General features: G+C 46.1%; 55 protein-coding genes (2 of these 55 cut by a window edge). 10 read left to right on the forward strand and 45 right to left on the reverse strand.

Going from position 1 to position 57,671, the window contains the following annotated elements; genetic code table 11:
• A protein-coding gene (locus J2Z66_RS17875) for a hypothetical protein (RefSeq protein ID WP_209972818.1) crosses the window boundary here: on the reverse strand, positions 1-29 show its 5' end (the start). The gene continues 274 nt to the left of window position 1, outside the view; the window shows 29 of its 303 coding nt (coding positions 1-29); it begins with the start codon at positions 27-29; its stop codon lies off the left edge, out of view.
• A gap of 414 nt (positions 30-443) precedes the next feature.
• Between J2Z66_RS17875 and J2Z66_RS17880 the strand changes: the two genes are divergently transcribed.
• Positions 444-545 carry a YjcZ family sporulation protein gene (locus J2Z66_RS17880; RefSeq protein WP_209972819.1) on the forward strand — a complete coding sequence of 34 codons (102 nt, stop codon included), beginning with the start codon at positions 444-446 and terminating at the stop codon, positions 543-545.
• Between the two features lie 68 nt (positions 546-613).
• Here J2Z66_RS17880 and J2Z66_RS17885 read toward each other — a convergent pair whose 3' ends face one another.
• The 15 genes from J2Z66_RS17885 to J2Z66_RS43450 all read right to left on the reverse strand — a co-directional run bounded on the left by J2Z66_RS17885 (position 614) and on the right by J2Z66_RS43450 (position 17,627).
• Positions 614-751 carry an N-acetylmuramoyl-L-alanine amidase gene (locus tag J2Z66_RS17885; protein WP_209973096.1) on the reverse strand — a complete coding sequence of 46 codons (138 nt, stop codon included), beginning with the start codon at positions 749-751 and terminating at the stop codon, positions 614-616.
• A gap of 156 nt (positions 752-907) precedes the next feature.
• A complete protein-coding gene (locus tag J2Z66_RS17890) occupies positions 908-1,207 on the reverse strand; it encodes a M23 family metallopeptidase (protein WP_245375641.1) in 300 nt (99 codons plus the stop codon).
• On the reverse strand, positions 1,194-1,484 hold the full coding sequence (locus tag J2Z66_RS17895; RefSeq protein ID WP_209972820.1) for a phage holin, LLH family: 291 nt from the start codon (positions 1,482-1,484) through the stop codon (positions 1,194-1,196). Before J2Z66_RS17895 ends, J2Z66_RS17890 begins: the two co-directional genes overlap by 14 nt.
• A 389-nt stretch (positions 1,485-1,873) precedes the next feature.
• Positions 1,874-2,740 (reverse strand): sugar phosphate isomerase/epimerase family protein, encoded by an 867-nt coding sequence (locus tag J2Z66_RS17900; RefSeq protein WP_209972821.1) that lies wholly within the window; start codon positions 2,738-2,740, stop codon positions 1,874-1,876.
• 86 nt (positions 2,741-2,826) lie between these two features.
• Entirely contained in the window at positions 2,827-3,711 is an 885-nt protein-coding gene (locus J2Z66_RS17905) for a carbohydrate ABC transporter permease (protein WP_209972822.1), read from the reverse strand.
• Between the two features lie 56 nt (positions 3,712-3,767).
• Entirely contained in the window at positions 3,768-4,640 is an 873-nt protein-coding gene (locus J2Z66_RS17910) for a carbohydrate ABC transporter permease (protein WP_209972823.1), read from the reverse strand.
• Positions 4,641-4,797: 157 nt separating this feature from the next.
• Positions 4,798-6,138, reverse strand: a complete 1,341-nt coding sequence (locus tag J2Z66_RS17915) for an extracellular solute-binding protein (protein WP_209972824.1) — start codon at positions 6,136-6,138, stop codon at positions 4,798-4,800.
• Positions 6,139-6,301: 163 nt separating this feature from the next.
• Complete coding sequence (locus tag J2Z66_RS17920; RefSeq protein ID WP_209972825.1) at positions 6,302-7,360, reverse strand: Gfo/Idh/MocA family protein; 1,059 nt, start codon at positions 7,358-7,360, stop codon at positions 6,302-6,304.
• Positions 7,361-7,483: 123 nt separating this feature from the next.
• Positions 7,484-9,052, reverse strand: coding sequence for a response regulator (locus J2Z66_RS17925; RefSeq protein WP_209972826.1), 1,569 nt, complete (start codon positions 9,050-9,052; stop codon positions 7,484-7,486).
• Positions 9,049-10,824, reverse strand: coding sequence for a cache domain-containing sensor histidine kinase (locus tag J2Z66_RS17930; RefSeq protein WP_209972827.1), 1,776 nt, complete (start codon positions 10,822-10,824; stop codon positions 9,049-9,051). The genes J2Z66_RS17925 and J2Z66_RS17930 overlap by 4 nt, the downstream gene beginning before the upstream one ends.
• A gap of 104 nt (positions 10,825-10,928) precedes the next feature.
• Positions 10,929-12,020, reverse strand: a complete 1,092-nt coding sequence (locus tag J2Z66_RS17935) for an alanine racemase (RefSeq protein WP_312894632.1) — start codon at positions 12,018-12,020, stop codon at positions 10,929-10,931.
• Between the two features lie 486 nt (positions 12,021-12,506).
• On the reverse strand, positions 12,507-12,890 hold the full coding sequence (locus tag J2Z66_RS17940; RefSeq protein WP_209972828.1) for a retropepsin-like aspartic protease: 384 nt from the start codon (positions 12,888-12,890) through the stop codon (positions 12,507-12,509).
• Entirely contained in the window at positions 12,887-13,144 is a 258-nt protein-coding gene (locus J2Z66_RS17945; protein WP_209972829.1) for a hypothetical protein, read from the reverse strand. The genes J2Z66_RS17940 and J2Z66_RS17945 overlap by 4 nt, the downstream gene beginning before the upstream one ends.
• Positions 13,145-13,579: 435 nt before the next feature.
• Positions 13,580-13,714, reverse strand: a complete 135-nt coding sequence (locus tag J2Z66_RS43445; RefSeq protein ID WP_281068854.1) for a hypothetical protein — start codon at positions 13,712-13,714, stop codon at positions 13,580-13,582.
• A gap of 217 nt (positions 13,715-13,931) precedes the next feature.
• A complete protein-coding gene (locus tag J2Z66_RS43450) occupies positions 13,932-17,627 on the reverse strand; it encodes an S-layer homology domain-containing protein (RefSeq protein WP_209972830.1) in 3,696 nt (1,231 codons plus the stop codon).
• A 282-nt stretch (positions 17,628-17,909) separates the two neighbouring features.
• Between J2Z66_RS43450 and J2Z66_RS17955 the strand changes: the two genes are divergently transcribed.
• Entirely contained in the window at positions 17,910-18,071 is a 162-nt protein-coding gene (locus tag J2Z66_RS17955; protein ID WP_209972831.1) for a hypothetical protein, read from the forward strand.
• Between the two features lie 82 nt (positions 18,072-18,153).
• Here the strand turns inward: J2Z66_RS17955 and J2Z66_RS17960 are convergent, their stop codons facing one another.
• The 10 genes from J2Z66_RS17960 to J2Z66_RS18005 form a co-directional block, all read right to left on the reverse strand.
• Positions 18,154-19,038 (reverse strand): ADP-ribosylglycohydrolase family protein, encoded by an 885-nt coding sequence (locus tag J2Z66_RS17960; RefSeq protein WP_209972832.1) that lies wholly within the window; start codon positions 19,036-19,038, stop codon positions 18,154-18,156.
• A 137-nt stretch (positions 19,039-19,175) separates the two neighbouring features.
• Positions 19,176-20,207, reverse strand: a complete 1,032-nt coding sequence (locus tag J2Z66_RS17965) for an AAA family ATPase (protein ID WP_209972833.1) — start codon at positions 20,205-20,207, stop codon at positions 19,176-19,178.
• 16 nt (positions 20,208-20,223) lie between these two features.
• Entirely contained in the window at positions 20,224-20,859 is a 636-nt protein-coding gene (gene pnuC, locus J2Z66_RS17970) for a nicotinamide riboside transporter PnuC (RefSeq protein WP_209972834.1), read from the reverse strand.
• A gap of 15 nt (positions 20,860-20,874) precedes the next feature.
• Positions 20,875-22,320: a nicotinate phosphoribosyltransferase gene (locus J2Z66_RS17975; RefSeq protein WP_209972835.1), complete on the reverse strand. Its 1,446-nt coding sequence runs from the start codon at positions 22,318-22,320 to the stop codon at positions 20,875-20,877.
• Between the two features lie 58 nt (positions 22,321-22,378).
• The gene (nadE, locus tag J2Z66_RS17980; RefSeq protein WP_376774434.1) at positions 22,379-23,239 is read right to left on the reverse strand and encodes an NAD(+) synthase; all 861 of its coding nucleotides are present in this window, start codon (positions 23,237-23,239) and stop codon (positions 22,379-22,381) included.
• Positions 23,240-23,284: 45 nt separating this feature from the next.
• The gene (locus J2Z66_RS17985) at positions 23,285-23,851 is read right to left on the reverse strand and encodes a cysteine hydrolase family protein (RefSeq protein WP_209972836.1); all 567 of its coding nucleotides are present in this window, start codon (positions 23,849-23,851) and stop codon (positions 23,285-23,287) included.
• 70 nt (positions 23,852-23,921) lie between these two features.
• The gene (locus tag J2Z66_RS17990; RefSeq protein WP_209972837.1) at positions 23,922-24,695 is read right to left on the reverse strand and encodes an NUDIX hydrolase; all 774 of its coding nucleotides are present in this window, start codon (positions 24,693-24,695) and stop codon (positions 23,922-23,924) included.
• An 862-nt stretch (positions 24,696-25,557) separates the two neighbouring features.
• Entirely contained in the window at positions 25,558-26,187 is a 630-nt protein-coding gene (locus tag J2Z66_RS17995) for a CatB-related O-acetyltransferase (RefSeq protein WP_209972838.1), read from the reverse strand.
• Between the two features lie 408 nt (positions 26,188-26,595).
• Entirely contained in the window at positions 26,596-28,020 is a 1,425-nt protein-coding gene (locus J2Z66_RS18000; RefSeq protein ID WP_209972839.1) for an aminotransferase class III-fold pyridoxal phosphate-dependent enzyme, read from the reverse strand.
• A 40-nt stretch (positions 28,021-28,060) separates the two neighbouring features.
• A complete protein-coding gene (locus J2Z66_RS18005) occupies positions 28,061-29,263 on the reverse strand; it encodes an NAD(P)/FAD-dependent oxidoreductase (protein WP_209972840.1) in 1,203 nt (400 codons plus the stop codon).
• 217 nt (positions 29,264-29,480) lie between these two features.
• Between J2Z66_RS18005 and J2Z66_RS18010 the strand changes: the two genes are divergently transcribed.
• Positions 29,481-30,428 (forward strand): AraC family transcriptional regulator, encoded by a 948-nt coding sequence (locus tag J2Z66_RS18010; protein WP_209972841.1) that lies wholly within the window; start codon positions 29,481-29,483, stop codon positions 30,426-30,428.
• A 189-nt stretch (positions 30,429-30,617) separates the two neighbouring features.
• Here the strand turns inward: J2Z66_RS18010 and rbsD are convergent, their stop codons facing one another.
• From rbsD to J2Z66_RS18045, 7 genes are read right to left on the reverse strand one after another with little or no spacing between them, the layout of a single operon-like run.
• Positions 30,618-31,073, reverse strand: coding sequence for a D-ribose pyranase (gene rbsD, locus J2Z66_RS18015; protein WP_209972842.1), 456 nt, complete (start codon positions 31,071-31,073; stop codon positions 30,618-30,620).
• A 25-nt stretch (positions 31,074-31,098) separates the two neighbouring features.
• The gene (locus J2Z66_RS18020) at positions 31,099-32,091 is read right to left on the reverse strand and encodes a substrate-binding domain-containing protein (protein WP_245375642.1); all 993 of its coding nucleotides are present in this window, start codon (positions 32,089-32,091) and stop codon (positions 31,099-31,101) included.
• Positions 32,092-32,144: 53 nt separating this feature from the next.
• Positions 32,145-33,107: an ABC transporter permease gene (locus J2Z66_RS18025; RefSeq protein ID WP_245375643.1), complete on the reverse strand. Its 963-nt coding sequence runs from the start codon at positions 33,105-33,107 to the stop codon at positions 32,145-32,147.
• Between the two features lie 13 nt (positions 33,108-33,120).
• Positions 33,121-34,644: a sugar ABC transporter ATP-binding protein gene (locus J2Z66_RS18030; protein ID WP_209972843.1), complete on the reverse strand. Its 1,524-nt coding sequence runs from the start codon at positions 34,642-34,644 to the stop codon at positions 33,121-33,123.
• The gene (gene rbsK, locus J2Z66_RS18035) at positions 34,641-35,603 is read right to left on the reverse strand and encodes a ribokinase (RefSeq protein ID WP_209972844.1); all 963 of its coding nucleotides are present in this window, start codon (positions 35,601-35,603) and stop codon (positions 34,641-34,643) included. The genes J2Z66_RS18030 and rbsK overlap by 4 nt, the downstream gene beginning before the upstream one ends.
• 34 nt (positions 35,604-35,637) lie before the next feature.
• Positions 35,638-36,327: a deoxyribose-phosphate aldolase gene (deoC, locus tag J2Z66_RS18040; RefSeq protein ID WP_209972845.1), complete on the reverse strand. Its 690-nt coding sequence runs from the start codon at positions 36,325-36,327 to the stop codon at positions 35,638-35,640.
• A gap of 37 nt (positions 36,328-36,364) precedes the next feature.
• On the reverse strand, positions 36,365-37,663 hold the full coding sequence (locus J2Z66_RS18045) for a DUF455 family protein (RefSeq protein WP_209972846.1): 1,299 nt from the start codon (positions 37,661-37,663) through the stop codon (positions 36,365-36,367).
• A 203-nt stretch (positions 37,664-37,866) separates the two neighbouring features.
• Between J2Z66_RS18045 and J2Z66_RS18050 the strand changes: the two genes are divergently transcribed.
• Positions 37,867-38,763, forward strand: a complete 897-nt coding sequence (locus J2Z66_RS18050) for a sugar phosphate isomerase/epimerase family protein (protein WP_209972847.1) — start codon at positions 37,867-37,869, stop codon at positions 38,761-38,763.
• A gap of 455 nt (positions 38,764-39,218) precedes the next feature.
• On the opposite strand, the gene J2Z66_RS43840 is transcribed toward J2Z66_RS18050, so the two are convergent.
• The 3 genes from J2Z66_RS43840 to J2Z66_RS18065 form a co-directional block, all read right to left on the reverse strand.
• Positions 39,219-39,959, reverse strand: a complete 741-nt coding sequence (locus J2Z66_RS43840) for a GntR family transcriptional regulator (protein ID WP_209972848.1) — start codon at positions 39,957-39,959, stop codon at positions 39,219-39,221.
• A 115-nt stretch (positions 39,960-40,074) separates the two neighbouring features.
• Positions 40,075-42,210 (reverse strand): class I SAM-dependent methyltransferase, encoded by a 2,136-nt coding sequence (locus tag J2Z66_RS18060; protein ID WP_209972849.1) that lies wholly within the window; start codon positions 42,208-42,210, stop codon positions 40,075-40,077.
• A gap of 20 nt (positions 42,211-42,230) precedes the next feature.
• Positions 42,231-42,962 carry a helix-turn-helix transcriptional regulator gene (locus tag J2Z66_RS18065; protein WP_209972850.1) on the reverse strand — a complete coding sequence of 244 codons (732 nt, stop codon included), beginning with the start codon at positions 42,960-42,962 and terminating at the stop codon, positions 42,231-42,233.
• A 184-nt stretch (positions 42,963-43,146) separates the two neighbouring features.
• Between J2Z66_RS18065 and J2Z66_RS18070 the strand changes: the two genes are divergently transcribed.
• The gene (locus tag J2Z66_RS18070) at positions 43,147-44,553 is read left to right on the forward strand and encodes an MFS transporter (RefSeq protein WP_245375644.1); all 1,407 of its coding nucleotides are present in this window, start codon (positions 43,147-43,149) and stop codon (positions 44,551-44,553) included.
• 106 nt (positions 44,554-44,659) lie between these two features.
• Positions 44,660-45,208: a GNAT family N-acetyltransferase gene (locus tag J2Z66_RS18075; protein ID WP_209972851.1), complete on the forward strand. Its 549-nt coding sequence runs from the start codon at positions 44,660-44,662 to the stop codon at positions 45,206-45,208.
• Positions 45,209-45,488: 280 nt separating this feature from the next.
• Here J2Z66_RS18075 and J2Z66_RS18080 read toward each other — a convergent pair whose 3' ends face one another.
• Together J2Z66_RS18080 and J2Z66_RS42750 are read right to left on the reverse strand one after the other, a co-directional pair.
• Positions 45,489-45,869, reverse strand: a complete 381-nt coding sequence (locus tag J2Z66_RS18080) for a cbb3-type cytochrome c oxidase subunit I (RefSeq protein ID WP_209972852.1) — start codon at positions 45,867-45,869, stop codon at positions 45,489-45,491.
• 159 nt (positions 45,870-46,028) lie between these two features.
• Positions 46,029-47,171 (reverse strand): TlpA disulfide reductase family protein, encoded by a 1,143-nt coding sequence (locus J2Z66_RS42750; protein WP_245375645.1) that lies wholly within the window; start codon positions 47,169-47,171, stop codon positions 46,029-46,031.
• A 31-nt stretch (positions 47,172-47,202) separates the two neighbouring features.
• On the opposite strand from J2Z66_RS42750, the gene J2Z66_RS18090 reads away from it, so the two are divergent.
• Positions 47,203-47,598, forward strand: coding sequence for a transposase (locus J2Z66_RS18090; RefSeq protein WP_209972853.1), 396 nt, complete (start codon positions 47,203-47,205; stop codon positions 47,596-47,598).
• A gap of 536 nt (positions 47,599-48,134) precedes the next feature.
• Here the strand turns inward: J2Z66_RS18090 and J2Z66_RS18095 are convergent.
• Positions 48,135-48,335, reverse strand: coding sequence for a DUF6199 family natural product biosynthesis protein (locus tag J2Z66_RS18095; RefSeq protein WP_209972854.1), 201 nt, complete (start codon positions 48,333-48,335; stop codon positions 48,135-48,137).
• 387 nt (positions 48,336-48,722) lie between these two features.
• On the opposite strand from J2Z66_RS18095, the gene J2Z66_RS18100 reads away from it, so the two are divergent.
• The 3 genes from J2Z66_RS18100 to J2Z66_RS18110 all read left to right on the forward strand — a co-directional run bounded on the left by J2Z66_RS18100 (position 48,723) and on the right by J2Z66_RS18110 (position 52,646).
• Positions 48,723-49,601: a hypothetical protein gene (locus J2Z66_RS18100; protein ID WP_209972855.1), complete on the forward strand. Its 879-nt coding sequence runs from the start codon at positions 48,723-48,725 to the stop codon at positions 49,599-49,601.
• A 375-nt stretch (positions 49,602-49,976) separates the two neighbouring features.
• Positions 49,977-50,387: a DUF4179 domain-containing protein gene (locus tag J2Z66_RS18105; RefSeq protein WP_209972856.1), complete on the forward strand. Its 411-nt coding sequence runs from the start codon at positions 49,977-49,979 to the stop codon at positions 50,385-50,387.
• 621 nt (positions 50,388-51,008) lie between these two features.
• A complete protein-coding gene (locus tag J2Z66_RS18110) occupies positions 51,009-52,646 on the forward strand; it encodes a family 10 glycosylhydrolase (protein WP_209972857.1) in 1,638 nt (545 codons plus the stop codon).
• A gap of 670 nt (positions 52,647-53,316) precedes the next feature.
• Here the strand turns inward: J2Z66_RS18110 and J2Z66_RS18115 are convergent.
• The 6 genes in view from J2Z66_RS18115 to J2Z66_RS18140 are tightly spaced (at most 44 nt apart) and all read right to left on the reverse strand, a layout consistent with a single transcriptional unit that may run on beyond the window.
• A complete protein-coding gene (locus J2Z66_RS18115) occupies positions 53,317-54,165 on the reverse strand; it encodes a PhnE/PtxC family ABC transporter permease (RefSeq protein WP_209973119.1) in 849 nt (282 codons plus the stop codon).
• Between the two features lie 5 nt (positions 54,166-54,170).
• Positions 54,171-54,956: a PhnE/PtxC family ABC transporter permease gene (locus J2Z66_RS18120; RefSeq protein ID WP_209972858.1), complete on the reverse strand. Its 786-nt coding sequence runs from the start codon at positions 54,954-54,956 to the stop codon at positions 54,171-54,173.
• Complete coding sequence (phnC, locus tag J2Z66_RS18125) at positions 54,946-55,734, reverse strand: phosphonate ABC transporter ATP-binding protein (RefSeq protein WP_209972859.1); 789 nt, start codon at positions 55,732-55,734, stop codon at positions 54,946-54,948. The genes J2Z66_RS18120 and phnC overlap by 11 nt, the downstream gene beginning before the upstream one ends.
• 44 nt (positions 55,735-55,778) lie before the next feature.
• The gene (gene phnD / locus J2Z66_RS18130; RefSeq protein WP_209972860.1) at positions 55,779-56,804 is read right to left on the reverse strand and encodes a phosphate/phosphite/phosphonate ABC transporter substrate-binding protein; all 1,026 of its coding nucleotides are present in this window, start codon (positions 56,802-56,804) and stop codon (positions 55,779-55,781) included.
• 26 nt (positions 56,805-56,830) lie between these two features.
• Complete coding sequence (locus J2Z66_RS18135) at positions 56,831-57,652, reverse strand: PHP domain-containing protein (RefSeq protein WP_209972861.1); 822 nt, start codon at positions 57,650-57,652, stop codon at positions 56,831-56,833.
• Positions 57,645-57,671 carry the 3' end of an alpha-D-ribose 1-methylphosphonate 5-triphosphate diphosphatase gene (locus tag J2Z66_RS18140; RefSeq protein WP_209972863.1) on the reverse strand. The gene runs 1,173 nt beyond the window's last position, so only the last 27 of its 1,200 coding nucleotides appear in the window; the start codon falls outside the window, past its right edge; its stop codon occupies positions 57,645-57,647. Before J2Z66_RS18140 ends, J2Z66_RS18135 begins: the two co-directional genes overlap by 8 nt.

A 57,671-nucleotide genomic window follows, 5' to 3' on the forward strand; every position in this document is an offset into this window, starting at 1 on the left:
TTGATGGGATCGAGGTAAACTTTGGCCATTTTGCTGTGCCCTCCCCTAAATCTTTCTTATTTATTTCACTGGCTGACCGGATAATTATGCTCAATCCGTATATTCATGTCCAATCAATATTAATATTCCTACATATATTGGTGGAGTAGCAACAATTTCCTCTGTGAAAGGAGAAGCGAATATGTCAGGGATTCTTCATCATCGCAATAACACCGTAGAAATTCTTGTCCTTTTCATCCTCTTGGTTATCATTTCGTGTACACTTTGTTTTTAAACTCGCCCCTCATTCATAAACAAACAAAGCTCCCAATCCGCAAGGGAAAGAGGATTTTTATTCATTCTCATAAATCAATAATATCCTGTATATATGTCCAAGCAATATTAAACAACTTGCGTATATTGGTGGGGTAGTAACAATTTTCTCTGTGAAAGGAGTGGCGAATATGTCAGATGGGATTGGTATTCTTCATCATCGCACAAACACCGCGGCAATTCTGGTTCTTTTCATTCTCTTGGTTATAATCTCGTGCACGTTCTGCTTTTAATCTCGTAGATTGAAGTGCCCCCACAAACTTTATTCTCGTGGGGGCACACACTTTTACTAGGTCGTGTTCTACTGTGCAGGCTGACCGCTGACCATCCGCAGCTCATTAGCAAGTCTATTAAATTCTTTCTGGGCATCTTTGCTACTGGTGGCTCCGTAAGCGGCCTTTAGAAACTCAATCACCTTGTTCGCGTCTTTTGGATCCATCTTTGGTTTAACCTCCTCTACTTTTTCCGGCACCTTCGGCAAGTATTTTTCCAAATAAGCTTCTGGTTTCGTGTCCGTCCCAAACCCATAGCTTGGAGTTGCTTTTGTCCGCACCTCATAGTGCAAATGGGATCCGGTACTGCGCCCCGTTGTGCCTTACCTGCCGATCATCTGGCCTGCCATTATCTGCTGCCCTACTTTGACAGCAGCACTATCCAGATGCGCATAACAATGGAGCGCCCCACGAATATCCTTGACGGCAACCACGATACCAAATCCACCAAAGCCAGTACCGGGCACACCTTCACGCGCATGCACGACTTCCCAACCTAAGGCGTATATGGGAGCTTGATGAGTCAGTACGTCGATGCCAGTATGATGCGCCGGCAGTCCCGTAAATGGATCTTTCCGCGGTCCATAAGGACTGCTAATGCGGAAACCTTCAAATGGATTCATGGTCCGTCCTCTCTTTCGGCTGCTGCGCTGCGTTATAATCCAAAACTGCCTTTTCAATAGCTGCTCGAATTTCCATGGCTGAAAATTGAACCCCTGCAGCATCGAGCCTTCTAATTACATAATCCTGAGCAGAACTAAGTTTCTGTTCCCCTCCAAGCTGCTTAAACGTCTGTTCAGCAAGAGCAAACCCCTCGGAAGCAATCTTGTGCAATAACTCACGTTGTTCTTGGATTGTCTTCCTGCCGGCTACTATGAGTTTGAAATAAATTTGTGCCATTGGTTAGTTGCCTCCAATCATAAGTTCATAAAGTTCTGTTATCGCCAGCATTGTGTTTATGCTCTCTTCTTGCATGGCCACTTTATCGGCTTCCTTCTCTTCATACACTTGAGTAAGAGCCAGCATAAGATTTATGTTTTCTTCTTCAAGGGCTGCTATCTTATCCTCCAGAGTAGGCCCCGGATCAGGTAGAGGAGGTAACGGAGTTACGGTCTTCGTTTCCTCCTCCCAGGTAACCTTTCCTACGTTAAAGGACTTTTTCAGCGGCCTTCCTCATGCGGCTGGCTTTGTTAAGCACTTGAACTTTCTTACAAAAAAACCTGCTCCAAAGAGCAGGTTTCCATTTTCCATATGCATATCGCTATTGCCGTTACAGTTACATTTCCCCTCTAAACCGTCTCCTTCCACAACCGCCGAGCGTTCTCGTATCCCATGCGGGTTGCAGTTTTGTCCGGCTCCATGCCTTCGAACTCGATCGATATTGGCCCCTCAAATCCAGAGTCCTTGATCACCTGGATAATGCGCCGCATATCCATATCTCCCTGACCAAAAATAGAACCACGGATATAATTCCCGTTCAACGTCTGTATCCAGCCTTCTCCAGGGAACGCATTACTTTTGCGAATGTAGAAATCTTTGAAATGCACGATTGCGGCGTAGCCAATTGCTTGTTTCACGGCGGCGTAAGGATCTTCATCTACGCATAAGAAGTTGCCCACATCCAGCAGCAGCTTGAAGTTGGGACGATTCACCGCATCTACTATGCGCATTACACGATCACTCGGCGTGATATAGAATCCGTGGTTTTCGATCGTTGTCGTAATACCGAACCCGGCCGCATAATCAGCAATGATACCGCACGCTTCCACAATTTGCGCAAAGTCTTCTTCGAATTGGCTAGAGCGTTCCGGCTTTTTGTCCCAGGCCACAACGTCATGGCGCATCCGCAAGGCGCCAAGCCGTGCTGCTGTCTCTACTTGTTTTTTCAGCCGCGCGATTTCTTGCTCAAACTCCTCCATCGTCGGCTTCAGCACATCTCCTGCTACCGCGAAGTTCGCCACTTCCAGATCAAGCTGTCGCGCCTTGGCCGCAATCGCATCAACAAGCTCCGGCTGTCCTTCCAAGTCAATCCCGATTGGTGTGATTTCCACGTGATCGACTTTCTGCTCCTTCATCCACTCCATTGCCTGCAAAATATCGATCTCTTGCGTTCCAAGGCTCGGATGCAAAGAATACGAGCTGATCCCCAGTTTCATGCTTGACCCTCATTTCTGATTTCAAAATTTATATGCTTAGAATCCCTTCCGACAAAAAAGGCTCACATAGGTTGCGAAGGCATGTTTTATCCTTTTACAGCGCCCGCCACCATACCTTTCATGATTTGCTCCTGGAATATCAAATAAATAATAATCGTCGGAATAACTGCGATCGACATGGCAGCCATCGTCAAGCTGTAGTCTGTGCCGTAGCCGTCAGAGAAAACAGCCAAGCTGAGCGGCAGCGTCTTTAAGGCCTGCTTATTAATAAATACTAGTGCGAAAGCGAAATCGTTCCAGAATCGCAGAAAGGCTAGAATGGCAACCGTGGCCATAGCCGGGATGGACAGCGGGAAAATAACCCGGAAGAATATGCCCCAATACCCGTTGCCATCAATCATAGCCGCCTCTTCCACTTCCTTAGGTATCGACATTAAATAGGCTGCGATGACGAAGATAGCAATTGGTAACTGAAACGCCGTATACGGTAAAATCAAGGCGGCGTAAGTATCCAGAATATGCATCTTTTTCATCATAATAAACAGCGGCACGAGCGTACTGTGAATCGGAATGAGCATCCCAAGCACGAATAGCGACATGATTGGCCCTTTTAAGCGAAATTCAAGACGTGAAAGAATATAAGCTGCAAGTGCAGCAATTAATAGGGTCAGTGCGACCGCACACAACGTCACAATAACGGAGTTGAGGAATGCTGTACCAATACCAGCTACTTCCCATGCCCGGGTATAATTATCGAACTTCCAAACGGATGGCAGCGAAAACGGCTTGCCGAAAAAGTCCTGATTCGATTTAAACGAACTTATGAACAGCCAAAGGAGCGGATAAATCGTCACTAATGCGTAGACGACCAGCAGAATGCTAGAAATCCATGATTTTCCTTTTTTAGCTTTTTTGGAGAAAGGACTATGACTCTCACCCGTTGGTACACCGCCTGAGGCTATCGTCCTCATTCCTGTCCCCTCCTTTTTTATGGATTACTGTATCCTGTATGAATGGCTATCACTTGTTATGATTTGCGCTTCATTAGCACCTGGCTGCCAAGTACCAACCCCATGCTGATGATGATTATCAAAGTAGAAACCGCTGACCCGTAGCCATAACGGAAAATTTCAAAGGTATTGTTGTACATATAGGTGGCGAGCAATTCCGTTGATTGAGCAGGCCCACCGCCAGTCATAACATAAATGAGGTCAAATGACGTTAAGCTTCCTGAAATACACAGGACAAGCGCAACCTTGATCGTATCCCAGATCATTGGAATGACGACATAAAACAATCTTTTGCCTTTAGTGGCACCGTCGATTTTGGCGGCGTCTTCCACTTCGGATGAAATATTTTGAATAGCAGCTATAAAAAGGATCAAATAAGGTCCGATGTTCGCCCATATAATGGGGATGCTTACGGAGTACATATTTACTTTGGGATCGCCTAGCCAATCACGGATCCATGAGCCTAAGCCCACTTGTTCCAAAACAAAATTTAATATACCGATCTGTGGATGGTAAATGTATCCCCACATGATCCCGATCACGACAGAGGCAACAACCATTGGCATAAATACTGCGGAACGGATAAAACGGTGAAAGAAGGTATTTTTCCACAAAACGAGGGATAATATGAGCGCAATCGGCACCTGGCCGAAGATGGATGCACCCACGATAATCAAGTTGTTTTTGAGTGCTCTCCAAAATATGGGATGACTCAATGCTTCGATGTAATTATCAAACCCGATGAACTTTGCTGCCCCAATGCCTTTCCAATCGTAAAAGCCGTAATATGCCGACCAAATGATCGGAACTAGGACAAAAACAGAATAGATCAACAAGGCAGGAAGCAGGCCCACAAAAATAAATCCTTTAACTCGGCTCGCGGTTACCATAACTAGCCTCCTTTGAACTTGTAGATGATGTCATGTAATAGGAACGATATCGGCCATTCTCAAGGAAAAACCGATATCGTTCCAGTGAATTCGCTGCTACTTGCTACTTGCTACTATTTGCTATTGCTTGGTTCTTACAATTACTTGGCTCATGCTATTACTTAGTTCTTGCTTTCACTTCCGCGTCCTGCAGCTTCTTAGCAGTAGCTTCAGCCTTGCCGCCCATCAGAAGCTCTTGCAGGCCGTTGTTGATTGCATCTGTTCCAGCTGAAGTCAGGTATGCATCGTATACGGGTGTCAATTTTACAGTTTTGTATAAATCAAAAGCTTTTAAGAACAGAGGCGTTACTTTAGTTGTATCCAATTCGATATTATAGTTGAGTAAAGTGTTGCTGTGTGCCAAGGCATTCATGCCTTCCGGACCAGAAACCGTGTAGATCAAATCTAGTGCAGCGTCAAGCTGTTTGCCTGTTACCTTTTTGCTTAAAGCCAAACCGCCGCCTGGCCCGCCGGAGATCGAGTTCGGATCGCCTTTACCTCCAGGAATGGAAGGAATAACTCCGATTCCGACTTGTTCAAGCTGCTCTTTTGTGCCAGTAGCCGCCATATTCGTGAGCGCCCAAGAACCGTCGATCATCATGGCTGCTTTGCCTTGGATAAAGTATTGCTCCATTTGTGTATTATCTAAGCTGTTGAATCCTTCTTGGAACGCGCCTGCTTCCGCAAGACCCTTGAAATAAGTTAAGGCTTGAACAAATTCAGGATCAGTAAATTTTGCCCCATCTTGCTTTGTTGCTTTTAAGAACCATTCAGTTCCAGTCACGCGATCACCAAGTGATGACATGATGCTTGATTGAGCCAGCCATGCGGCCTTGTTGCCAAGCGCAATTGGTGTGATTTTTTTGTCTTTGAATGTTTTGACAGCAGCCATCAACTCGTCCCACGTCGTAGGTACTTTTATGTTGGCTTGATCGAACAGTGATTGGTTATAATAAAACAAGGATGTAGCCGAACCGCTCAAAGGTGTTGCATATACTTGGTTGTCAAATGAGAGAGGCTCAAACGCACCTGGTGTGAAGTTGTTTTTCCAATCCGGATTTTTATCCAGCAGTGATGTGATGGGTTGAATTAAGCCGCCGGAGTAGAACTCTTCAATGGATGTTCCGGAATCTGTGTAAAAGATGTCAGGCATTTCGTTAGCCGCAGCAACCGTTTTCAGACGCTGACGATATCCATCTGGCGGAATCGCTTGGGCGTCCAGCTCAACTTCCGGATGTGCTGCCTTGAATTTATCGATTTGTGCACGGACAGCTTTGGCCCTCAAATCATCTCCAGAGAAGTTATGCCAAATGGACAATTTCGTTTTTTCAGTCGGGGGATTGGTTCCTCCAGTTGATGTATCTGTACCACCCTTATCTGTTGTATTGGCTCCACACGCCGCGAGCAGCGTCGATAATGCAAGTATGGCTGTAAGAACGATTGTATTTTTTCTTTTCAAATCAAACCCTCCTCTTTTGTTATGTGTTTAGTATAGTCCTTATAAAAAAGATAAAGTAGGGGATATCCTTCAGCCATAAGGTAGGCATAAATCAGTTTTTTTATCCCCCTCTCCTCTTGGAGCTTCAAAAAAAAAAGCCCCATCAGGGGCTTCTCGTAAACCATTAGAAACAAATTTCATGTCCTTTGATACTTGACTCATAGATGCCGCACAAAATTTTGGTGATTTCCACCCCGTCCTCAACTGGACTGATCAGCTCAGCCAGACCGAGAGCGCTGCTCACAAAATGGTTGATCTCGTTCTGGAATGCCTCTTCCACATTGAAGCCGGGATAATTAACCTGGGGATGCATATTCAGAATCGTATCGTGTTTCTCAGAGACGATCACGAAATCCGGTTCGATCTCCGCTCCACCTTTTTCGCCAAAAATTTCGACTGTAGAGCGCGGTGTTTTGGCATGCAGTGTGAAGCTGACATCGACAAACAGGGAGGCCCCGTTCTCAAAGCGGATCAACGCGTTAGCCAAATCTTCGACTGTATTTTTCGATGAATCGAAATCAGCAGCCTTATAAAAATCCAGGTTTTTGATATTGGAACGGTTGCCTAGTTTTTTATACGTATTGCCCGTAACCGAAACGACTTTCGGACGACCCATCAAGTACCAGCACAGATCGATGATGTGTACGCCAATATCCATCAGCGGACCACCGCCGGACCGTTCCACATCCGAGAACCAGCCTCCCGGGTTACCGAGCCGGCGCAGGATGGAAGCCTTAGCGTAATAAATCTCCCCAAGATCCCCTGCATCGATGAACTTCTTCAGCACTTTTGCACTGCTGCTGTAACGGCGTACAAAGCCGACCTGAAGCTTCTTGCCCGTGCGTTTCACTGCATCCTGCAGGAGAAGCGCCTTATCAAGATCGGTGCTCATCGGTTTCTCGACAAGCACGTGCTTGCCTGCTTCAAGGGCCGCAATGCTGATCTCAACATGCGTATTATTCCAGGTACAAATGCTAACCGCGTCAATATCCGGGTCAGCGAGCAGATCAAGGTAATTCGTATATACCTTGCCAGCCCCATATTTATCTGCATTTGCTCTAGCTCTTTCTTCGATTAAATCGCACACGGCGACCAATTCAACATGTTCATTTTTTGCATAGGAATTAAAGTGGACTTCGGAAATCGAACCCGCACCAATCACGGCAACTCTTAATTTACTCAAAGTAATTCCCTCCCCAAAATGAATACCGCAATGCTTGATTTCACATCTCTCGTGAAGCTCAAGTATACTTGCGTTCCCACGCTTTTCAAATGGGTTATTTCTCGGCATTAGGGGTGATTATTTTCAGTAGTTGGAGAATTGACGAAACTCGGAAGGTGTCCTGCCCATGTATTTTTTGAATTGCTGGCTGAAATATTTCATGTCCTCGTACCCGACTTCGAGCGCTATTTCACTTACTTTTTTGTCTGTACTCCGCAAAATATTCGCTGCCCGATTCATACGTTCCTGCGTTATAAATTCAATATAGCTTAGGCCCATTTCTTTCTTGAACACTTCACTTAAGTAATTCGGATTCAAATGGACGAACTTGGCCACCTGCTGAAGCGTCAAATGCTGATCCAGATGTTCCCGGATGTAGACAATCGCGCGGTGAATATACGAATAGCGGCTGTCACTTACCAGCTCATGGAACGCATTCATAACGGAAAGGAGCAGCTTGAATAGCTCTTCATGGGGCTTCGTATCAGGCTCAAACGATAACAGCTGCACGCCTCTCTTCTCCACGTTACGATTCTCCATGGCGCGGTCGAGCCAGCGGTGGGCCACGATCACGATCGACTGAAGAAACGCCCGCAATGTCGCGGGAGTCACTTTAGTATCCTCCATCTGCTCGCGAACGATCTCGTTAGACCAGCGACGGAGCTGCACAGCATCGTTGCTCATCAATATCGCGGAGAGCTCACTTTCTTCCTTCTGCGAGCAGACGGTTCGCCCGCCCACGCAGCGCTCAATGTCACTCGTAGTGAACAATCCCTGATCCCCGAATAAAATGCGAAAAGAGTATAAGTTCTCCGCTTCCTTGTAGGAGCGCTGCAGGTCTTCAACTGATGTCGTGGTGTCCCCTGCTGCTGCGAAAACAGCACATTTTAACGTATCACGCATCCGATGTATCGCCTTCTCCAGCTGTCTCGTCCCGGTTAGTCCCTCATCTGTTTGAGAAACAACAATAACTTTGTCCTTTTTAAGCAAGGTCACGCAAGGGAGCAGGTCAGAAAGAATGTTCTCGACTGCCCCAAGCAGCAGACTAGAAGACGTGCCTTCCCCCCAGCCTGAGGCTCCTACCAGTGTGACGCGCATGGGCTGGCAACTGCCACCCGGGCCTTCGCGGATAACCTGATTTTGTTCAAGCCAGTCTCTTACCGGGGCCATCGAAATGTCAACAGGTGCTGCCCCTTCCCCGCTTCCGGTCAGCATCCGCTCGAACAATTGGTTGCGCATCGCGGCCGCCTGCTCGGTTTTTTGCTTCATCGACTCCCATTTATCCAGTATATTTTTCTTCGCTTTCATAGCAGCCTTAATGATCTCCTCGGGACCACTCGTCTTCAGCAAATAATCGGTTACTCCTTCACGGAGTGCCTGCTGGGCGTAAGCGAAGTCATCATACCCTGTCAGAATAACAATCTCCGTGTCGGGCAAGTAGGATTTGATTTCCTTCGCGAGCTGGATCCCGTCCATTCCTGGCATGCGGATGTCAGTGAGCACAATATGAGGCTTCTCGGCAGGGATGCGTTCAAGCGCCTCTTCAGCCGACTCGGCTGGTTCTAGCAGCGTCAAGCCAAGTTCCTTCCAATCGATCACCGTGCAGAGACCCGTACGAATAATAACTTCGTCGTCTATGATCATAATCTTCATGATAATTCCTCCAGGATGGGAATGATGAACGAGATTCGCGTGCCGCTTCCCGGCTCGCTTTCGATGTGCAGGCCGGCCTCGCTCCCGTAATGCAGCTGCAGCCGGCGGTGAACATTCCCCAGGCCGTAGCCCGATTTGACCGGTTCCGGTTTCCCGTCTCCCTGTTCTGCCATATTGCTCAACTGGTGACGGATATTCATTAGTTTATCTTCGGCCATACCGATCCCCGTATCCTCCACGACAAACTTTATCGCATCGCCCCGGCGCTCACCATGTACGTAGACGCTTCCTTTGTTTTTATTCTTCTGCAGACCGTGCATAATGCTGTTTTCAATAAGAGGCTGCAGCAGCAGCTTAAGCATCATTCGGTCATGCAGGTCTGAATCCACATAGAACGCCCAATCAAATTTGTCTTGAAATCGTTTCGACATGATGAGTATATAGTTTTGCGCATGCGCTACTTCCTGCTGCACCGAGCAAAACTCCTGGCCATTGTTCAGACTGAACCGCAAGAAGTCACTCAATGTTCCAACCATCTCGGCAATCTGTTTATCCTTATTCATCAAAGCGATCCAGTGGATGGACGACAACGTGTTGTACAGAAAATGCGGGTTAATCTGCGCCTGGAGCGCCTGAATATCAACGCCCCTTTTCACTGCCTCATTTTGCTGCAGCTGGCTTTTAAGACGTTCAATCCGATCTCCAAGCTTGTTGTAGCTATGAAGCAGCAATCCAACCTCGTCAGAGCTTTTGACCTCAATAGCAGGTATAGGCTCGTCGGGATTAATATCCTTAAGCTTGCGTGAAAGTTCGGTCAGCGGACGCGTCACCCAAGTAGTAAAATAAAGCACAAGCGCTATCGCGAGCAGCGCCGCAATCCCGATCGCACAGGCTGTCAGCGTAAGCACATATTCGTTCTGCGCGGTGTATACCTTCGTCGGGATGACGCCGACAATCTTCCAATTGAGGCTCGGCAGCGAGTAATAAAGCACGGTATTGCTTTCGCCCTCCGCTTTATAATCCATAACCCCGCCTGTCCCTTTCAGTTCGCCAAGGATCGGGATTTGCCCGCTGAGCAGCTGATTCAGATCTTCACCGCTTTGCGAGGACAAAATCCGGTTATCTTCATAGAGCAGCCAGATGGACCCTTTCTTCTCCCAGCCCGCGTCCCTTAGAATGCGTCTAACTTCTGCTTCGTCAATACTGATCGACAGGTCCCCGATCCGCTGATATTTACCGATACTCCGGATCGGCCGCACGAGCGAGATGACACGTCTGATCCCATTGTCAGTCGTCTGATTCTCATAAAGCGGCGTCCACCATGAGCTGCTCGATTTATAGTAGAGCTCGTTGGCTTTCAGCAGCTCTGGCAATTCAGAGTGCAACACATTCGTATTGGACAATGTCGGATGTCCGAAATCGGACGTAATGGTAATATTCGAAATATATTTTTTGGAAGACCCCAGGTTCATGAGAAAAGCCATGTTCTGTGAAAACAAGGAAATATCCGCTTGTCCATTGTTCAGATAAGCCTGAATATCCTTTTGCCCAATAATGAACACTGACATATTATCAACATCGCGTATAATAAAGTCCAACTTATCCGAGATTTGCTGAAGTGTATTCATACCAGATTGCTTTTCTTTCTCTTCCGTCAAGTTGGAAGCGATCCAATAGGATACGACGCCAGTGGCCAGGAGCGGTAATATAACCGCGATAAGAAGGAGCAGCGACAATTTGCTTTTTAGCGATTTCTTGAACGACAGCTTCATATCCCCCTCGTTTCCAATCCTATTGATTATGAGAAAAAAAGACCATGCCCAGTACATTATCTTGAGAATGGTCTTGCTTATTATTCCTACAGTTTTCAAAACAATTAATAATTGCAGCCGCGCGCATCAACCTTAATGATTTCTACCGGCTTGCCCTTCCGAACTCCAGTAATGGTATTGCATAAATTAGGAATTACGCAAGAATGATTTGGAATAATTTCCACCCGATCCCCCACGCGAAGCTGCACCTTGGCAATGTCAAACTCCAGGAACCCATGCTCTTCATTTAATCCAGTAATTTGAACATCCGGCAGCCCTGTAACAATCCCAAATCCTTCGCGATGATGGGCTTTATCACTCGTCAGCGTCTTCGTTCCGGCATCTATGGTTGCCCTGCCCGGTAGTGGAACGCTCACAACGGTCGCAATAATACGAAGTGCACAATCGGACTCACCAGCAAGCCCCATGGAAACCCCAGACGCATCGAAAAAAATATAATTGCCTGCCCGAACCTCTGTCACCCCATCCAAATTCTCGCACATCAGAGCCGCCGGCGACGAGCCTCCGCTGATGATCTCTGTACAAAACCCTGCGTCTTTCAACAGCGAAGCCGTTTCGCTAAGAACTAGCGATTCATGCCCGGCCGCTTTTCTAAAGCTTTCCTCATCTTTGTTGCGGTAAATGGTTCCAAAATACCCCATAATCCCTTTAAGCCGAATCCCTGCAAGCTCCGAAATCGCACGGGCAAACGCCAAGGTGTCTTCCCCCGGCTGCCTTCCGCCGCGATGAAGCCCTCCATCCACCTCAATAAGCACCTCGACCGACTGACCCGAACGTACCCCTACGCTTGAAAGTCCCTCGGCTGCTTCCATACTATCCACGGTTACAATGATGTGAGCTTTCTTCTGCAAAGCCTCCAAGTGCTGCAGCTTGTCTTCACCTACAATGGAATAAGCGACCAAAATATGATCAATTCCAAGCTCGACGAACGTTTCCGCCTCGGACAACTTGGCTACTGTAATGCCTGAGGCTCCGGCCGCCAATTGCTTGTTGGCGAAATAGGCCGATTTGGTTGTCTTGATGTGCGGCCTGTGTGCAATTCCTTTGTTGCGAAGAAGCTCTGCCATTCGTGATATGTTGCGTTCTGCAATATCTAAATCCACCACAACTGCAGGTGTTGTCAGTTCTGTATACACCTTTCATTCCTCCTGTTTTTGGCAAGCTCTCTGCTGTCAACGAATCTAAATGAATCTAATCAATCTCATCCAAAGCATAGATCATCCGGATTCTTAGTGTCAACCCTCTGGCTCGCCTTTAACTAGCCTTGGACTCGCCTACAACTAGTGGACGACTAGCGGACGATCACTCGGTAGATATAATCGTAAGTATTTGTGTATACTAAAACGGGAGATCGTTCAATGGATCAAAATGGATCGTGAACGTACGCAATCGTTACAACGCGAGTTCCTTCACCCACATGTTTAGACGCATTTATTAGTGAAGTTACGCAGACAAACCTACTTTCTTTCATCTGACAACTCACTCCTTTGATCCCTCACTGACTCTAATAAAACAAAAGACACCCTTGCGGGTGTCCTATTCTATATGAAGGCGAACCGTGCCTTGGAAAATCCAAAATTGAGCAAGCATGATGGTGTGATTTTTTAGGGAGATGGCAAGATCTACTCCTGTACAGCTAACTTCAAATCTTTAGCATTGATAACTAAACCAGCAGAACGAATGAAATCAAATCCAAGAATACCATCGATTTGCATACCATAATTCATTTCCCCAATCTCCACTTCAAATCCTTCCAAGGAGATTCCCCCAATACGAACAAAATCAAAGCGTTTGGAATAAACAACCTCTACCCCACCCACGCCTCTAATCGTATTTAATAAATCTCCCGATTCTACTCTAACACCAATTTCATCTACTAGATCCGCGTTAAAAATAGTCCCTGCGGAACCTGTATCCAGTAATGCGTGCTTTAATAGAAGCTCCTGATCACGGTAACAAATGGTTACAGTAACAAACGGTAATCCATATATGATTTCAATATTCATCTAGGTCCTCGTACCCCTGACCATTTCTCCCTAAGCTGCAGATGTTCCCGGGAGGTATGGAAAAAACCGTATTCTCTGTTCGGTTTCTCCCTATGTAACTCGTAGTAGCGTTTCATAGCAATCTTCGAATCATCAAATCGATCAATAACGGCTACTTCATCAATATACCAGTACCCATCCTCGGAGCGTGAAGCCAGTGCCTCACAGACAACCCATTCATCGGGAAATTGTTCCCGCACTTCTTCCCAGCGCATCTCGCCACCTCCAGCAGAATCTGTTCACCTAATTATATCATAAGAAAAACGCCTTGTGTGGCGTCCTTTGATGAGCGTGTTCATGGCGTTGGTGCATGACGGAGGAATTGGCTGTGGGCTCCAGCCGCTGTTAAAGATTTGTTCCCTTGAATGAAATGGAAGAGGGGTTGGAACAAATCTTTAAAGGCGGACGCTACCGCTCTTCCTCCCACAGCCATTTCCTCTCTTTAGCTACAATCGCACGAACACCATGCTCAAACGGACAGCCAGCAAGGCTTTTTCTCTTGATTGGAGGAGATTTCCTAGCGGGCGCAGGCGCTGAAGATGAAGAGCGCGAGATGTGAACTGCACTTTAGCGATGTTTTTCATCGCTAAAGGCACGTGGGCATGTCCACATAGGTACTTTAACGATGTTTTTCATCGTTAAAATCCCTTTTAACCACCGCGAGAGGCCATCCGCCCTCTTTTAACGATGAAAATCATCATTAACGTGACGGATTGACCTGGAACACTTACTTTAACGATGAAAAACATCGTTAAATGAATCGCACGCTCAAAAGGACTGCCCATAGATGCTGCTTCCTGAGGGAAGGGGATAGTAGCGATAGGGAAATCTGTGCTTCCTTTCTGATTCCCTTGGTGAATGAACAGTCACACCGAGAACATTATCACTATATGCACCACACGACTTTAGTAAAAAGACACCCTTGCGGGTGTCTTTTTCTGTATGAAAGCTAGCATGAAGGTGTGATTTTTTAGGGAGATGGCACGATTTTTATTTCACTTATTATTCAAGCAATTTATCCAACAAGCGAATGATCATCGCAACTGACTCAGCACGGGATGCAGAATCACTCGGTTTAAATAATCCGCTGCCAGTACCATCTACGATACCTGCAGTTGCGAAAGCATTAATTTGTTCAGAAGCCCAGTTCGTACCTACATCTGAGAATAGATTGGACATGCTAGGAACATAGTTCGTAAGCCGAGCTAGCATCACAACGATCTCAGCGCGTGAGATCTCTTGATCAGGACGGAAGGAACCATCACCATACCCCGTGATTATCCCTTTTGCCTGTAATGCTGCAATCGTTTCTGCAGCCCAATGCCCTTTCGTGTCAGAGAAGGAAGAACCGCTTGAATCCGTTAAACCAAAAGCTTTGGCAAGCATCGTGGCGAACTCGGCACGAGTTACCTTTTTGTCCGGACGGTACGAACCATCACTATAACCCGAGACAATACCCATCTTAGAGGCACGTCCTACTACTGAAGCACTCCACGAAGATGCTGGAACGTCCGTAAAGCTTACTGCCGGAGCAGATTTTTCTTTTTCCACGATCGCCTTAACTACGTCTACATCTGCTTTGTCGTTCAAGACAGGCTTGGAAGACGTTGGCGTTTGTATTGGCTTCGGTGTTGGCGTTGGTGCTGGCGTTGATGTTGGTTGTGGTGTTGACGTTGGTGCTGGTGTTGATGTTGGTGCTGGTGTTGTCGTTGGATTTGTAGGTGTCGACGGTTCATTTCCCTTTGGTTTCACAACAGAAAACTCATCGATCTTATTCCCCGCACTCGTACGTGCTTCCACATGAATCTTATCCTCAGTAATTTCAATGGCGGAATATACAGGAACGTCTTCATCAAATATATAATTCAAATAATTATATTTAGTTCCATCATAGAATTTCCAGCCCGCAGCACCACCATCCAGATATACAGTACCCTCATTGGTAGTTTTATTTGGCTTTCCATTCAGCATTGGATAGGTCCGTGCATACACATGATCATGACCAACTAGCACCAAATCAACTTTCTTCTGTTCTATGATAGGTTCAAAATACGTTTTTGTGTACTCAACTAGGGATTCCCGGCCGCTTTCTGTATGGTAGACAGGACGGTGGAACATCAAGATAGTCCATTTTTTATCATTCTGATCCAAATCTTTTTGCAACCATGCTGCTTGATCCATCATTTGTTCCTCTGTACCTTCAGAGTTCAATACGACAAAATGAGTATCATTGACCTCATAGGAGTAAGCATATTGCATTTGAGATTCTGGACCGTTCTTAGGGAAATTTGCACCTTTGGTGAATACTTCTTTCCCTTCACTCTTCACATCATGGTTACCCAGTGATAGAGCACTTGGAATTTTGGTTGCATAGACCGAAGAAGCTTGCCAGTACTTTTGCCATTCTTCAAAAGCGCCGCCTACATCAACTATATCTCCACCATGCATAATGAACTGTGTTGAAGGATATTGTGCCAAAGCGTTAGTCATGAGGTTTTGATAGGTTTCAATTCCATGCTCTTGATTCGTATGAGAATCCGTAACAAACAAGAATGAAGTCGCCTTGGATTTGTTTTGATCCAAAGTAGAATATTCGTGCCACTCCAACCACTTACCCTCATAGCCTACACGATATTTGTAAGTGGTATTTGCCTTCAAGCCCTCAATCAGAGCTTTATGAAACCGGATTTCACCCTTCGTTCCATTTTCCTTCATACTAAGCACTTGAAGCTCGCTCTCAGCTTGCTGCTGTTTGACATGATCGGCATCAGGGCTTTCTTCTGTTCCCCATTGACTTGCTTCGATGTATTGAATTTCCGTTACGGTTTGATCCGGTTTTGTTTGCCAGGCAGCGCTCAGTTGTGAAGACATATCTTCTGTCACATAGGTTTGGACATATTGAGGTTCATCCGTACCATACTGCTCCACGACTTCATAATTGACAACTTTACTGTTCTGATCACCTTTGACAGCTTGAACCTGATAGGTGCCAAGTGCCAATGTAGTTAGGCTTGTCGTTAATTGTCCTTTAGCATCTGTTTGACCAAGGCTGCCGCTCAGTAACTGACTGCTAACATCAGCTTCAGAGATATAGCCTGTTGTATGGCCATCTGCTAGAGTAACCTCGAATAATCCATCCTCAGCTTCTGCTGAAGCATAGTAACGTTCACCTGCTTTTGCAACCATTAATACATTAGAAGACGTGTCATCATCCTCATATACACTAGACGTTACAGTGTTAACTGTGACCACTGAGCTTTGCTTTAATAGCCCGGTGAAAACAATATCTAGACCTTCATTCGGTTTGCCCTCACGGTCTAATACTGTAAATGTAGAAGGTGTGCCCAAACCAACTCCCGTCATTTTCAGCTGATATGGAAATGCGATCGTATAGCGAATAGGAGCAGCTATGGGTGAGCTAGTCTGAACTTCGCCAGCTGTAAGACTCGTATTGCTCATTGTTATGGTTTTGTAATCTTCACCGCGCACTAACACGGCATGAGAGCTCACTCTGAAGTTAACAGTAACGACATCACGAGCTGCTGCTTTTACGTTATCAAGGGTTACCTGAACAATTCCGTGCTCATTATCAATATCTGAGGTTAGGGCAACTCCAGCCGCCTGAGTAATGCCTTCAACCTGAAGGGTATTCGGATCATAATTTAATGTAAATTTGGCCTGTTCTGCATGCAAGTAATCTTTGATACTAACTCGAACAGGGTAGATTTCATTACTTACTGCTTCTTGGTCAGCAGTCATGAACAAACGTTCTCCTGCATTTATGGTGAAGTTGAATGTTTTCCCCGCTGGGTTTCCATTCTTATCCTTCACTTCAATAACAAGCTCATGATAACCGCCATCCACATATGCTCCCGGATAGGTTAATAAATTTGTATCTGGAGAATAGTTCACTTCCTCCGTAATATCCGTTCCATCCAAATGAACAGATAAGGTATCCAAATCCAAACCTGCTCCGCTATCAGTCAGCTCTACCTTTAATTTATCAAGTGGAGCGCTTAATACTTCATTCTCAATAGGGGCTATAGGTTTAATGTTTGGAACGTCTTTATCCTCATTCACATCCCCATAAATAAAGGTAATATCATCTACCCAAATAGAGCCCTTATTTTTCTTACTCATATTCGACTGTTTCAATTGGAAAAACAATTCAAGGACAATCGGACCTGGTTTACCCTGCGGAACATCCGCTACAATATACTTCCAACCATACCAGTTAACACCAATTTGATTTTTATCATAGAATTCTGCCTGGAAAGAAGATCCTTTACTATCTCTAAATTTTGTCGTTAGCAAATGTCCTTCATTGTTCCCATAAACCCACATACCTACTTTAGTTGGGTACCTTGTTACTGGGATATTCCCCGTCTTATACCCTACTTCAATTTGAGAGGGGTTATCTACTATGCCAATCATATCGTAATCAATTCTAGCCGAATATTGTCCATTTCTTACATACTTCTTGTTTTCCTCCGAGTGCAGCGTAGCCTCATACAAACGTTTAGGATTAAATTTCACATTTGAGATTCCACTTTCAAAATCTTCAACTATGACGGATGGCTCAGTGTCACCTACTGCATAGACATGATTATTTTGACCAATGACTGGAAAAAATCCTCCTACCAGCAACGTTATTATTAATGCGACCATTAATGTCTTACGAAATATATTTTCTTTCATTCCCTTTCCTTCTCCCCATACTCATTTTATTATTCAAAGATTACTATAACAGTGTATTGTAAAATTAAATGTCCTTATCTATTAAGAAATTATTAAGTTCATTTTCTGATACAAAAAAAACCACTCCAGCCTAGGAATGGTTTCTAACTATGGCTTAAATCTAAAATTTCACAAACCCTCGCAGGAACATCATATTTATTAAAAAAAGCATTTGTTTCAAAGCCAAGCTCAGGAGGGTAATCATCTAGTAAGAGACAGCCCGACACTAGGAGGAATGTTCCCATGGAACAGAACAAAAACGTAGAAATCGAAAATACGAAAATCGAGAAAAAGTCAGATTCCAGCGTAGTCGCTTCATCAGCCATTAAATACGCCGCATACATTATTATTTTCTTTGGAGCCTTGTACTTTTTGGTCCGTTATGTGTTCCCGCTTTTTCAATAAGAATTCAATAAGAGTTGATTAAAAGTTGATTAAGAGTTTAACCAGTTCCCCTTTTGTTAAGGTGGACTGGTTTTTGCTATGCTTAAAGCAAGCTCAAACGAAGCTCATAAATACGCTGAGATAAGCTCTCCAACTGATCCTTGATGAGAATCACCCCGGAATGGCTATCCGGGATTTGCTCATAACCGCAATGCACACCCGCTAATCCGCCTGCAATGGCAGCAATGGTATCGGAATCCCCTCCCAAATTGGCTGCCTGCTGGACAACATCCAGGAAAGAATTTGCATGCAGCAAAATATGCAGCACCCAACTGAATGAATGAACGACAAAACCGCTTGGCTCGCAATTTGGTCCTTCTTTTAACAAGCGTGCATATGCGCTATGGCGGATTTCCTGTTCGATGGAATCGGTCAAGCTCTCCTGATGCAAAAGACGGAACACAATCCGGCTGTATATTTCACAGGCTTCATTGCATCTGTTGTCGTAATGCGTCATTTTCGACTGCATTCTTGCCTGCTTCTCCATCTCAGCAGCATTCGGATAGGACAAGCCTACCGGTAGACAGCGCATTAAGGATCCATTTCCGGCACTTTGTCCCAAATCCAAATCAGCCCCAAATGCCGCCTCCAGCCAATTCCCGCGATAGGTGCTCAGCACCCGCCTAATGATATTGCCAATATCCTTCGGATCCGTTCTGTACCATGCCAAAAATTTCTCTCCAATAGCATGCATCGGCTGATGAGGGTTCTCACAAATACCTTCGGCCACACAAATCGTCATCATCGTATCGTCGGTGACCTCCCCTTTTTCCAGCTGCCACACGCCTCCGCCAATGATCTCCTTCAAATAACCATGCTTCTTCATAATCTCATTGCGATCCATAAACTCAGTCGTTCCCCCCAGCGCATCCCCGATCGCCACGCCGAAAAGCCCGCCTTTAATCTGATCCTGCAACCGTAAACTCATCCTATACTCCTCCTCCTTTACATTCAGCCTCTAATCAGCCTTTGATCAGCTTTGATCAGCTTTAATCAGCCTTTAATTAGCTTTACTCGGCTCTATTCAGCTCTATTCAGCTCTATTCAGCTCTAATCAAACTCAGTTTAGCTTAACAGCTCACCGATGCTTAGATATTTATGATGCTTCGCCAATACGGCGTTCACTTGTTTTACTCTTTCTGCTAAAGAGCCGCTCAGCATAAAGTAGGGGATTTTACGTATTTCCAGCTCCGCAATGATCTGCTTCTGGAACCTGCTGCGCGCAACCTCTCCCGATCGATCCCATGTATCGTCATAAGGAATGTCAGTCTCACAAACGAATACAAGGTCGTGACGAACTGCTGCAGCGTCCGCTAATGCCTCCAAACGAGGAAGCGCAGTACCATGATAATAGCGGGAAAACATAAGGGTCGTGATTGCATTCGTATCTACAAATATAGTATGCTGCGCATCCAAAATAAGAGAATCTTCCCTGACCAAATGCCCTTCCGCAATTTCGACCAGCTGCTCCTGGGTCAATCTCCGGTCTATTTGATTCAGCTCCCAATATTCCCGCCCATACTCAGGCATCCATACGGTATCATGCAGCTTGGCCAGATGCTCACACAAAGTGGTTTTTCCAGTAGAAGGAGCTCCCAGTAATACGACACTCCTGACCAAATCACGGTACACAATTGGATTCAGAAATCGACGCTGCTCATAAGGACTACTACGGATCATAGTTCCCGATATGGGAAATACGTCCCTCTCCGGATCCACCTGTCTATTCACGGCACCAAGCGCGACGCTCATATGATCCCCATACAATTCACTGGAATAAAAATGACTAATCCGCCTGCCCCCAAGCAGGTTAAGAATATACACTTCATGCATTTGTTTAATTTCTGGTGTATATCCCGTCTCTGTCGGACCGTCCCACGCCTCTATAACATGAACCGCCGGATACAAGGCTCGAATCCAACTTGCCCTTACAGACAGCGGCACATCCGTCGTCTCCGGACAATCATATATGATGACGATCACTTCATCCATTTCCTCCAGCGCCGTTTCCACCACATATTGATGGCCGCGGTGAAAAGGGGCGAATTTCCCCAAGGACAGTCCTGTTGATTTTGCCAGTTCTGCTTTTCCTTCCATGGTCCTCATCCCTTTCTCACGCAGCCTTTTGGGTAAAATATTGCCGTCTCCACGATATAAGACCAGCAATCGCAATGCCTAAAAAAACCAGATACAGAAACGATAATGCATGCAAGCCTTTATAGTAGTACATATATACAGACAAGACATCGACCACAATCCATACGTACCAGTTCTCAAGAATTTTGTAAGAGAGTAAATATTGCGCAATCATGCTTAGCGTGGCAATTAGAGCATCGGCGTAGGGAATAGAAGCATCCGTATATTGGGTCAACATATATCCCCAGCCGAGAGTTACTGCGACTAACAGAATCCCAAGTGTAACCATCATAGACTTAGTCATTCTGCGCGTAGGCCGCACCTTCGCTTTCCCGCGTTTCGTTGACCATATGACCCAGCCATAAATGCTAAGAATAAAGAAAAAGACCTGCAGCGTCATATCTGCATACAGCTTTACTTCCCAGAACATATAGAAGAAGCATCCCACGTTCACCAGCCCAATCGGCCAGGCCCACATGTTCTCTCTGGCTGTGAACCATACACATAACAATCCTGTTGTCGTCGAGATAATCTCCAAAGTTGTCGAAGAAGTTTCATAAGCGATGAACAGCATCACGGCCAGTAAACCCAGCATCATCCACGTCTTATTCATGCGCTTGAACCTCCTTTAAGCCTGATGTGCTTGAATCAGATCCATCTTTAACTGCCAGAGTTCCGTGCTTAAATCGACGGGATACATCTCGGGATTAAGCTTGCGGAGATACTCCGGCCAAAACAATTCGAACTGCTCCTTATGATACGCACGTATTTGCTCAAGCTCTGGTAAAGCATACACAAGCTTCCCTTCCAGAAAAATAGGCTGCAGCAAAGGAATCGCTTCGTAATCCTCAATATATTTGTGAATATACGGGTGGATGGGATCGAACAGCTTGATGCGTTTTCCCTGCTTGATGTCCTCTTCACCGGGTAAAGTCATGTAATCCGCTTCTGCCTTGCCGGTTTCCTTATTGATTATCCGGTACACTTCTTTGATTCCGGGATTGGACACCTTTTCGGGGTTGCCAGAAATTTTGATCACAGGCACATAGCCGCCATTCTTTTCCCTGGCAACAAGCTTATACACGCCGCCCAAGGCTGGCTGGTCTCCTCCAGTAATCAGCTGCGTGCCTACTCCCCACACATCAATTTTCGCATCCTGAGCTTTCAGGTTAAAAATAATGTTTTCGTCCAGGTCATTGGAGGCCACAATTTTCACATAAGGAAATCCGGCTTCATCCAGCATCCTCCGCGCCGACTTCGACAAATAGGCCAAATCCCCGCTATCCAGGCGGATGGCGTTCATCCTTTTCCCCTGCTTTTCCAGCATCGTGGCAATCCGGATCGCATTCGGCAGCCCGCTTTTTAGCGTATCGTAAGTATCTACAAGCAGAGTCACCTGATCGGGGAGGACTTCGGCATATTTCCTGAACGCTTCCTCCTCCGTATCGTGGCCCTGTACCCAAGCGTGAGCATGCGTGCCTTTCGTTGGAATCCCGAACATCATCCCTGCCCGCATATTGGAGGTGGCATCGAACCCGGCCATGTAGGAAGCTCTGGCTCCCCAAACTGCCGCTTCGGCTTCCTGCGCCCGTCTCGTACCGAATTCCAACAGCACATCCTGTGGTGCTACTTGTTTAATTCTGGAAGCCTTCGTCATAATTAGCGTCTGGTAATTGATAAAATTAAGCAGCGCCGTCTCAATCAGCTGAGCCTCCCACACTCTGGCTTCCACACGAATCAAAGGCACATTAGGAAAAACAAGCGTACCTTCCGGCACGGCGTATAAATGGCCAGTAAAACGAAAGTTCCTTAGCTCCTCAAGAAAGCCTTCCTTGTAGCCTTCTTCCTGCTCCTTTAAATAGTTAATCTCCGCTTCGCCGAACTTCAGATTTTGAATATAATGAACGACCCTTTCCAGACCTGCAGCAGCAGCATATCCATTAGCAAAAGGCAGCTTGCGGAAATACAGCTCGAATACGGCTTTATCGTTCAGTGATCCCTGTGCCCAATGCGCATACATCATGTTTATTTGATATTTATCCGTATGAAGTGTTAAATTATCGGTGGTATTCATAGGTTTTCCTCCATTTATCGTTTAGATTGTTGATGCTGGCTATAACCATACTCTCGAATCACAGTAGATTCTTCCACCAATCATCGTACAGGGTAACGGGGCCCTTTCGTTTATGCGCCGTTGCAGCGAAGCGCGCCTCAATTCTGTGCTGCGTATCCTCCGGAAGCTCTTGGCCTTCCAAATAATCGTCCAGCTCCTCATATTCCATCCCAAGCGCCTCTTCGTCCGGCAGCCCTGGCTTCAGATCTTCGAGATCCGCTGTAGGCTTTTTCGTATATAGATGCTCTGGACAGCCCAGGGCTTGGAGCATAAGTCTCCCCTGCCGCTTATTCAGTCCAAAAATAGGAGCAACATCACAGGCACCATCACCATGCTTGGTAAAAAATCCCGTCAAGGCTTCTGCAGCATGATCAGTTCCAAGCACCAACAACCCAAAATGTGCCGCCAAATCATACTGCACCTTCATCCGCTCACGTGCCTTCACGTTCCCTCTATGGAAATCGCTCTGTCTCTCTCCAGTAGCCTTCGTGAACTGCTCTACCGCTGCATCGACGGCAGGTTTAATATCTACGTGAATCACCCGGCCCGGGTTGATGAAACCAATCGCGTCCTGCGCATCCGCTTCATCCATCTGCACGCCATAAGGCAGCCTTACGCCCATGAACAGCATATCCTGATTGCCACTTTCCGTATTCCTTTCAGCAACGGCCAATTGGGCCAGCTTCCCTGTAAGCGTAGAGTCTTGGCCACCTGACAGGCCGAGTACAAACCCCCGTGCCCCGGTATGAAGCAAATACGCCTTCAAAAAATCAATTCTTGCCCGAATCTCCGCCTCCACATCTATCTGCTGCTTGACCTTAAGCTCTTCTCTGATCTGCTCCTGAATATTAGTTTGCTTCATATTTGGCAAGTTCCCCATAGTTTCCATATCCTTTTACATCTCCTTCTTTTACATCTCCCATATTTACTTACCCGAAACTACCTGCGCTCCAAGCGTATGCTGAAAATGTCCCAACGCCCAATCATGTCCCTGAGGGTTGAAAGATGCCACGGCATCCTGATGAATGACGATTTGAAAGCCCTTGTTATAAGCATCAACCGCAGTATGGAGCACACAAATGTCAGTGCAAACTCCAATTAAGTGAAGCTCCTGAATGCCTCTCGCTCTAAGCTGCAATTCAAGATCCGTCCCGCAAAATGCGCTGTATCTCGTTTTATCCATCCAATATATAGCACCGCGGTTTGCTTCATACACATCTTTCAGCTTGCCGTACAAATCGCGTCCCTCTGTGCCCCGAATATTGTGCGGAGGAAACAGCTTATGCTCAGGATGATAAACATCCGTCTCATCATGAAGGTCTACAGCCATCACCACATAATCGCCCTCATCCACAAAAAGCTCCGTAACCCCGGCAATCCGCTGCTCAATATCTATACCAGGCTGACCACAAGGCAGCTTACCAACAACAAAATCAACTGTATAGTCAATCACAATTAATGCCTTCGGCAATACTTTCGTTAATACTTCCATTCCAATCATCTCCTCGATATTGTTTTTATAATACTATTAAAACGACAGTATTAAAACTTAAAAGAGAAGCCTAGCTGTAAATAGACAGCTGAGGCACAATATCTGTAAAACGGTATAACTGCGCGGCACGCTGGGAATACCGGTTCGACATTTTAGGCTGGCCGCTATGATCCTTTGCCTCCTCAATAATACCTTTGCGGCTCTGAGTGGAAGTAATCTTGCGGATAAAATTGCGCTCCTCGAATTCCGGCACGACCGTCTGAATCACCTGATACAGCTCACTGATCGTAAATTCCTCAGGCAAAAATTGCTTCGCAATCGTAGTCGTAAGCATCTTCATCCGAATTTGCGCCAGAGCGTCTTGAACAATAACCCGATGATCAAACGCCAAATCCATGGACAAAGCTTCCTCAATCGGAAACAACCTTACATCTGCTGCATCGTCTGCCGCTTTACGCTTCTCAAGAAAGGCCTCATTAACGAGAGCAAAATAAGCATGAGAGATAATCCAGCCCCTCGGATCGCGTCCCGGCGTGCTGTATACATTGAAATATTCAATGTGCACATCGGCAATTCCCGTTTCCTCCATAAGCTCCCTTTTCGCAGAGTCGTGAATCGTTTCGCTTTCCTTGGAAAAGCCTCCCGGCAGCGCCCACTGTCCTTCATAAGGCCATTGCTTCCGCTGAATCAAAAGAATCTGAAGCTCCCTTAGGGGAAGCGACTTCATCGCTGCATGCCGATCAGTAGATGTAATCGTGAAGATAACAATATCTGCAGGCGCTCCATCCGGAGTCCGGTACTTGGCGGACGTATAATTGTGTTCATGCTCGACAGGATCATTCATCTGCAATCCCTCCTTTCTTTGTTGCTTATGTTTTGGTTTATGTTATTAGTTTATGTTCGTAATCTATATTGTCGATTCGATAATTTCATTATGACATTTTAAAATTATTTGTCAAGTCCATTTTTTAAAAAGCATAAATTAACTCAAAACCCGTTTGGTTCAGACATTTACCCTAAATCCGATTATTTAGTGATGTTTTCATCGTAAAAGGTCACTAAAGGAGCATTGAAAGCCACTTTTTGCTCACTATTGGTTCACTTTCGGCTCACTCTCCGCTCACTCTTCGATCACTCTTGAACTTTAACGATGTTTTTCATCACTATCTGAGCCCTTTTCCATAAATCCGGCGCGTTAGCGATGTTTTTCATCGTTAAAGAAGCATTGAGAGCCACTTTTGGCTCACTCTTAGGCTTTTAACGATGTTTTTCATCACTAAGAGAGCCATCTACCATACTTCTGGTGAGTTAGCGATGTTTTTCATCGTTAAAGTCGTTAAAGGAACATTGACGCTACCTTTTGGCTAACTCTTGAACTTTTAATCCAGTTTTCATCACTATGGGGGCCATCTACCATAAATTCGGCGCGATAGCGATGTTTTCATCGTTAAGCGAAGCCGTAAAAGATCCAATTACTGGGCTACTCAAAACACGATTTCTTTCAAAGAGCATGGATGCAGCAAAAGTGAAGGCGCTATAAAAATAGTGAAGCCAGGGGGTCTGGTATTTACGAATCCAGCACCCCCTGGCCCTACACCGGCTGCATACTGCTTAAATAAAGCCGCATAATCAGCTTGTTCGTTTGTTCGTTTGTTCGTTTATTAGCTTATTTGCCTATTAGCCTATTAGCCTATTAGCTTACTGGCTCATTCTTCTTTTTTTATGCCAGCCACAAAATCTTTCACATTGCCGCTGCATAGCAAAGGAATATGTTTTTTAATAATTTCTATATCCAAATCCCACCACTTGGACTGCAGCAGCAGTTCGATTTCTTCCTCAGAAAATCTTTTTCTTATTTCCTTGGCTGGATTTCCGCCTACAATTGTATAGGGAGATACATTCTTTGTCACAACAGCACGAGTAGCTATGACGGCACCATCACCTATCGTAACTCCTGGCATAATCATAGCCTCAGAACCAATCCAAACGTCATTTCCAACTACAGTATCACCTTTTTCCATGTACCCATTTGCTGCATTTTCATTTAAATCCGGGGTGAAAAAGAATGGATACGTTGAAACCCAATCATATCTATGGCCTTGGTTGCCACTCATAATGAACGAAGCCCCAGAGCCTATTGAGCAAAACTTACCGATGATTAGCTTATCAACTCCATCTAAATCCGGAGATAAATACCTCACACAATAATCTTCAAAATGCTCCCGATGATAATAACCGGAATAGTAGGAGTGATCCCCAACCTCAATATTTTTATTTGTAATGTGATCCTTCAGCACATATCCTTTGGTCCAGCTCTCAAAAACGTTAGGCTTCATATCCTAATCTCCCTTGTCTTCAATTTGAAATGCATCATGCTCAAAAAGAAGCCAACCAGAAGAACAGCAAGCAAGATCCTATTCAATTCGCCATACAGCTAAAAAAAATAAAAAACGGGTACGGTGAACACTCACCATACCCGTTACAATAATTGTAAGAGAGGAATCGAGTTGTTCTTATCTACTGTTCGCCGGTTGGCTTATGCTTAAAAAAGGGCAGACTTCTCCCGTTTAAGCCAAATACCGAGACCGAACAGTCGACAATACCAACATTCGCTTCCACCTCTTCAACGTTTTTTTAGAATCATTAGCTTACCCTTTGAAGTATACATTCACCCTTTCTCCAAAGTCAACTCACAAGGTTCGGATATGTTACTCTCAAGGTTCCGATTTGCTACTCTCAAGGTCCTACAACAATCTGCGAAATCCGCTATGTGCAATCGGCCCCCGCAAGCTTTGTTCTATCTTGCCCTCACGCAGCGCATTGGCCATGACATCGAACACTTCATCCACCGCTTCGTCGTACAGGCTCACGATAGCATCCGTATGTGCAAGTGTCGGATATACCGCCGTGCCGGCAAGAAATCCCCGCTCCAGCATGAGCTGCGTAAACAACGTGCGAAGCTGCTCAGCCTGGTCGTCCTGGAAGCGGAAATTCGCCAGGCAAGCATAGCCGTCTCCTACAGCCACTGGCAATCCATGTCGGAAAGCATTACGCGACCATGAATCCTTGATTTTCTCCCCAATCCTTTGGACATGGGCGGCTACTTCACTACGCTTCATTTTCGCAAGCGTGGCCAGCGCGGCGGCTGGACCGACACTTTCGGTCCAATACGTGCTGCTGATGAACGACAGATGAGCCCCTTCCATCGCCTGCTCCGTCCCGATAACTGCGCCAATGGGATGTCCGTTGCCAAGTGCTTTGGCGAATACAGCCAAGTCCGGCTTGACGCCGAGCTGAAGATGCGCCCCACCATAATTAAGACGCCAGCCAATCGTGATCTCGTCGAAGATCAGCAGCGCTCCGCAGCGATGGGCCTCATCGCGTACAAATTCAAGAAACCCCGGCTCCGGGTCCCGGTACCGGCAAGGCTCCATAATGACGCAGGCCAGCCGCGATCCATACTGATCCACAATCGACCGGAACGCCTCACGGTCGTTGTAGCCAAACGTCGGGACTGTTCCGCTCAGTTCCCGCGGAACACCTGACGGATTCAGCCCCGGCAGCAAATGTCCGTTGAGCGCCTCGGCTTCACCAAGATTAGCTGCCAGGTACCAGTCGTGCCAGCCATGGTAGCCGCATACGGCCACGACCGAACGTCCCGTTGTCGCCCGTGCAATGCGGATCGCTGCCGCACACGCTTCCCCGCCCCCGCGGGTAAATCGCGCCTGCTGCGCCCATGGATGAATCGCGCACAACTGTTCAGCCAGCTCGACCTCTTCCGGGGGATTAAGCGTACACATACTTCCCCGCCGGACAGCATCGATGACTGCATCGGAGACGTCCTCATCAGCAAAACCAAGCAGACATGCCCCAATGCCATTCGTTGATAGATCATAATAATGCCGGTCATCCAGGTCCCATACTTCGCAGCCGCGGGCCTCTCTGTAATAGGCAGGCCAAAGACCTGGCGCCATCTGCTCGGGCCGTTTGCTGAGAAGCTGCACGCCTCCGGGAATAATCTGCTTGGCCCGTTCATACAGCCGCTGCGTCACGCTCCCGGAAGCGCCGCCCGCGGAAGTCCCCCCTTCTGCAGGACTGACTTCTTCACCTGTTATCTTCTCACTTTTAAGAGCATCTTTCTCCTTATGACCATTGTCCGTTTGCGACATTACGTTCCCTCCCGTTCAAGTTGTTCACTACGTGATTTATCTAGTGCCGCCGGCGCGCCACATGTTTCTGTTTCACCGTTTCGGCCAGATAAGCATCCGTTTCAGCCTGGTCGAAACGATCCGGCGAGAATGCTTCGATGTTAATGCTGGTTCGTCCGTTTTCCACTAATTCAGCCAGCAGCATGCCCGAGACAGGATTGTAAGCAAAACCTCCAGAGTGAAAAGCCACACCGATATACAAACCGGGCAGACACTCCACAGGTCCGAGAATCGGCTCCCCGTCCATCGAAAAGGTTAACAATCCGAGTCTCCTTTCATCCCAGTCGACACAAGCAAGTGAGGGCACATAAGGAGTGAAATTGGACCTGATTTCCTCTTTCAACGAGTCAGGAGCCTCAAGCGCGCTAAGCTGATACGTAAGTTCAGTAATGCGCTGCTCTTCCCGCTCAGCAGTCTCGATTCCGAACAATAAACGGCCGCCTGCAGCCGGACGGACATAGCCGCCAAGCGGGTCTGCATTGACTGCCGGTATCGCAAGTGGCGCCGTCAGCGCCTGAGTCACGTAACGTTGATGGACGACAGCTTTGACCGGAAGCCTTATGCCCTCTTGAGCAAGCAGCACGTTCGTCCAGGCGTACACCGTGCTGACGACGGCGTCCGCCTCGATCGTTTCGTGGGCAGTACGCACTCCAGCGACTTTTCCGCTTCGCACCACAAGTCCTGTCACCAGTTGATGCTCACGAATGTCGACGCCAAGCTCACGGCACTTTCTTGCCAGAGCCGGCACATATTCATCGGGTTCGCTGTATCCACCTAGAGGGTCGTAAAGTCCGATAAACTCGTCACGGGGCTGCAGCTCAGGCCAGCGGTAGCGCATTTCTTCTGCGTCAAGCACCTCGAATGGAGCTCCGCAGCGCCGGTAAAGGGGCAATAATCGCTCACGCTCCGGCCACGATTGAGTATCAAAAAGGTTTAAGGCTCCGACTGCACGGAACGAATAACCGTCAAGCTCCTCCGAAAGCTCGCGAAACAACTGCAGGCTGATTTGACGGGCAAGAACACCAGTTTCGCTCCAGAGCAGCCCAGTTATAATACCGGCAGCACGGCTGCTTGAACCGTTCCCTACAGCTCCTTTATCGATCAAGATTACTTTGCAGCAGCCTTTGCGCGCCAAGTGATAGGCGGTACTAAGCCCCGTCACGCCCCCGCCCAGGATCACAGTCGTTTGCATCGTTCTATCCATTTGTCATGCCTCCTCATCCATTTGCTGCTATTGTATGATTTCCCCTGCAGCCGAACAAGGGTCCGCACAGACATCTTGCGGCGTATGATGACTGAAAAGAATAGTCCTTCCGCCAGCCGCTGGAGAATCGGGAGAACCGAAATATATCTGCCTTGACCCGCTGTGATACAGGTGATAAAATTTCTAAAATACATTAACGTTCCCGGGGTTGATATCAATGAACATTCACGAGCCGAATAAACGAGCGGGTCAACAGCCTCTTTCGGAACAACTCGAGTTCAATGTAGAACTCGGCGCTTTGCAGTTTCATGTGTTTATCAATTCCGGGTTCTTCCATACGAATAGCAATTGGCGCATATTGAATCATAATCATGCGATGTATGAAGTCCAGTTTGTTCACAAAGGAACAGTCGTGCTGAGTCTCGAGGACAGCTGCCATGAAGTACCAGAAGGCAGCTTCTGCGTTATTCCTCCAGGGGTATACCACTCGCAGCAAAGTCCTTCATCCGGGGAAGAAGTTCATAAATCCTGCTTTTCATTCCGCTGTGATGTCCTGCCGCATCCGAAGGCCGATTATCCGCCTGACGTGACCGACGAGCTGTTTCGCGCGTTCGTGTTAATGAATACTGCGTTCTACACAACACAGGATCGTCAAGGAACTGCTGCGCTGCTTGCCGCGATCAAACAAGAATTAAACACAAAGCCGTTCGGATATTTCTTCAAGGTTCAAAGCTTGTTTGCCCAAATTCTCGTAGACGTCATCCGATCTTCACCCGGCATCCAGGCTAGCATCCAGACAGACTCCCACTCAGAACTAGCGCCCCAAACTTTCGTTGACAACAGGCTCATTATTATCGAGACTTTCTTCTCCGAGCATTTCGACCTCCCTCTAAGGGAAGACGATCTTGCTGGTCAGCTCTACGTCAGCCACCGGCAGCTTAACCGTATTCTTCATGATCTATATGGCATGTCATTCCGCCGCAAACTGCTGAGTACCCGAATGAAAGTAGCCATGGATTTATTAAAACATACGACACTGTCCGTAAAAGATATCGCGGCAAGGGTCGGCTACCCATTCGCTGAAAATTTCCACGCCAATTTCAAAGCACATACGAACATGACACCGATCGCTTTCCGCAATTATACGGCTTCACGACCGGAGTAATCGGAGTCCTTTGATGAGCATGTTCGACTTTAGTGCGTTGCGGAGAGAATGGATGCGGGCTCCAGCCGCTGTTAAAACACAAAAAAACAAGCATCTTTCTCACAAATAATTTGTGCCAAAGATACCTGTTTATTTTTCTTGGACTTTATCGATGGCCTCCTAAAAGGCTCCCATATCAAGACTGCACCATCACAACTTGTCCTTATAATAATCAGGCACAACAACGCCTGGCTTGTTGAACCAGTTGGGGAGATCGACGCCGGATTGCAGAATAACATTGCCCCAAGGGTCAAAAGCGCCCGTGCGGACAATGGCTTTAGCCTGCTTGGCCGCCTCAGATAAAATCTGCTCATGCGGCATGGTTGCCATTTCAACTCCATCAAATATATGCTTGATTTTCGTGTGAAGAGGTGAGTTAAATTCGGCTAGCTGCTCCGCGAAATACACTTTCTCTGCGATGAAATCCCCAGCAATTAGCGACAGCACGGTCTCCAGATCCGGCAAATCCTGCTTGACCGCAAGATCGACGCGGCGCACGCCTTCCGGAATCGGAAAGCCCGCATCGCATACGATCAGCCAGTCCCCATGGCCCATCGAGGCAATAACTTCATTTAATTCTTTATTTAAAATGGCTCCTCTTTTCATAGCTGTTCCTCCCGGCAAAAAATGATTAGTTTTGCGATTCCTTGATCGCATCTTCCACATTGTCTTTGGAAACGAAGATGGAAGGCAGCTCGATCGTGGTCTCGACGGATTGGCCTTTCACCACATCAAGCGCGATTTGAATCGCTTTTTGCCCATATTGATTCGGATAAATGCCCATCGTTCCGGCAATATCCCCTGCTTTGATCGCCTGCAGCGCATCCATCGTTCCGTCATTGGACACAATCGTGATGCCCGTGCGGTTCGCCGCCTGGATCGCCTGCAAAGCTCCAAGCGCCATCTCGTCGTTGGCCGCGTAAACCCCGTCAATCTTCGGCTGCGCCTGCAAAATATTTTCCATAACCGTCAGCGCCTTAGCCCGGTCGAAATCCGCCGATTGCGTGGCAATGACTTTAACATCCGGCGACTTGGCTACGCCTTCATTGAAGCCTTTGCTGCGGTCCTGCGCCACATTCGTACCCATAATTCCCTGCAGCTCGACAACATTTCCTTTGCCGTTCAACTGCTTGGCCAGGAATTCGCCCGCCGTCACACCATGCTTGATTTCGTTATACCCAAGGTGAGTGACAATGCTTCCTCCATCCACCTGACGGCCTGTTGTAATCACCTTAATGCCCGCTTTATTCGCTGCTTCCACTGCTGGAACGGTACCCTGACTATCTACAGGATCAAGGATGAGCACATCGATTTTTTGCTGGATCAAATCCTCCACACCGCTAAGCTGGACAGACAAATCATCATTCGCATTAACGATCGCAATGTCGACGCCCTGTTTGGCCGCTTCTTTCTCTGCCCCTTCTTTAACCGCCACGAAAAAAGGATTATTCAGCGTATTGATCGCGTAGCCAATTTTCAGCTTTTTACCCGCTTGTGGACTGCTCTGTGGACTTCCTTGAGGCGTGCTGCTTCCAGCAGTCGTATTATTATCCTTCGTATTGCCGCATGCCGAAACGATTAACAACACCAATATCATGACTGCCACGAACGCATTCTTTTTCAATATAAACCCTCCCTATAAACTTCTGCTCTAGTTCTACTGTAAGACTAAGACTGCTATTTCTTTTCCTTATTGATCAGACGGTCGATAATAACGGCAACAAGCACGATAATACCTTTGGCCACATTTTGATAAAAAGGAGAGATGTTCACCAGGTTCATCCCTGTGGTTAGAACTCCGAGCAGCAGCACGCCGACCAAGGTTCCGACGACTCCGCCTTTCCCGCCGAACAAGCTGGTTCCTCCAAGAATAACAGCAGCGATGGCGTCGAGCTCATAGCCCGTTCCGGCCACCGGTGTTGCAGCGGAGAGGCGCGCACTTAAAATAATTGCCGCCAAGCCAGACAACAAGCCCGATGTCGCATACACAATAATTTTATGGAGATCAACATTTACACCTGCTAACATGGTAGCCTTCTCATTGCCTCCAATGGAGTATATATACTGGCCGTGAATCGTTTTTCTTAAAATAAAGAAGAAGATGCCATACACGACAAGCAAGAGAATGATTGGAAAGGGAATGGGCCCCACATAGCCTTGACCGATGAACTTGTAAACCGTATTTTTGACGATTATGGGATTGCCCTTCGTATAGATCAAGGTCAACCCCGAAATTAAGGTCATCGAAGCCAGCGTTACGATAAAAGGCGTCAGCTTCAGCTTGGCGATCAAAATTCCATTGAACAAGCCGATCACAAGCCCCGCTCCGAGTCCGGCGGCTATTCCGAGATACACATTGCCTGTATTTAGCATTACCCCTGCGGAAATAGCGCCGCTGAAGCCAACAATACTCCCTACAGAAAGATCAATCCCGGCTGTCAGGATGACGAGCGACTGTCCCACGGCTATAATGCCGATTACCGACGCCTGTCTGAAAATATTAATCATGTTGGAAGTCGTAAGAAAATTAGGCGTTAATAGGGTAAAAATAGTGCATACCACGATTAAAATTAAAAACATGCCATATTGTTGAAACAAATTCAGCGCATTTTGACTTCTGGCCATCTGCACCTGATTCATGTCATTCACCTCGTTACCTTGTTTGTACTGCCGCGCCAGAGGCAAATTCCATCAGCAGATCTTCGCTGGCCTGGCGTTTCTCAAGCTCGGCGACGATCTTCCCCTGGAACATAACCAGAATCCGGTCGCTCATTCCGAGAACCTCATCGACATCGCTTGATGCAACAATGATGCCTTTCCCCTCATCTGCCAATCCGGAAAGAATATGATAAATCTCAGAGCGCGCTCCGACATCAACGCCCCGGGTCGGCTCGCTCAGCAGGATGACCTGCGGAGAGGTAATCAGCCATTTGCCCAGGATGACCTTCTGCTGATTACCGCCGCTGAGCTGCTTCACGGGATCCTTCAAAGATGGCAGCTTGATTCCAAGCTTTTCTACATGTGCGCTTGCCGTCTTTTGGATGCGGTCCGCAGCTTTCACGCCATATCTGGAAAATTGCTTCATCGAAGCCAGTACCATGTTCTGATCGGAGCCCATCTCCAGCACCAAGCCTTCTTCTTTGCGGTTTTCTGTCACAAGTGCAATCCCGAGCTGCTTCGCTGCAGCGGGGGAGCCGATGCGGACCTCCCGGTCTTCAATCCGGATTTGGCCCGAATCAGGCCGTTCCGCACCGAAAATAACCCGCATCAGGTCCGACTGGCCTGCGCCCAGAAGTCCAAAAATGCCAACGATTTCCCCGGCACGCAGTGTTAAGGAAACATCCTGCAGAGCACCTTGCTTTTGCACTTGACGCAGCTCCAGCAAAGGGTTACCAAATTGACGCGTTGATTCAGGGTAGTAATTGCCGAGATTTCTGCCAACCATGCGCTCGATGATCGTATCGTTGTTGAACTCGCCGATTGGCCCTTCGGCCGTCATTTTACCATCCTTCAAAATCGTCACATGATCACAAATCTCCTGTATTTCATCCAGCCGGTGGGAAATATAAACAATGCCGATTCCTTTGGAGCGGAGCGAGCGAATGACTGCGAACAGCCTCTCCGTCTCCCCTGAAGTTAAGGTGGCCGTCGGTTCGTCCATTACAAGCACCTTGGAATCGTCAGACAGTGCTTTCAGGATTTCCACGAGCTGCTGATGACCAAGCGACAAATGCTTGATTTTCTGCGATGGATCGAGACCTATACCGAACCTGTCCAGCAGCTGCTTCGTTAAAGTAAGCGCTTTTACCCGGGATAATAAAAAATTAGATTTGCCAATAGCCGCTTCTTTGCCCAAAAACACATTGTCCGCAATCGTCATTTCAGGAACCAGATTCAGCTCCTGATGAATGACACTAATGCCGTGGCGCTTCGCCTGGGCCGGATTATGAATCTCAATTTCTTTCCCTTCCAGTTCGATGCGGCCCGAATCCAGCGTATACTCCCCGGCAATGATCTTCATCAGCGTTGATTTCCCCGCACCGTTAGCGCCCATCAAAGCATGAACCTGCCCCGCTTCCAAGGTAAAATCAACGCTGTGAAGGATCTGGTTCGCTCCGAAGCGTTTATTAATGCCGCTAAGCTTCAGCAGCGTGCTTCCCTGATTTTGCTCATTCATATCCCTTCACCTACGCCCTCATGCTGCCGGCAAAATGCCTCCAGCTGCACCCGCGTCGGAAGGGATGGAATAACCTCCTGGCCTGTCACCGTATACGCGCCTACCGTGCAGGCGAACTGCACCGCTTCGCGGATCGTTTGCCCTTCCGCAAGTGCCAGAGCAAGCGCGCCATTGAATGCGTCTCCCGCACCGGTCGTATCCTTGGCCGTTACTTGAAGCGTTGGCACATGAATCACTTCATCAGCAAGAACGATAAGCGCTCCAAGTTCTCCCCATGTGACGACAACTGCTTTCGGCCCTTTGGCGAGCAGCCGTCTGGCCAGCATAATGCAGTCCTGCTCCTCCAGCGGCCTCGATGGCTCCCATCCTGACAATATCTTAAGCTCGCTTTCATTAGGCGTCACGATCGTGGCATGCTCCAGCAGAAAATCAACGTTCGCCTGCGCGGGAGCCGGATTCAAGATGACGGTCTTGCCTCTGTCTTTTGCCAGCTTCATCGCGTATGCCGTTGTCTCCATATTGCTTTCCAGCTGAACCAGCAGCGTATCCGACTCATCAATGGCGCTAATCGCCCGGTCGATATCCGCAGCATATACGTGCAGATTGGCCCCTGGGTCCACAATAATACAGTTGTCGCCATGCTCGTTCAGGAATACGAAGCCGACTCCCGTCGTAGCGCCTTCCACCTGCTTAAGGTGAGCAATATCCACCTGCTCTCCGGTCAATAACCGGATGGCATCATCGCCGTAATGATCGCGGCCTACGCAGCCGATAAATCGGACCTCACCGCCCAGACGGGCGACGGATACAGCCTGGTTCGAGCCTTTGCCGCCTGGACATTCGCTGAACCCTTCAGCCAAAATCGTTTCTCCCCATTCCGGCATACGTCTCGCATTCACGACCAGACCGACGTTATAACTGCCCATAACCGCAATTTTCGCCTTCGGTGTAGTAACCATTAGCAATCTCTCCCTACACTGGTTTACGCTTTATTTAATAAGCGGTGCTTTCCTCTCCGAGGCCTGATACGATCTTCACGCCCCCGCTCGTACCGAGCATAACGGCGCCAGCTTCCAATATTTCAAGCGCCTTTTCCATATTGCGGATTCCACCCGACGCCTTCACTAACGCCTTGTTTCCCGCAACTCGCTTCAATAAGCGGATATCTTCGGCCGTAGCGTGGCCGCCTTGTCCCCAGCCGCTTGAATTTTTCAAATAAGTGACACCCGCTTCAAGCGCCAATGTGGCTGCTATTTCTTTCTCCTCCTGCAGCAGCATGCCGAATTCCAGCATAACCTTGGTAACGATGCCTCCCGCTGCTTCCACAATGGCTTCGATCTCTCTTTTAAACTCCGCGTGCCGGCCGCTTTTGAACAGGCCGAAATTAGGCATAAAATCGATTTCATCAGCCCCGGCTGCCACGATATCTCTGGCCTCCATCACTTTAGACAATGTGCTTGAGCCGCCCATCGGAAAGCCAAAAGCGGTGCATACCTTCACTTTGGAGCCTTTGAGCTGCTGCTTGGCCGTAGAAATCCAGGCGGGCAGTATCATAGCGCCGTCAAAGCCGTATTCCAGGCATTCGCGGCATGTTTGTTTAATATCTTCCTCCGTTGCATCAGGCGCAACTAGCGTATGTTGAATCTTCGAAGCAACTTCTTGTGCGGAAATACGGTTTGTCATAGTTTTCCTTCCTTTCAGCTTTTCCATAGTAGCATCTTTATAACAGCTGTTCAGCCTTCACGTACATCCGATGTGCAATGCCACGGATTTGCTCCATTTCTTCCGGTGTGGCCGTTTTCAAAGTTTCTTTGACAAGCGACTCGCATACATCGCGGGTTTTCGTATAATCATCAGGATCGAGCCCTCTTTTCTTGAGAAGCGCCGAAAGCCATGTTTTGCCATAGCTCGTGTGGATCGTTTCATCGGCCCAATCGAAATCCATATCATGCTGGCTCATTCTGTCGTTCATTTTCTCGAAATTTTTGATCCGGTCGATTTTCTTGCCAATATTTTTGGATTCAAAATAGAACAGCATCCCCAGCCGGTAGATCGGATCCTGACCGCGGCACGAATCAAAAATATAAGTACCAAGCGGTAATTCTGCATCTTCGAAGCCCCATGATTTCAACCTTTCGTATCCCATCCTGCAGTGCCTGCTCTCGTCGTACAACCAACGGGCCGCATCGTATATATAATCCCAGCCCAGCGTATCTGCAAATGCGCATAAAATAAATCCGGCATTCTCAACCGCCCAAACCTCGTTCATATGGCTTACAGCGCTGCGCAGCTGCAGCTGGAATCCGCTGCCGTAAGGGAACGTAGCATCGATATTATCCGGCCAATAAAACCGCACCGGAATGAACCGGTCCTCCCTGACAGCGATTTCAGAAGGAACAAAAGCTTCGACAGCTTGAATACCTTCAACTTGATACGGTGTTTCCAGGCTGATTCCGCCAACTTGCTCCCATACATTCTTTTGCTGGTTGAACCACTGCTCCGCTACGCTGCGTTCAGCTTCCGGTGTGTGGTCCAATATAATAGGAATGAAGTTTTCAAGGTGCTCGATATGCTTCGTTTTCTCCTCGATCGCCAGCTCCATGAACCGGTAGGTCGGTCCGTCGCCAATCTCATCGGCAAGATCCAAATAGGAGCGATAGGCTTCCTTCATGGCCGGCTTAATTAATCTGGACACCACCATCAAATAGGCTAATGCGCTTGGCGCATGCGTAACCGATTTCAAAAAATCAATCAGCGGCTGATCTTCGCCGGTTTCCAGAATACGGCTTGGGAATCTGAGCTCGAATACCCGTTCTCTGAGAGCATGACCTGTCATCGCATCTTCCCAAAGTAATTTCGGCAAGGTTGTTTTTATATCAAAATACGGTATGCCCGGAAGCCAACCCGCCTGACCAACAACGAGCATCCGCTCACATAAATAAAATCTTTTGAGGATCACCGCAGTATCATACCTCATATACTTTCCTCGATGGACACCTGGTAAATAAGGGACCGACATATCATCACTCCTTTGTTGTCTTTAAGCCATTCTTAAAAATAAGGGTTGAAAATAGAGGCACCGTTTCATATAATTGGTATACGTTTTCACTTGTATATATACCTCTATATACGTATATCCAAAAACATCATATAATAAGGACCCCAATTCTGTCAACACTTTAAGTAAGCGATTCCAAAAACAATCAATGAGGTGAGCGGTACATGAGTAATTATGTCAATAACAATGGGCTAAGCAGCAAAAGTTTACATGCACCCAGGGTCGAATTCCAACAATCGTGGTGGGCCATGAGGGGAATCGGCCGAAACAATCGCGAATGGTCGATGGAAGAAAAATTCGAACATATCGCTGCTGCCGGATTCACAGGAATTCTCGGGCGCCTTCCCGAGCCTGAGCAGGCCGGACTGTGGCGGCGCAAGCTGGACGAATTCCGTTTCGGCTTTGGCGTCGAGGCGTTTCCCGAAAGCCGCGGACAATTCGCCGACTTCGTCCGGCAGGCCAAGGATTTCGGTGCTGATTATATCAGCGCCCAGGTCGCAAATTCTTTTGTAACCGGTTTGGACGCTACCTCTTTATTAAATGGACTGATGGAAGAAGCCGCTCTTGCTGATATTCCATTTTTCGTGGAGACACACCGCGGTCGTATCACTCAGGATTTGCTGCGTACTACCGAATATGTCCAGCAGCTCCCCAGCCTGCATCTGACGATCGACTTGTCCCACTATGTGCTGACAGGAGAAATATGGCGCGATGTAGAGAACATCGACCCTTGGTTCGAACCGCTGCTCGAAAGAACAGCCTGCATACATGGGCGCATTTCCAATGGACAGCAAATTCAGGTCGATATCGGTGCTGGTGTTGGTGTTGGTGCCGATGCCGATCATCCGATGACCACCCATTTTGCACGCTGGTGGGAAAAAGCGATGCGACTTTGGCTGGCTAAGGCGAAAGCAGGCGACATCCTGCCGTTTGTATGCGAGCTCGGACCCGAGCCATATGCCATTCCCGCGATTCACCAGAATCGCTGGGAGCAATCACTCGTCGTGCAACAGTTGGCCCAGCGCATATGGAACAAGGTTTCTGGAAGCGATGGTCAGTAAACTGAGTTTTTGTTTTTTTGAGGTTTTCGGCGTCCATAGGAGCAGAACGTGGGAGCAATTCGTTACATAACGATGTTTTTCATCGTTATGTGATACCATCCACGGCAAACTGGCGACTTAATGATGTTTTTCATCGCTAAATGCCCCTTTTATCCGTCGCCAAGGCTTTTTCTAGTCACATAACGATGTTTTTCATCGTTATGTGATACCATCTCCGGCAAATTGGCTACTTTATGATGTTTTTCATCGCTAAACGGCTCTATTATCCGCCACCAAGGCTCTTTCTCTCCCAGTAATCATGTTTTTGATTCCTACAACATCTCCGCACCTTATACCTAATTGCTGTGTCAAGAAACGTATGTATGCTAATATATAAGCTTGGTTTCAAGTGGGGCGTAAAAAAATCAAAAAATAAGCGATCAGCCCTTTGGAAAAGGCCGATCGCTTATTTAAATTCAGTGTCTCTTAAGAATCGAGGTCAGTTTAATTTGATCACTTCGTATCCAAATTCGTGAACATTCGATAGGCATGTCTGCCTCTGAGTAAATGACCTGCTCCAGGAAAATAACCGGGGTTCCCTTTTCAATTTGCAGCATGTCCGCTGTTCGATCATCCGCACTTTTCGCTACAAAGGACCGTTTGCCCCAATCGATGACAACCTTATAATCGTTCTCGATAATCGAAAACAGCGTATTTTTGGAAAAATCGAAGCGGTCCAGATTCGGAAATTTGCGCGCAGACAAATAGTTTTCCAGGAACACGACAGGCGTGCCTTCCAAGAAACGCAGCCGCTGAATCGCATATATTTTCTCATCTGGCTCAAGCTTCAATGATACCTTGATTTGAGCATTCGCTTCAACCAGCTGCACATCGAGCACCGAAGTCGTGAAATCCCGCTCATTCTCATACATCGTTTCGGCAATGGATACGAGTCTCTCCGCTAAGGAGGATTCAATCTGTTTGCCAACGACAAACGTTCCTTTGCCATGAATTTGTACAAGGATGCCTTCATCGACTAAATTTTTCAAAGCCTGCTTGACGGTTCCACGACTGATCGACAAAGAGACCGCTAAATCTGCTTCTGCAGGCAGCTTTTCCTTCGGCTTCCAATCTCCGTTTGCGATTTTGGTTTGAATCCAATTCTGCACCTGCACATAAAGCGGCTCAGGACCGAATTTATCTATAATGTTCTTCACCTAATCACCCTTATATACGTTTATAGACTTAAATATACCTCTATAATCGTTATAAGGCAAGTCATCAAAGCAAAAAAATGAACCTGTCCTACGAGAAACAGGCTCATCCTGGTTTTTATCGCAGTTTTTCGATAACAATGATACAGGTACTATCCGGCAGCGGGACAACCTTCCCGTTCTCGTCCATCATCACGATTTTTTCCGCCAAAGCGTCTGAGTAGCCTGCCTGTAGAAAATGTCTGCTTTCTATGATCTTCGCCTGCCCGCCCAAGGTTTCACTAATGAAAGCCGTGTAGCCGCTGGGTGTGAAATAGCCAAACTGCTCCTGCACTTCGTGTACATAGGCTTCCTCACCCCACGTATAGGTATACAGAAATTCCATAGCATCATTAACAGGTATCAGCACTTCATCCTCGTTCAACAATTCATAGCAGATGTTTCTGCCAGCAAAATCGCTCGCATAACGCCGAAGCCAGTCCATCCCGTCCTTGTGCAGAAAGCGAATACGCCGTTGTCCAGTAACAGGCTCCGTCATAATGCCGTCCCGGATGACAATCCGACCGCCCGGTGATAAGACGTTGAACGCGCTTTGCAGCGCCGCCGCGACGGTATCGTGGTTAAATTTCTTACCGTTAAATTCAATATAGGAATACAGCTCATGCAAAATGGAGGAAAAAATAACCGTATCCACGCTGCCTGGCTGCATATAATCCTGCAGATTGAGCGCATCGCCCTTCATCACTTCCCAACGATGGCCTTCCAGCTGCTTTTTACGTTCCAATGCCTCTATGACATTTGTTGAAATATCTATGCCAATGGGCAGCTTGTCAGGCAGCTCCTGCTCAATAAGATCCAGCATGACGCCTCCGCCTGGGCCGATATCGATGACGCGGTTGCCTACGATATAGTCGAGTATGATTTTTTTGTAATCAGCCGTTTGGTTCATCGTCGCCAAATACGCTTCCTCATTATGGAACCGGTCGTACGCATCCCGGCGCAGCTCGAACAAATCGAACAGCAGCAGCACAGCCTTCTCATAGAGGGGAGACTTCTCTGCTTCCACGCAAAATTCAATCAGCTTTTCCGCAGCAGCCGAGAATTCGAAGGTGAAGAATAAGGTATCAGGAATATGCGGCTTTCGCTCCAGTCGGTGTGACAGATGAGACAGATGCGATAGATGCGAAGATTGATTTGACTGCAAAGGCTGCGAACCCGCTCCCACTCCAGCTCCAGCTCCATTTAAGCATCCGGACTCCAGCTGTTCAGGTGAAAGATCCCGCAGATACTTCTCAATGATCCGCTTTTTGTATACATTAATTTTTTTTGCACCTTTGTAATCGTAGTACATGGAGCTCATTAGATGCTCGAAGCTGATGTGCCGGATTTGGGACAAATTATCTGCTTGGCGGACGAGCAGGAAAACCTTAACGAACTCCTCCAGGGAGAAGTCTTGAAGCGCTGGTTCCACATACCATAGCGTTTTGTCCGCTAGCGGCTGCAGCAGCTCATCCAGGTTGAACAAGTCTTGTAGCTTGGCATATTCGGCTTCGAAGTTTTCTCCCTTGCTAATGGCCTCTGCTCTCATTTTGCGCAGCCTATTATTAACAGGAAGAGGCTCCTGGAGCTTGCCCTCAGCAATCCAGTCTACAATGTCCTCAACTTCCGTGCGTACAGCTGCCCACAAATCCGCGGATACAGCGGCAATGATGCAATGATTTAAAGGTATGAGGAGGCTCTTCAGCTCTCCTGCAGACAGAAGCCCGTTCTCTACTAAACTTGCTAGAGGGGCATTTTCATATAAAGAGACTTCCCCGCGAATATATTGGCCAATGAGTCCATGTGTTTCTATCAAAGCTTGAATAACAGCCGTTTTCTCACTGGATGCGCCATTCAAGCTGCCAGCATACAACTGTGCAGAGCCAACATTATGTACAAAAAGATTGATGCCCCCTTGCTGCCACAGCATGCGTTCGCGGAACGTTCCTCCTTTGGCCGTCTCCGACCAGACAAGTACCTCCTCCAGTACCTCTTTCATCCAAAAGGTAAGCGGCATACGATCCAGCAGCAGCAGCGTTCTCTCCACATAATCAAGGACCGGATTGGCATGAGCCAGCTCCTGAACTGACTGAATGCGTTCATAATTGACGATACGTTCTTCAGCGGATACGATGTACTTCAACCAAATTTGATCGGTCAGCATACTCGCATCCCCTTGGCGATACCCGGCTATTGCCGTTAATGAATGCAGCATGACAACTCTCCTTCATATCATTATGACAAGCTCTGCTCCAACTGCTGGGATATCAACCCTTCCAAGTTCTTGGGTATAATCCTGTAGACACACCGACTGCTGCCTGATAAAATGTGCTGGTTTCGCTCCACTGCCACACTATCGCCCAGTACCTGCTGAAGCATCTCTTTTTCTTTACTGCATATGCCCGCGCAAGCTTGTGCTGCTGCGCAGATAGGGCAATGCTTTTCTATAAAATAGAAGCTGCCATCCGCATTTTCAATCGTTTCCGCCATATATCCCTCAGTCGTACGCCACTCCGCAAGAGCCTTCAGCTGCTCGCTTAATGGTAAGCTCAGTGGGGCTTTATGCTGATATTCCTTCACCAGATTCCGGTTTCGGATTTCCAGCAGCTTGTTCAAGCCTTCTTCCCCAAAAGCTTCCCTCATGGAGTGAATTAAACTGACTGTAAGGTCAGCATGTCCATCCGGAAACAAACGGTTAGCCTCTGGTGTCAGCCTCCACATTTTGGCGGGACGCCCCATGGACCTCGGCTCTTCCTCAAACGTGACCAGCTTTTGCTCTTGCAAATTGTACAAATGCTGCCGCACAGCCATTCCGGACACACCAAGCAATGGTGCCAGCTGAAGGGCATCCATAGGCCCTTCCTGTTTCAATAGCTTCACAATAGCCCGGCTAGTCCTTTCGGCTTGGGAGGCTTTTTCTGCTTTTACTTCTTTTCCCGCTTTTCCTTGCGTCTCTCTTGTTTTCATTAGTTGGCACCTACTTTTCCAAAAACAAAATTGAAATAGGACTGTTACCCACATAGTAAAGAAACATCTTGACAAAGTCAATATCGCGGGCTTACATTGAACATTATAAAGATTTATGTTTACTAAGTATCCGGATACCAAGTATACATAATTAAACTAGAGAAATGCATGGAGGCAGAGAATCATGTCTGAAAGTAAAAGTATATTTAGCCCGCGTTACATCGCATTAACCATTGGTATCATACTCGCAGTTATGGCCGTCGGCTTCGAAGGCTTGGCCGTTACTACAGTGGCTCCAGCCATAGCGGGCGACTTAAATGGGATAGATTTATATGGTTGGATTTTTAGCGCCTACCTGCTTGCGCAAATTGTTGGCACCTTGGTAGTTGGCCGCCTCATAGACCGCAGTGGACCGGCTTGGCCTTTCACGGTTGCGCTTATTGTATTTGCAGCTGGATTGATAATTGCAGCGCTGGCAGACAATATGATTGTTTTGATAGGATCCCGGGCTTTGCAGGGATTGGGTGCAGGGGCCATGATGACCTGTGTGTACACAGCCATATCCCTAAGCTACCCGGATGAGCTCCGCACGAAAATATTAGGTGCTTTTGGCACGGCCTATGTGCTGCCTTCCATGATTGGACCTTACGTTGCAGGCGTAATAGCTCAGCAGCTTTCATGGAGATTTGTGTTTTGGGGAGTACTTCCATTTCTGGTGCTGGCAGCCCTGCTGAGCCTTCCTGTCTTCAGGAAATTAAAATCTCCAGGTATACAAAAAGGCGGAGCAGGGGCCACTTTGTTCGCCATCTTACTAGCGATAGGTACAGGTTTGTTCCTGAGCGGCCTCGGCATGCTCCCGAAACCAATGGGCATTCTGCTGCTGGCTGCCGGACTTGTTCTTATGGCACTTCCACTTCGCAAGCTGCTTCCAACAGGCACGCTGACCTTGCGCAGAGGCTTGCCGTCTATTTTGGCAACACGCGGGCTATTTTTCGCAGCTTACGTCGGTACTCAGAACTTTCTAGTGCTTGCCTTAACAGAAATTAAAGGAATTGCCCCCGATATAGCCGGATTAATCGTAGCAAGCGCTGCGCTTAGCTGGTGCGCCGCTACCTATGTTCAATCCTACTGGGATTCAAAGGATAAAGGACAGGGCCGCAACAAACGGATCGCCCTTGGCGTAATCCTTATAGGAATTGGCATTGCCATTCTCTTCTGGGTACCTGCAGTCAGTATTCCGCTCGCAGTAATCGGTCAAATGATAACCGGAATTGGAATGGGCCTCGCTCATCCGACCAGCGGCGCCGTCGCTTTCACTAACGCGGGAGACGAAGGTGCCGGAAAAGTTTCAGCAAACCTGCAGTTCGCAGACTCCTTTACCCCCGGTATTGTCATCGGAATAAGTGGTGCGATAGTTGCTATTAGTCAAGCAGCGGGCATGTCTATGGAAGCCGGAATTATAGGCGCCATGGCACTTCATGTGATATTGATTGTATTGAGTCTGTTTGCGAGTATGCGTTCGAGAGCCAGCAAGTCCTTGAGTACATCCGCAAGCCAGGCTAATGGAGCTTCTGTTCAAGACACTGCCTGAACGCCTGTGAACAAATCATTGGTTCAGTTATTCTCATACAAGTATTGCAATTTCCAAACATTGTAATATACTTGATTGAAAAATCTTTTATTGAGAGGTGTTTCCCGTGCAGCCTATATTTGAAACAGAAAGGTTACTTCTAAGACCATTTGAATTAACAGATGCAAGTAAAGTACAGGAGCTCGCGGGAGATATAGAAGTAGCAAAAACAACCTTGTCCATTCCCTACCCCTATCCCGATGGAGCAGCTGAGTCTTGGATTAGCGGTTGCAAAGAGCGGTCACAAGAGGGTGTCGGCTTCACTTACGCCATAGTCAGTAAAGACAATCATAGCTTAATAGGTTGTATGAGTATTAATGTATCCAAGTCTCACAAAAGAGGTGAGCTTGCCTATTGGTTGGGAAAACCTTTTTGGGGACATGGTTATGCTACTGAGGCTGCCAGACGTTTGGTTGCATTCGGATTTAAGGAGTTGGATTTAAACAAAGTATGGGCAGCTGCCATGACCAAAAATCCAGCCTCCTCCAATGTGATGAAAAAGGTTGGAATGAAATTGGAAGGACAATTTCAGCAGCATATACTCAAGTGGAATGAATTTGAGGACTTGGTCTTTTACGGGCTAACCAAAAGGGATTACACCGATAGCATCCTATAGAGTTCTCAATCAGGAGGAAGGCAAGAAGTAGGAGTCTCTCATGGCCTAATAGCGATGAAAAACATCGTTATGTGAACATAATACACTTGGCAGCGAGCGGCATACGGTATTTACTTTCGGTATTTAGAAGCTCCGGCTGATCTAATGGAATGGCAAGCCTGGGACGATATGGATAACTAGTGCTTATAGCATTTTGCCATAAAAAAAAGGATGGAAGCACAAAACGCTCCATCCTTTTTTTATATGCAAGAATTGCACTATAAAGCTAGTAAACTCACATTCAAGCATTCTGGGGCTTATTTAAGGTCATAAATATATTAATAAGGAATATTAATGTTGCTACCACCACAATGAATCCGCCTGAAGCCATAATGGGAAGCCCTGCAGACTCTGACACCAAGACAAAAATGAAATGGCCAGCTACCATAACAGGTACGCCCACATTATGGAGCCAAAAATGAACCTTGGCCAGCTTCTGGTTAGCCGTTTGCGGAAAACAGTGATAAATCAGGCCAAACAAGGCCATGGATACCCATCCTAGCAGGTTGATATGTGCATGATCTGAAGTGAATTGAAAGGATTCGGTGATCCCCATGACCATACCCAGAGTAACCCCAACGAAAAAATACACACTCGCAATTTTAATAAAACTCTTCCCCATTTGACCACAACCCTTTTTAGTGTATTATCCTGCAAAAAACGACATTTGCTCTGCAAGAATCACCCGCGGATGATACCCACATATGGATACTTATACACCAAATTAATTGTTAATACAAGAAATTTCTCCCTCCTCTTCCAATCACAAAACGAGCTTCATTCAATTCATTTTTGCTATCGCTTTTTCCATAGTTTCGTAATGAATTGCCCCTTGAAATCGCTCATAAATAATACCTTGCGAATCCAGCATATATGACGTAGGGTAAGACAGAATCTGATAGGTGTTCGCCACATCGCCTTCCTGATCCAGCACAATGGGAAAAGTAAGGGCAAATTTTTGTGCAAAATCACTGACTACGCCCGGATTCTTTTCTGTTTGTGTTAAATTCACGGCCAAAACCACAACATCTTTATTTGCATAATCCTGCGAAAACTTCTCCATATGCGGCATCTCAGCCTTACAAGGCGGACACCAGGTAGCCCAGAAATTCAAAAGAACCTTTTTACCCTTGAAATCCGCCAGCTTCACTCTCTCACCCTCCAGGGTCAGCAGTTCAAAATCGGGTGCCTGGTTCCCTTTTTTTATCCCAATCTTGACGCCTTCCGCTGTCTGCTGCTGATTTCCCGCTTCTCCAGCCAGGTTGCCTTTTGAATGACCATAAGTACCCCACGTAAGTAAAATAAGTCCCAAACAACACCCGAGCACAAGCTGGTTGATGACCGCCCTGTTTCCGAGAGGCCCCCTTTTTCTGAACAAATAAACAAGAAGCACTACATTTAACGAAGCATAAATCATACGCAAAATCATATCAGTACTGTCCACCGCCAAAAGCAAAAGCACATAGCTGCTGCTCCCAACGAGCCATCCAACGCCCAAAACATCCAGATTCATCTTGATGGAAGTGCCATCCTTCCGGGAGCGGACCCAGAGAAACAGAACCGAAACCGCTACAGCCAGCCAAAGTCCCCGTTCCCCACCGCTAAAATAAAGCAGAGACATCGGATAAGCAATAATCGAAGCAGGGTCAAAAATAATCAGACTAAACTTCCACGTAAAAAAGCCAAGAATTAATGCACTAACAAACTTATCACCTGTCTTCGCCTCAACCGCGGCCATTTTCAAACGATACCTCAATGCCCAATATCCCATAAAGGCAGACAATATAAAAATAACCAACTCAAAATTAAGCACCAACGGCCCCACATTGATTGTATGCAGAATAACACCTTCCTTTTTGAATAAACGGTTCTTAAAAAACGTCAGGTAACAAACAGCCTCTTCGGATCTATCCTCGTTATTCATTCTGTCCTATCTTTTAGATGAATGCAACTATGTGAAATATGAACAAACCTACAAGGAAGAAATTGATTGGCTGGATTCGATACCAGGAATTGATCTACATACGGCGGCAGCGATTTCTGCTGAGATTGGTCCTGAAGTATCCACCTTGTTTCCTACAGACGCTCCATTAGCATCGTGGGTAGGAATCTGTCCAGGAAACAACGAAAGTACGGGTAAGAAAAAGAATTCCAAATGCCCTCAAGGAAACAAACATGTGAAGGCAGCACTTTGTCAGGCGTCATGGGCAAACGGAAAGTCCAAAAATCGAATCGGACATTTCTTCCGCAAAGTCCGCAAACGACGAGGTGATAAAAAAGCAAGTGTCACGGCTGCCCATATGATCTTACGAATTGTTTATGCGCTCATGAGGGACAAAACAAATTACTAGGAAGAATAGAAACCGGATAAATTGAAAGATAAATCGCTCAATTACTTCATGAAACAAATACAGGATTTGGGTTTTAATATTCAAGTCACTCCACAAAAAGAAGTAGTTTAATTCATTAAGGGCGTTAACTACTTTTAAAAGTAAAAGGCCTTTTTTTGCCTTCTAACATCATTTTAGCCAAGGAGTTCAGTTTGATTTTCGCATAAACTTATGTGAACATAATAAACTTGACGGCGAGCTGGAATACGGCAAGGATGCTGCTTATGGTGCTGGTCAGCGGCGATTAGGCGATTAATGGATGGCAAGCATAGGACGCATAAGTCTTGTTATAACACTATGCATTCCTCCTTCAACTGACTGACCAAGACAAAGAGGATGGAAGCACGAAACGCTCCATCCCGTTATACAAGCAAGAATTGTACTAAAAGCTAGGTAACGTTTCCATACGAGTACTGGTGTCTCACTCACATTCGATTCACTGTCGTAAAATTCCATCCTTGTGCTGAGCACTTTAATGTTTCGTTCACACTGAATCCTTAAACATATCTATTAATGAACACAACGATTGAAACTATGGTCAGAAAAATGCCGCCAAGCCGATATAAGAGCAAAGAGACTTCACTGATTTCCACATCTCCGTCAAACTTCCACCAATTTTTAATATACCACATAGCTTTAGGATAAATAGCACCAATGAGTCCTAACAGAAAGAACACAATTAAAAACAGCATCATCATTCCTCAACTCCTTAGGATTATTTTCGTAATTAGCAATGAATTTTCTATTTAGTATATGTGTGAGCCATAGTTATACCCTCTGTATTGATTTTGTTGTCGCAAACTTAATTATACACGATTTATCTATAGTATTCATATTTCTAGGTATTGCATCTCATTTTACAACTAAGCTTCGTAAAGTAATCTTGTAGTCAAACATACTTTTATTGAGCTTTTTCTCAACTTGGATAGGCGAGAATTCCACTGAAAGTATAAATTCATTAAGAAAATGGAGTTAGATGGATAAATCTGTTGATATATATGTATATGTATAGTAACATGTAATTATTACCAAATAAAGGAGGATTGTGTATATCAGGAATTACCTAAATTAAGGAGGAGACGAAAATGAAGAAAGTTATACTTTTTATTTTTATGATCGCACTATTTTCACTCAGTATGAATGCTTTTGCAGCGAGTGAAAAGGAATTTTCTTATGAAGGAATAGCTTACAACAAGATTGAACTTAATCAAACCAAAACACTAAGTGATATTTCCGTTAAAAAGTCCGAAAAATCTGTGACTATTGGATTTAATTTAGACAACAAGAAATATAAAATAAATGCCGACTTGTTTGGAAGCGATGACAATGGGACAAATAAATACTATGCGGAAGCCAATGAACATGGAATACAATTTAATATTTCAGAATACAAAGGAAGTTTTAGTGGCGTAGCAGTGAATAAAGATGTTTCGCCCATCAACTTTACTGAAGAAGATACATTGGGCTTTGTTATCTCTTCGGGTGAACCAAGTGCTGAACTAATCGATAGTTTACAATCATATAAAGTGGAAAATCAAGATCTAATTAATTCATCAGTCGATAACATTAATCGCACCCCCCTTGAAAGTACTAATGCTATTATGGCGACACAACTACATGTTCATGCAAATGCTACTGGAATTCCCTTTTTAATTTCGGGGGGGTCAGCTGAAGGCTGGTGTAATTCATTTTTTCAATACGGCACTTCATATAGTATTACTAATATGCAGTATTATATAGTCTACAATTGGCCTTCAGATGGAATTTCACTTTGGACTGACTATATGGGAAGTGTTAATGCTTATTATTCGCCTACGTTTCCATCATCTGGGATGACTAATGTGTCCGGCTCTTGGATCGTTAGTAGTACTACAGGTATGTTCATGGCAGAAGTAAGTTATTCTGCATTAGCAGGAACAATCCCCTTGATGTATACGAAATATGATACTAGTACCATTTATTAAAAACGTAAACCTCAATTAATCGAATTTTATTATGAGCGTGGTTTATATATTGTAAAAAACTATTTAAGGATGCCCCAGATTAAAATTGGGGCATCCCTTTTTCTATTCAATCGATTGTAGATTATCAAAATCACATTGTCTTGAACACAGACTTTTTAAAAAACATCGCACTCTGAATTACAATCGTACACGTAGGTTTTCTAAAGTACGCGCTCACATCCCAATTAAGCTCCAGCAATCCAAAAAGAATCTTAACGGCTTCCGCATGTGTCGTTTCGCCATTCAACTTGAACAATTTGGTCATATCCAGAAGTTCTGCTTCAATCGCAAAACGGAAGAACAGCTCTTTATGATAACTATAAGGAATATTCCAGCATGATCAACATGACAAAAGAGAGTAATGGCATTAAAGTTACGGTAACCGAGGCGATTTTTGATGGAGAAACAGTATCACTAACATATTCTTTAGAGAGCAAGCAAGATTTAGGTGATGCTCCTTATTTACATGCATTTCTAGATATAAAAGGAGATTGGAGCTTTTCTTTTGCTTTAAAGGCAACCAAAAGAAATACACAATCGATTGACCTTAGTGCAGAATATGATGGAGTCCTTGTACACATAGGAAAAGTATCCGTCACACTGATGTCTGTTATCGTGTATTATGACCAAATGGTTACTGAAAAGGTAAGAAACAAATGGGAACGGGTAGATGTTGAGCTAGAAATTAAAGATGACTTTGGAAATAATTACTTAGGTGAAGGAAATGAAGAATCAGTTGATAACTAGGATTATAAGATAAGTTGGAGCAAAACGTTCAAGAAATTAGACCGCATACAACGAGGCTTATTATTACTCCCCATATCACATTAGTAGAATACACATCTGATAATCATGATTCAGTAGATGTAACGAAGGATGAACTAAAAGAAATTCCAAAACCAAAAATCGGGTAAAGGTAAAAAAGAATTTGTATTGGAAGACATTTATTATTGAATTGAGAAAAACGGCTGACGGTGTCCATTGAGATGCGTCTTCGTGACTAGGGTGGGTGAGCGAATGGTTCTGGGCTCCAGCCGATGTTAAAGATTTGTTCCATGAATGTAATGGATGTAGGGGCAACAAATCTTTAAATGCAGACGCTGCCGCCCTTCCACCCACACCCACTTCCTCTCTAAGCTGCAATTGCGCGAATACCAAGCTCGAACGGACAGGCAGAAGACGTCTGCTTTCTGAGCGGAAGGGATAGCGATGGCAATGAAATCTTAGAAGATTACCACTGACTATGTGCTTTGCTCTATAACCCCAAAATAGGTATTGAGGAATAAAAATAGCAACTTACAGCAACATCCTCCCCGAAGCTGCGTCTAATAACATTAGAGCCACAAATCTATTAATGGAGGATACATAATGAAATTCCGTAAGTGCCTTACCCTGTTGCTTCTTTTTGTTCTATGTATGCAAATGATGGCCATACCGGCTAATGCCGCGTCAACCCCAACTATACGTATTTATCTGGATGGCAAGCAAATTCAGAGCGATGTGCCTCCTTACATGATTCCCAAAGGAGTTACATTGGTCCCAGTAAGAGTAGTCAGTGAAGCGATTGGCGCCGAGGTAACCTGGCTGGAAAAAACAAAAACCGTGAACATCAAGAAATCGGACACCGCTATTACGCTGACTGTCAATAAGAAAGCAGCTTCGGTGAATGGCAGCCTTATTGAGCTGGAAGAAGCCGCTCAGATGAAACAGGGGAGAGTTATGGTTCCGCTTCGCTTCGTCAGTGAACAGCTCGGCCTTCTGGTCGGCTGGAATCAGCAGGAACAAAAGATAACGCTGCAATCGGAGAAAATAACGCCGCCAGTTGTAACGATCCCGGGCAATGGCAATGAAGGGAATGGAGGGAATCCAGGGAATGCAGGCAATGAAGGTTCCTCTTTAAAAGGTGCTTGGGTATCAAGTGTTTACAATTTGGACTGGCCTTCCAGTTCTTCTTATGGCAAGAAAGAAGTGCAGCAGCAGGAATATGTGAAGCTGTTGGATGATCTGCAAAGTATGGGAATGAATGCCGTCTTCGTTCAGGTTCGCCCTTCCGCTGATGCCCTTTATCCATCGCAGCTCGTTCCCTGGTCCAAATTTTTGACTGGAACGCAGGGCAAGGAACCCGGCTATGACCCGCTCGCATTTATGGTTGAAGAAACGCATAAAAGGGGAATGTCCTTCCACGCCTGGTTCAATCCGTTCCGGGCAACCAATGATGCGAATACCGACAAGCTGGCTTCCAATCATGTTGTGAATGAGCATCCAGACTGGATCGTGACAGCCGATAACAAGATGTACATAAATCCCGGTATTCCGGAAGCACGCCAGCATATTATCGATACCGTGATGGAAGTTGTGAATAACTACAATATTGACGGAGTCCATCTGGATGATTATTTCTATCCCTCCAGTGGCTATTTCAAAGATGATGACACCTTTATTGCCAATAACAGCAAAAAAATAGTGTCCAAAGGCGACTGGCGCCGCGATAATATCAATCAATTCGTGCAGCAGTTAGGGCAGTCCATTCACTCCGTCAAGCCTCAAGTCCAGTTCGGCATAAGCCCTTTTGGTGTGTGGCGCAACAAAGCAGTGGATAAAACCGGATCAGACACTAAGGCTGGTGTGACGGCCTATGATAGCATGTACGCTGACGTGAGGACCTGGATCAAGCAGGAGTGGATTGATTATGTGACTCCGCAAATTTATTGGAGCCTCTCCTTCACCGCTGCGAGATATGATACACTCGTCGACTGGTGGGTAAATGAAGTTGGCGGAACGAAGGTCAAGCTGTACATTGGCCACTCTCCGTATAAGCTGGGCACCAAGGAAAGCGGCTGGCACAGCTCAGAAGAAATCATCAATCAGCTACTCTACAATACCCGGCATGCGGCAGTAGAAGGTGATGTATTCTTCAGCGCGAAGGACCTTCGGAAAAACCCGCTTGGACTCGTACAAGCACTCCAGGCCTATTATAGGGTAAACTTGTTAGCTGAGGCTAACTAATGCTAGCTAAAACTGGCCGACGCAGCTTAACTTCAAATAAAGTAATACTGTTAGAACACATTATACGTCCCAAAAGGACCTGGCTCCAATGTGAAGCCAGGTCCTTTTTTTCGTCGTTTTATGTAGCAGTCAAAGCCAGCCAAACCAGCGCAGAATTGTCCAAATTGAGCGGGGATCAGATCGCAACCTGTCGTGGGGAGTCCAAAAAAATGTACAACTACCACATCTTTTTATTCTAAATAAACCCAATAAATGAATTAATTTCTAATACATAGACTTTAATGCGTCTCTTGTCCATTTGTGCTCTCCAGCTGCTATAAAAGATATGTATCCGTGTGTGGAATGGAGGTAGAGGTAGGAACAAATCTTTAAAAGCTAACACTATCGCACGAAACGTAAGAACACCTAGCTCAAACGGACTGCCATCAAGGTTTTTTCTCTGGATCGGAGGAGATTTCCCCGCATGCCAAGGCCGCTGGGACTGAAGAACGCGCGCAGCTGAGAAGAATCTGCTACTTTAACGATGATTTTCATCGTTAAAAGCACCGTTTCCGCTCCACATCCTTACTTTAACGATGAAAAACATCGTTAAGTGTGGAAAGTAGTACCCGCTTAAGTCAAGCAACACTCATTTCGGCGGAGTGCAGGCTTCCAAGGTCTATCGCTTACGCTATGGCTTATTATGAAGTCTAGCCTTCAATTTCGTAGCGAAAACTTCTAGAAGGATCGCAAAAGCAAGTATGAAATAGGTGATCATCCCGATTTCGCCAAGATCCAAATAATAGGAGCTGGCCATGAACATATCGAAGCCGATTCCTCCCGCTCCAGCAGCTGCGCCCATTGCGACAGCCACACCAAAGTTAATTTCAAATCGGAAAAAGGTCCAGGATAAGATCGACGTCAATGCTGTGGGCAGTACCGCTTGGTTCACAATTTGCCACCAATTCGCACCGCTTCCCTTCAATGCCTCAATCACACCTTCGTCCAGTTCTTCAAAGGATTCGGAGTATGCTTTGATCAAGTAACTAACAGAGTGAAAGGTCATGCCTACAACAGCGGCAACACTGCCAAGTCCGGCTGCTACTGCAAAAATCAGCACCCACAACACAGTAGGGACAGCCCTGATGAAAGCAGCAATGCTTTTGATTATATTCGAAACCTTATTATTGGATAAATTACGTGCAGCGAAAAGTCCAAGAAATAAAGCAATGATTCCTCCAAATAAAGTTGTGAGAAAAGCCAGACCTACGGTTACTAGTATGCCATAAAGTGCTTCACCGAAGGTAAGATGTTTGAAATGGGCTTGCGTAAACATGACTTTGAAATTTTTAAACGAAGCCAGAAGTCCATCTAATGTGTTAACACCGCGATAGTCAAACGTAATAAATCCATAAATCGATAAGATCACCAATCCAAGCAATGTAACTCTAATCATAAAAGCAGCTTTATTGAAGGGCTTTAGCGGTACAGATACAGGTGCAGGCAGACCCGAATAATGAGGATCGGCAGATTTAAGCATATCCATTATATAATCACCCTTCTGACATAATTGGATATGGTTTCAATTGTAAAAATTGCGACAATGATGGCAATGACCACCAAGCTTGCCGCATGGTAATTCAAGCTTTTGTAATAGAGATTGAACGAAAAGCCGATTCCCGTTCCTGTGAGAATTCCAATTAATGTTGCGCTGCGGATATTCGTCTCTATCATAAATAAAATCCAGCTAATCATTTGGGGGATACAAGTAGGGATCACGGATTGAAAAATAATCGTGAAATAACCAGCACCTGCAGCACGCAGCGCCTCAACAGAATCCGTACTTGATTCATCGATGGTTTCCACGAAAACACGTGTCAGAAAACCGAAGCTTACAAAAAACAAGGCAAGCCATCCAGTTAAAGCGCTTTGTCCAAAGGAAAATAATAAAATTAAAGCCCAGGCAGCAACATCAATATTTCTGAAAATTGTGCCAAAACCTCTGCAAATAATGGCAATAAACCGATTCACACGTGTTGTATTAGCTCCCATAATCGCAAAAAATCCAGCAAATAGGGCTGCTACAGTAGTCGAGGCGATGGAAATCAGTACCGTTTCAATTAATTTATTCATTATACTTGGAAGCTTCTCCAATGACTCGGCATTCGGATAAAAATTAGTGACAAACCAGGTGATAGCTTTAGGAATCGAAGCGAATCCCTTCAGGATACTAAACTCCGTTATTATTATGAAAATAACGGCCAGAGTCATGATAATGCCAATGACGCCTAATGATTTCCATCTTTTCCTGGCAAAAAAATCATCCGACATGTCTTCCTCCAACATCGATGATGAGGTCACCAGCCTCAGAGCCGTAAATCTTGCAGATTTCTTCGGATGTGATTTTTTGAGGTAATCCATCAAAAATAACCGTCCCTTTATTGACCCCAATAATTCGGTCGGAATAGCTCAATGCAACATCGACTTGATGCAAATTAATTAGTACTGTAATCCCCAATACATTGGATATATTCCGCAGATGATCCATAATCACTTTGGACGCATTCGGATCCAGGGAAGCGATCGGTTCGTCACATAATAGCAGCTTGGGATTTTGCAGTAGTGCTCTGGCGATACCTACACGCTGCTTCTGCCCGCCGCTTAATTGATCGCACCTTTTGTAAATATGCTTCGTGAGCCCCAGCAGTTCAAGAATTTGCATCGCCTGCTGCTTTTCATCAGCCGTATACCAGCCCAGTGATCCCATCAAGACCGATTTGTAACCCAGTCTGCCATGTAACACATTTTCAATTACCGTCAATCTGTTCACCAAATTATAATGCTGAAAAATCATCCCTATTTTCGTTCTTAACTTTCGCAGTTCAGCTTTTTTCAAATCCATGACTTGCACGCCATCAAAGTTAATTTCTCCACTGCTTGCATCAATCATCCGATTAATGCAGCGAAGGAGTGTGGATTTCCCTGCCCCTGAAGGGCCAATAATGGAAACAAACTCTCCTTCTTGCACAGAGAAATTAACGTCAGATAACGCCATCGTATCTTGGCCGTATTGTTTGGATACATGCCTTACATCTAATAACGTTGTCATAGTTAACTCCTCTAAAAACCATTATTTGGGTTATCCCTCAACTATCAGTTCGATAATTCTCTAACCGGATTAAAGAAAGCATCATCCACGACTACGAAAGCTTCGTTTTCCGTTTTGGCGAATATCCCTGTTTTACCTGAATCCTTTGTTACAAAAATATTCGTATTTGCCGCGGTTTCTGTTGATGTGAAAGCTTCGACTAACTTCTTGATCGTCTCGGCACTTATCTTATCTGTGTTCACTACTAATGGGGAATTAAGCACAGGTGTTACGGAAATTAACGAGAATTCTTTACCTTTAACCGTGTCAAAAGGCTCCGCTGCATCCTCTTTTACTTTGTAAACAGCACCTGGGCGATTTTCGTCACCCGATTCTAGACTTACATAATTAGCCACACAAGTATCACAGAATGCAGCCACATCCACTTTTCCAGATATCAGGTTCACTGCTGAGCCTTGGTGCGAGCCTCCATAAAGTACTTCACTAAAAAATTTATCTTTTCCTCCTTCAAGTAAATCGTCCTTCTTTAGATCCTTGTATTTATCAATTTTATTAAAGTAAGTGATGATTCCATTGGATGGCACCTTGAAGCCTGAAGTGGAGCTGTTTGATACAAAAGAGAACTTTTTCCCGGCAAGATTATCGATTTTAAATTTGTCGCCATCCTTGAACGGAGCTTCATTACCCTTGTTAACGGCTAACCAGCTGTAGTAAACCGCATCCTCTGCTGTCCCCGATTTACCACTTGGAATAACCAATGGTTCTACTTTTCCATTCTTGTTTTTAGCTTCTATATATCCCTGTGCACCCAAGTAAGCAAGGTCTACATTACCGTTGGCTATCGATTCAATGGCGATAATATAATCTGTAGTTGTTTTATGCTCCACTTTTTTACCCGTTGCCTTTTCAACCAGCTTACCAACTTCTTCACGAGCTGCTTTAATGTCTTCGCCTGATTCGTTAGGCAACCAACCGATGGTAATGGTCTTGCTTTCTTTCGCCGAATTGGAGCACGCTGCAAAAACTGCACATAACATAACCACTACAATCAATAAACCAACCTTTTTCATTGTAAAGCCCCTCTCGACTATTTAATTTAACGGATGAACAGCTCGCTTACTGACACACTGCCAAGTGGATAGTCCCCGCTGCCATAGAAACCATGGTAGTCGGCTCCACCTGTGACAACCAAATTAAACTTTGCTGCAAGCTGCAGCGCTACCCGAGTATCCGCAGAAGAGTGCGTAGGATGATAGGCTTCTACACCCTGCAGTCCAAGGCTGACCCACTCTTCAATGGCATCGAAATTGCCAAATTGACCAGGATGAGCCAGCACAGCCACCCCGCCTGCCATCCGGATAGCACGGATGGCATCCTCAGCATTCGGATAAGTAAGCGGAATGAATGCCTTTCCTGGTTCCTTCGCGGACCGTGAAAAAAGCTTCTTCTGCAGCTCACCATTGATCTCATCACAGTAACCCAGATCCATCAAAGCATGCATAATATGCTGTTTGTAAACTACAGTCCCAAACTTTGCATAGCTGCTGACGAGCTCCCAGCTAATGTTGTAGCCCATATCTGCTATGATAGATACCATCTGTTTAGAAGCCTCATGACGAGAAAGCAAGGTTGCTTTGCATAGATCATCCAGTGCTGGATGATGTGGATCGATATATAAACCCAGAATGTGCGCTCTACGATCACGTTTCGGATCGGAGGCTGAAATTTCAATACCCGGGATAATTTGCAGCTGGTATTGCTCGCCATATAACAAAGCCTTTTGTATACCTGCTGTTGTATCATGATCTGTTATGGCAAGATGTGTCAGCCCGGCTGCCTTTGCCTGCTTTACAACCTCCTCTATGCTGAAGGAATTATCAGATGCATTCGTATGGCAGTGCAAATCAGCTTTAAGCATAGCTGATCTCCTTAGCTTG

Source organism: Paenibacillus eucommiae (assembly GCF_017874215.1).
In the GTDB taxonomy this organism is placed as follows: Bacteria; Bacillota; Bacilli; order Paenibacillales; family NBRC-103111; genus Paenibacillus_AI; species Paenibacillus_AI eucommiae.

What these genes read in the sequence shown, in the direction of transcription:
- J2Z66_RS17880 (WP_209972819.1), top strand. Translation starts at nt 444, where the DNA reads ATGTCAGATGGGATTGGTATTCTTCATCATCGCACAAACACCGCGGCA.
- J2Z66_RS17885 (WP_209973096.1), bottom strand. Translation starts at nt 751, where the DNA reads ATGGATCCAAAAGACGCGAACAAGGTGATTGAGTTTCTAAAGGCCGCT.
- J2Z66_RS17890 (WP_245375641.1), bottom strand. Translation starts at nt 1,207, where the DNA reads ATGAATCCATTTGAAGGTTTCCGCATTAGCAGTCCTTATGGACCGCGG.
- J2Z66_RS17895 (WP_209972820.1), bottom strand. Translation starts at nt 1,484, where the DNA reads ATGGCACAAATTTATTTCAAACTCATAGTAGCCGGCAGGAAGACAATC.
- J2Z66_RS17900 (WP_209972821.1), bottom strand. Translation starts at nt 2,740, where the DNA reads ATGAAACTGGGGATCAGCTCGTATTCTTTGCATCCGAGCCTTGGAACG.
- J2Z66_RS17905 (WP_209972822.1), bottom strand. Translation starts at nt 3,711, where the DNA reads ATGAGGACGATAGCCTCAGGCGGTGTACCAACGGGTGAGAGTCATAGT.
- J2Z66_RS17910 (WP_209972823.1), bottom strand. Translation starts at nt 4,640, where the DNA reads ATGGTAACCGCGAGCCGAGTTAAAGGATTTATTTTTGTGGGCCTGCTT.
- J2Z66_RS17925 (WP_209972826.1), bottom strand. Translation starts at nt 9,052, where the DNA reads ATGAAGATTATGATCATAGACGACGAAGTTATTATTCGTACGGGTCTC.
- J2Z66_RS17930 (WP_209972827.1), bottom strand. Translation starts at nt 10,824, where the DNA reads ATGAAGCTGTCGTTCAAGAAATCGCTAAAAAGCAAATTGTCGCTGCTC.
- J2Z66_RS17940 (WP_209972828.1), bottom strand. Translation starts at nt 12,890, where the DNA reads ATGAATATTGAAATCATATATGGATTACCGTTTGTTACTGTAACCATT.
- J2Z66_RS17945 (WP_209972829.1), bottom strand. Translation starts at nt 13,144, where the DNA reads ATGCGCTGGGAAGAAGTGCGGGAACAATTTCCCGATGAATGGGTTGTC.
- J2Z66_RS43445 (WP_281068854.1), bottom strand. Translation starts at nt 13,714, where the DNA reads ATGGGCAGTCCTTTTGAGCGTGCGATTCATTTAACGATGTTTTTCATC.
- J2Z66_RS43450 (WP_209972830.1), bottom strand. Translation starts at nt 17,627, where the DNA reads ATGAAAGAAAATATATTTCGTAAGACATTAATGGTCGCATTAATAATA.
- J2Z66_RS17955 (WP_209972831.1), top strand. Translation starts at nt 17,910, where the DNA reads ATGGAACAGAACAAAAACGTAGAAATCGAAAATACGAAAATCGAGAAA.
- J2Z66_RS17960 (WP_209972832.1), bottom strand. Translation starts at nt 19,038, where the DNA reads ATGAGTTTACGGTTGCAGGATCAGATTAAAGGCGGGCTTTTCGGCGTG.
- J2Z66_RS17965 (WP_209972833.1), bottom strand. Translation starts at nt 20,207, where the DNA reads ATGGAAGGAAAAGCAGAACTGGCAAAATCAACAGGACTGTCCTTGGGG.
- pnuC (WP_209972834.1), bottom strand. Translation starts at nt 20,859, where the DNA reads ATGAATAAGACGTGGATGATGCTGGGTTTACTGGCCGTGATGCTGTTC.
- J2Z66_RS17975 (WP_209972835.1), bottom strand. Translation starts at nt 22,320, where the DNA reads ATGAATACCACCGATAATTTAACACTTCATACGGATAAATATCAAATA.
- nadE (WP_376774434.1), bottom strand. Translation starts at nt 23,239, where the DNA reads ATGGGGAACTTGCCAAATATGAAGCAAACTAATATTCAGGAGCAGATC.
- J2Z66_RS17985 (WP_209972836.1), bottom strand. Translation starts at nt 23,851, where the DNA reads ATGGAAGTATTAACGAAAGTATTGCCGAAGGCATTAATTGTGATTGAC.
- J2Z66_RS17990 (WP_209972837.1), bottom strand. Translation starts at nt 24,695, where the DNA reads ATGAATGATCCTGTCGAGCATGAACACAATTATACGTCCGCCAAGTAC.
- J2Z66_RS17995 (WP_209972838.1), bottom strand. Translation starts at nt 26,187, where the DNA reads ATGAAGCCTAACGTTTTTGAGAGCTGGACCAAAGGATATGTGCTGAAG.
- J2Z66_RS18000 (WP_209972839.1), bottom strand. Translation starts at nt 28,020, where the DNA reads ATGTCGCAAACGGACAATGGTCATAAGGAGAAAGATGCTCTTAAAAGT.
- J2Z66_RS18005 (WP_209972840.1), bottom strand. Translation starts at nt 29,263, where the DNA reads ATGGATAGAACGATGCAAACGACTGTGATCCTGGGCGGGGGCGTGACG.
- J2Z66_RS18010 (WP_209972841.1), top strand. Translation starts at nt 29,481, where the DNA reads ATGAACATTCACGAGCCGAATAAACGAGCGGGTCAACAGCCTCTTTCG.
- rbsD (WP_209972842.1), bottom strand. Translation starts at nt 31,073, where the DNA reads ATGAAAAGAGGAGCCATTTTAAATAAAGAATTAAATGAAGTTATTGCC.
- J2Z66_RS18025 (WP_245375643.1), bottom strand. Translation starts at nt 33,107, where the DNA reads ATGAATCAGGTGCAGATGGCCAGAAGTCAAAATGCGCTGAATTTGTTT.
- J2Z66_RS18030 (WP_209972843.1), bottom strand. Translation starts at nt 34,644, where the DNA reads ATGAATGAGCAAAATCAGGGAAGCACGCTGCTGAAGCTTAGCGGCATT.
- rbsK (WP_209972844.1), bottom strand. Translation starts at nt 35,603, where the DNA reads ATGGTTACTACACCGAAGGCGAAAATTGCGGTTATGGGCAGTTATAAC.
- deoC (WP_209972845.1), bottom strand. Translation starts at nt 36,327, where the DNA reads ATGACAAACCGTATTTCCGCACAAGAAGTTGCTTCGAAGATTCAACAT.
- J2Z66_RS18045 (WP_209972846.1), bottom strand. Translation starts at nt 37,663, where the DNA reads ATGTCGGTCCCTTATTTACCAGGTGTCCATCGAGGAAAGTATATGAGG.
- J2Z66_RS18050 (WP_209972847.1), top strand. Translation starts at nt 37,867, where the DNA reads ATGAGTAATTATGTCAATAACAATGGGCTAAGCAGCAAAAGTTTACAT.
- J2Z66_RS18060 (WP_209972849.1), bottom strand. Translation starts at nt 42,210, where the DNA reads ATGCTGCATTCATTAACGGCAATAGCCGGGTATCGCCAAGGGGATGCG.
- J2Z66_RS18065 (WP_209972850.1), bottom strand. Translation starts at nt 42,962, where the DNA reads ATGAAAACAAGAGAGACGCAAGGAAAAGCGGGAAAAGAAGTAAAAGCA.
- J2Z66_RS18070 (WP_245375644.1), top strand. Translation starts at nt 43,147, where the DNA reads ATGTCTGAAAGTAAAAGTATATTTAGCCCGCGTTACATCGCATTAACC.
- J2Z66_RS18080 (WP_209972852.1), bottom strand. Translation starts at nt 45,869, where the DNA reads ATGGGGAAGAGTTTTATTAAAATTGCGAGTGTGTATTTTTTCGTTGGG.
- J2Z66_RS42750 (WP_245375645.1), bottom strand. Translation starts at nt 47,171, where the DNA reads ATGAATAACGAGGATAGATCCGAAGAGGCTGTTTGTTACCTGACGTTT.
- J2Z66_RS18095 (WP_209972854.1), bottom strand. Translation starts at nt 48,335, where the DNA reads ATGATGATGCTGTTTTTAATTGTGTTCTTTCTGTTAGGACTCATTGGT.
- J2Z66_RS18100 (WP_209972855.1), top strand. Translation starts at nt 48,723, where the DNA reads ATGAAGAAAGTTATACTTTTTATTTTTATGATCGCACTATTTTCACTC.
- J2Z66_RS18105 (WP_209972856.1), top strand. Translation starts at nt 49,977, where the DNA reads ATGATCAACATGACAAAAGAGAGTAATGGCATTAAAGTTACGGTAACC.
- J2Z66_RS18110 (WP_209972857.1), top strand. Translation starts at nt 51,009, where the DNA reads ATGAAATTCCGTAAGTGCCTTACCCTGTTGCTTCTTTTTGTTCTATGT.
- J2Z66_RS18115 (WP_209973119.1), bottom strand. Translation starts at nt 54,165, where the DNA reads ATGCTTAAATCTGCCGATCCTCATTATTCGGGTCTGCCTGCACCTGTA.
- J2Z66_RS18120 (WP_209972858.1), bottom strand. Translation starts at nt 54,956, where the DNA reads ATGTCGGATGATTTTTTTGCCAGGAAAAGATGGAAATCATTAGGCGTC.
- phnC (WP_209972859.1), bottom strand. Translation starts at nt 55,734, where the DNA reads ATGACAACGTTATTAGATGTAAGGCATGTATCCAAACAATACGGCCAA.
- phnD (WP_209972860.1), bottom strand. Translation starts at nt 56,804, where the DNA reads ATGAAAAAGGTTGGTTTATTGATTGTAGTGGTTATGTTATGTGCAGTT.
- J2Z66_RS18135 (WP_209972861.1), bottom strand. Translation starts at nt 57,652, where the DNA reads ATGCTTAAAGCTGATTTGCACTGCCATACGAATGCATCTGATAATTCC.